53 protein-coding genes and 1 tRNA gene (1 of these 54 cut by a window edge) are annotated in these 56719 nt (G+C 71.4%); 26 read left to right on the top strand and 28 right to left on the bottom strand.

The window, feature by feature from the left end; genetic code table 11:
* The 4 genes from DEI82_RS10015 to DEI82_RS10000 all read left to right on the top strand — a co-directional run.
* Window positions 1–997, top strand: the 3' portion of a protein-coding gene (locus DEI82_RS10015; RefSeq protein WP_111036670.1) for an ABC transporter substrate-binding protein. 407 nt of this gene lie to the left of the window's left edge; the window shows 997 of its 1404 coding nt (coding positions 408–1404); its start codon lies off the left edge, out of view; it ends in the stop codon at window positions 995–997.
* A gap of 7 nt (window positions 998–1004) precedes the next feature.
* Window positions 1005–1970 (top strand): carbohydrate ABC transporter permease, encoded by a 966-nt coding sequence (locus DEI82_RS10010; protein ID WP_220037260.1) that lies wholly within the window; start codon window positions 1005–1007, stop codon window positions 1968–1970.
* On the top strand, window positions 1967–2938 hold the full coding sequence (locus DEI82_RS10005) for a carbohydrate ABC transporter permease (protein ID WP_111036669.1): 972 nt from the start codon (window positions 1967–1969) through the stop codon (window positions 2936–2938). The genes DEI82_RS10010 and DEI82_RS10005 overlap by 4 nt, the downstream gene beginning before the upstream one ends.
* 123 nt (window positions 2939–3061) lie before the next feature.
* Complete coding sequence (locus DEI82_RS10000; RefSeq protein WP_258372028.1) at window positions 3062–4093, top strand: LacI family DNA-binding transcriptional regulator; 1032 nt, start codon at window positions 3062–3064, stop codon at window positions 4091–4093.
* A gap of 86 nt (window positions 4094–4179) precedes the next feature.
* Here the strand turns inward: DEI82_RS10000 and DEI82_RS09995 are convergent, their stop codons facing one another.
* A complete protein-coding gene (locus DEI82_RS09995; protein WP_111036667.1) occupies window positions 4180–6348 on the bottom strand; it encodes a glycoside hydrolase family 2 protein in 2169 nt (722 codons plus the stop codon).
* A 223-nt stretch (window positions 6349–6571) separates the two neighbouring features.
* On the opposite strand from DEI82_RS09995, the gene DEI82_RS09990 reads away from it, so the two are divergent.
* Complete coding sequence (locus DEI82_RS09990; protein ID WP_111036666.1) at window positions 6572–8230, top strand: sialidase family protein; 1659 nt, start codon at window positions 6572–6574, stop codon at window positions 8228–8230.
* Between the two features lie 60 nt (window positions 8231–8290).
* On the opposite strand, the gene DEI82_RS09985 is transcribed toward DEI82_RS09990, so the two are convergent.
* The 3 genes from DEI82_RS09985 to DEI82_RS09975 all read right to left on the bottom strand — a co-directional run bounded on the left by DEI82_RS09985 (window position 8291) and on the right by DEI82_RS09975 (window position 11348).
* Window positions 8291–8785, bottom strand: coding sequence for an HNH endonuclease (locus DEI82_RS09985; RefSeq protein WP_111010489.1), 495 nt, complete (start codon window positions 8783–8785; stop codon window positions 8291–8293).
* Window positions 8786–9124: 339 nt separating this feature from the next.
* Window positions 9125–10300 carry a C40 family peptidase gene (locus DEI82_RS16600; protein ID WP_146242884.1) on the bottom strand — a complete coding sequence of 392 codons (1176 nt, stop codon included), beginning with the start codon at window positions 10298–10300 and terminating at the stop codon, window positions 9125–9127.
* A 355-nt stretch (window positions 10301–10655) separates the two neighbouring features.
* Complete coding sequence (locus tag DEI82_RS09975) at window positions 10656–11348, bottom strand: metal-dependent transcriptional regulator (protein WP_111010491.1); 693 nt, start codon at window positions 11346–11348, stop codon at window positions 10656–10658.
* Between the two features lie 128 nt (window positions 11349–11476).
* Between DEI82_RS09975 and serC the strand changes: the two genes are divergently transcribed.
* Complete coding sequence (gene serC / locus DEI82_RS09970; RefSeq protein ID WP_111026287.1) at window positions 11477–12595, top strand: phosphoserine transaminase; 1119 nt, start codon at window positions 11477–11479, stop codon at window positions 12593–12595.
* A gap of 108 nt (window positions 12596–12703) precedes the next feature.
* Here the strand turns inward: serC and DEI82_RS09965 are convergent, their stop codons facing one another.
* Together DEI82_RS09965 and DEI82_RS09960 are read right to left on the bottom strand one after the other, a co-directional pair.
* Window positions 12704–13441 carry a DUF3027 domain-containing protein gene (locus DEI82_RS09965; RefSeq protein ID WP_146242883.1) on the bottom strand — a complete coding sequence of 246 codons (738 nt, stop codon included), beginning with the start codon at window positions 13439–13441 and terminating at the stop codon, window positions 12704–12706.
* Between the two features lie 2 nt (window positions 13442–13443).
* Window positions 13444–13821: a cold-shock protein gene (locus DEI82_RS09960; protein ID WP_111013102.1), complete on the bottom strand. Its 378-nt coding sequence runs from the start codon at window positions 13819–13821 to the stop codon at window positions 13444–13446.
* Between the two features lie 217 nt (window positions 13822–14038).
* Between DEI82_RS09960 and DEI82_RS09955 the strand changes: the two genes are divergently transcribed.
* The 5 genes from DEI82_RS09955 to DEI82_RS09935 all read left to right on the top strand — a co-directional run bounded on the left by DEI82_RS09955 (window position 14039) and on the right by DEI82_RS09935 (window position 20352).
* The gene (locus DEI82_RS09955) at window positions 14039–14257 is read left to right on the top strand and encodes a hypothetical protein (protein ID WP_111010495.1); all 219 of its coding nucleotides are present in this window, start codon (window positions 14039–14041) and stop codon (window positions 14255–14257) included.
* A 28-nt stretch (window positions 14258–14285) separates the two neighbouring features.
* Window positions 14286–16049 carry a helicase-associated domain-containing protein gene (locus DEI82_RS09950; protein WP_111036663.1) on the top strand — a complete coding sequence of 588 codons (1764 nt, stop codon included), beginning with the start codon at window positions 14286–14288 and terminating at the stop codon, window positions 16047–16049.
* A 48-nt stretch (window positions 16050–16097) separates the two neighbouring features.
* Window positions 16098–17789, top strand: a complete 1692-nt coding sequence (locus DEI82_RS09945; RefSeq protein ID WP_111013100.1) for a DNA repair helicase XPB — start codon at window positions 16098–16100, stop codon at window positions 17787–17789.
* A 118-nt stretch (window positions 17790–17907) separates the two neighbouring features.
* On the top strand, window positions 17908–18603 hold the full coding sequence (locus DEI82_RS09940) for a response regulator transcription factor (protein ID WP_111010498.1): 696 nt from the start codon (window positions 17908–17910) through the stop codon (window positions 18601–18603).
* A 63-nt stretch (window positions 18604–18666) separates the two neighbouring features.
* Window positions 18667–20352 (top strand): HAMP domain-containing sensor histidine kinase, encoded by a 1686-nt coding sequence (locus tag DEI82_RS09935; protein WP_111010499.1) that lies wholly within the window; start codon window positions 18667–18669, stop codon window positions 20350–20352.
* Window positions 20353–20416: 64 nt separating this feature from the next.
* On the opposite strand, the gene DEI82_RS09930 is transcribed toward DEI82_RS09935, so the two are convergent.
* The 7 genes from DEI82_RS09930 to DEI82_RS09900 all read right to left on the bottom strand — a co-directional run bounded on the left by DEI82_RS09930 (window position 20417) and on the right by DEI82_RS09900 (window position 26621).
* Window positions 20417–21331: an endonuclease domain-containing protein gene (locus DEI82_RS09930; RefSeq protein WP_111036662.1), complete on the bottom strand. Its 915-nt coding sequence runs from the start codon at window positions 21329–21331 to the stop codon at window positions 20417–20419.
* 254 nt (window positions 21332–21585) lie between these two features.
* Window positions 21586–23205: a chaperonin GroEL gene (gene groL / locus DEI82_RS09925; protein ID WP_111010501.1), complete on the bottom strand. Its 1620-nt coding sequence runs from the start codon at window positions 23203–23205 to the stop codon at window positions 21586–21588.
* Window positions 23206–23494: 289 nt separating this feature from the next.
* Window positions 23495–23698, bottom strand: coding sequence for a cold-shock protein (locus DEI82_RS09920; RefSeq protein ID WP_111010502.1), 204 nt, complete (start codon window positions 23696–23698; stop codon window positions 23495–23497).
* Window positions 23699–23981: 283 nt separating this feature from the next.
* Window positions 23982–24542 (bottom strand): LytR C-terminal domain-containing protein, encoded by a 561-nt coding sequence (locus tag DEI82_RS09915; RefSeq protein ID WP_111026291.1) that lies wholly within the window; start codon window positions 24540–24542, stop codon window positions 23982–23984.
* Window positions 24539–24841, bottom strand: a complete 303-nt coding sequence (locus DEI82_RS09910; protein WP_111010504.1) for a DUF3263 domain-containing protein — start codon at window positions 24839–24841, stop codon at window positions 24539–24541. The genes DEI82_RS09915 and DEI82_RS09910 overlap by 4 nt, the downstream gene beginning before the upstream one ends.
* 108 nt (window positions 24842–24949) lie before the next feature.
* Window positions 24950–26137 (bottom strand): DUF2332 family protein, encoded by a 1188-nt coding sequence (locus tag DEI82_RS09905; protein WP_111036661.1) that lies wholly within the window; start codon window positions 26135–26137, stop codon window positions 24950–24952.
* Complete coding sequence (locus DEI82_RS09900; RefSeq protein ID WP_111026293.1) at window positions 26124–26621, bottom strand: GNAT family N-acetyltransferase; 498 nt, start codon at window positions 26619–26621, stop codon at window positions 26124–26126. Before DEI82_RS09900 ends, DEI82_RS09905 begins: the two co-directional genes overlap by 14 nt.
* 58 nt (window positions 26622–26679) lie before the next feature.
* On the opposite strand from DEI82_RS09900, the gene msrB reads away from it, so the two are divergent.
* Both msrB and DEI82_RS09890 read left to right on the top strand, forming a co-directional pair.
* On the top strand, window positions 26680–27084 hold the full coding sequence (msrB, locus tag DEI82_RS09895; protein ID WP_111010507.1) for a peptide-methionine (R)-S-oxide reductase MsrB: 405 nt from the start codon (window positions 26680–26682) through the stop codon (window positions 27082–27084).
* Between the two features lie 44 nt (window positions 27085–27128).
* Window positions 27129–27201: transfer RNA gene (locus DEI82_RS09890), tRNA-Thr, on the top strand.
* Between the two features lie 38 nt (window positions 27202–27239).
* On the opposite strand, the gene DEI82_RS09885 is transcribed toward DEI82_RS09890, so the two are convergent.
* The 3 genes from DEI82_RS09885 to DEI82_RS09875 form a co-directional block, all read right to left on the bottom strand.
* On the bottom strand, window positions 27240–29114 hold the full coding sequence (locus DEI82_RS09885; RefSeq protein ID WP_111036660.1) for a hypothetical protein: 1875 nt from the start codon (window positions 29112–29114) through the stop codon (window positions 27240–27242).
* Between the two features lie 230 nt (window positions 29115–29344).
* Window positions 29345–30376, bottom strand: a complete 1032-nt coding sequence (locus DEI82_RS09880; RefSeq protein WP_111013094.1) for an aldo/keto reductase — start codon at window positions 30374–30376, stop codon at window positions 29345–29347.
* Window positions 30377–30386: 10 nt separating this feature from the next.
* Entirely contained in the window at window positions 30387–31196 is an 810-nt protein-coding gene (locus DEI82_RS09875) for an alpha/beta fold hydrolase (protein ID WP_111010510.1), read from the bottom strand.
* Window positions 31197–31236: 40 nt separating this feature from the next.
* Here DEI82_RS09875 and DEI82_RS09870 point away from each other — a divergent pair, with 40 nt between their 5' ends.
* Complete coding sequence (locus DEI82_RS09870; RefSeq protein WP_111010511.1) at window positions 31237–31932, top strand: NAD(P)H-hydrate epimerase; 696 nt, start codon at window positions 31237–31239, stop codon at window positions 31930–31932.
* Between the two features lie 31 nt (window positions 31933–31963).
* On the opposite strand, the gene DEI82_RS09865 is transcribed toward DEI82_RS09870, so the two are convergent.
* Both DEI82_RS09865 and DEI82_RS09860 read right to left on the bottom strand, forming a co-directional pair.
* A complete protein-coding gene (locus DEI82_RS09865) occupies window positions 31964–32902 on the bottom strand; it encodes a 2-deoxy-5-keto-D-gluconate 6-phosphate aldolase domain-containing protein (RefSeq protein WP_111036659.1) in 939 nt (312 codons plus the stop codon).
* A gap of 163 nt (window positions 32903–33065) precedes the next feature.
* Window positions 33066–34082, bottom strand: coding sequence for a thioredoxin domain-containing protein (locus DEI82_RS09860; RefSeq protein ID WP_181435172.1), 1017 nt, complete (start codon window positions 34080–34082; stop codon window positions 33066–33068).
* Window positions 34083–34354: 272 nt separating this feature from the next.
* Here DEI82_RS09860 and DEI82_RS09855 point away from each other — a divergent pair, with 272 nt between their 5' ends.
* The 3 genes from DEI82_RS09855 (at window position 34355) to DEI82_RS09845 (ending at window position 37795) form a co-directional block, all read left to right on the top strand.
* Window positions 34355–35455 carry an ABC transporter ATP-binding protein gene (locus tag DEI82_RS09855; protein ID WP_111013089.1) on the top strand — a complete coding sequence of 367 codons (1101 nt, stop codon included), beginning with the start codon at window positions 34355–34357 and terminating at the stop codon, window positions 35453–35455.
* Between the two features lie 116 nt (window positions 35456–35571).
* A complete protein-coding gene (locus tag DEI82_RS09850; RefSeq protein ID WP_111010515.1) occupies window positions 35572–36855 on the top strand; it encodes a DUF4032 domain-containing protein in 1284 nt (427 codons plus the stop codon).
* Window positions 36856–36919: 64 nt separating this feature from the next.
* Window positions 36920–37795, top strand: coding sequence for a potassium channel family protein (locus tag DEI82_RS09845; RefSeq protein ID WP_258372027.1), 876 nt, complete (start codon window positions 36920–36922; stop codon window positions 37793–37795).
* Between the two features lie 15 nt (window positions 37796–37810).
* Here the strand turns inward: DEI82_RS09845 and rlmB are convergent, their stop codons facing one another.
* The 4 genes from rlmB to DEI82_RS09825 form a co-directional block, all read right to left on the bottom strand.
* Window positions 37811–38824 carry a 23S rRNA (guanosine(2251)-2'-O)-methyltransferase RlmB gene (gene rlmB / locus DEI82_RS09840; RefSeq protein ID WP_111013088.1) on the bottom strand — a complete coding sequence of 338 codons (1014 nt, stop codon included), beginning with the start codon at window positions 38822–38824 and terminating at the stop codon, window positions 37811–37813.
* A complete protein-coding gene (gene cysS, locus DEI82_RS09835) occupies window positions 38821–40236 on the bottom strand; it encodes a cysteine--tRNA ligase (protein ID WP_111036657.1) in 1416 nt (471 codons plus the stop codon). The genes rlmB and cysS overlap by 4 nt, the downstream gene beginning before the upstream one ends.
* A gap of 35 nt (window positions 40237–40271) precedes the next feature.
* Window positions 40272–41528, bottom strand: coding sequence for a 2-C-methyl-D-erythritol 4-phosphate cytidylyltransferase (ispD, locus tag DEI82_RS09830; protein ID WP_258372035.1), 1257 nt, complete (start codon window positions 41526–41528; stop codon window positions 40272–40274).
* Between the two features lie 64 nt (window positions 41529–41592).
* On the bottom strand, window positions 41593–42075 hold the full coding sequence (locus DEI82_RS09825) for a CarD family transcriptional regulator (protein ID WP_111010518.1): 483 nt from the start codon (window positions 42073–42075) through the stop codon (window positions 41593–41595).
* A gap of 241 nt (window positions 42076–42316) precedes the next feature.
* Between DEI82_RS09825 and DEI82_RS09820 the strand changes: the two genes are divergently transcribed.
* Complete coding sequence (locus DEI82_RS09820) at window positions 42317–42853, top strand: hypothetical protein (RefSeq protein ID WP_146242882.1); 537 nt, start codon at window positions 42317–42319, stop codon at window positions 42851–42853.
* A 217-nt stretch (window positions 42854–43070) separates the two neighbouring features.
* Here the strand turns inward: DEI82_RS09820 and DEI82_RS09815 are convergent, their stop codons facing one another.
* The gene (locus DEI82_RS09815; protein ID WP_111036656.1) at window positions 43071–43751 is read right to left on the bottom strand and encodes a response regulator transcription factor; all 681 of its coding nucleotides are present in this window, start codon (window positions 43749–43751) and stop codon (window positions 43071–43073) included.
* Complete coding sequence (locus DEI82_RS09810) at window positions 43748–44911, bottom strand: cell wall metabolism sensor histidine kinase WalK (RefSeq protein ID WP_111013085.1); 1164 nt, start codon at window positions 44909–44911, stop codon at window positions 43748–43750. Before DEI82_RS09810 ends, DEI82_RS09815 begins: the two co-directional genes overlap by 4 nt.
* A 173-nt stretch (window positions 44912–45084) precedes the next feature.
* On the opposite strand from DEI82_RS09810, the gene phoU reads away from it, so the two are divergent.
* Both phoU and DEI82_RS09800 read left to right on the top strand, forming a co-directional pair.
* Window positions 45085–45741: a phosphate signaling complex protein PhoU gene (gene phoU, locus DEI82_RS09805; protein ID WP_111036706.1), complete on the top strand. Its 657-nt coding sequence runs from the start codon at window positions 45085–45087 to the stop codon at window positions 45739–45741.
* A 48-nt stretch (window positions 45742–45789) separates the two neighbouring features.
* Window positions 45790–46332, top strand: coding sequence for an ATP-binding protein (locus DEI82_RS09800; RefSeq protein WP_220037259.1), 543 nt, complete (start codon window positions 45790–45792; stop codon window positions 46330–46332).
* Window positions 46333–46428: 96 nt separating this feature from the next.
* Here DEI82_RS09800 and DEI82_RS09795 read toward each other — a convergent pair whose 3' ends face one another.
* Window positions 46429–47172: a phosphoglyceromutase gene (locus tag DEI82_RS09795; protein ID WP_111013084.1), complete on the bottom strand. Its 744-nt coding sequence runs from the start codon at window positions 47170–47172 to the stop codon at window positions 46429–46431.
* A gap of 67 nt (window positions 47173–47239) precedes the next feature.
* On the opposite strand from DEI82_RS09795, the gene DEI82_RS09790 reads away from it, so the two are divergent.
* Window positions 47240–48013, top strand: a complete 774-nt coding sequence (locus DEI82_RS09790; RefSeq protein ID WP_111036655.1) for a class I SAM-dependent methyltransferase — start codon at window positions 47240–47242, stop codon at window positions 48011–48013.
* Between the two features lie 51 nt (window positions 48014–48064).
* Here DEI82_RS09790 and DEI82_RS09785 read toward each other — a convergent pair whose 3' ends face one another.
* From DEI82_RS09785 to DEI82_RS09775, 3 genes are all read right to left on the bottom strand, one after another.
* Window positions 48065–49189, bottom strand: coding sequence for a folate-binding protein YgfZ (locus DEI82_RS09785; protein ID WP_111036654.1), 1125 nt, complete (start codon window positions 49187–49189; stop codon window positions 48065–48067).
* A 2-nt stretch (window positions 49190–49191) separates the two neighbouring features.
* Window positions 49192–49788, bottom strand: a complete 597-nt coding sequence (locus DEI82_RS09780) for an FABP family protein (protein WP_111010525.1) — start codon at window positions 49786–49788, stop codon at window positions 49192–49194.
* 247 nt (window positions 49789–50035) lie between these two features.
* Complete coding sequence (locus DEI82_RS09775) at window positions 50036–50311, bottom strand: hypothetical protein (RefSeq protein WP_111010526.1); 276 nt, start codon at window positions 50309–50311, stop codon at window positions 50036–50038.
* A 145-nt stretch (window positions 50312–50456) separates the two neighbouring features.
* On the opposite strand from DEI82_RS09775, the gene DEI82_RS09770 reads away from it, so the two are divergent.
* The 5 genes from DEI82_RS09770 to DEI82_RS09750 all read left to right on the top strand — a co-directional run bounded on the left by DEI82_RS09770 (window position 50457) and on the right by DEI82_RS09750 (window position 56547).
* Window positions 50457–51146, top strand: a complete 690-nt coding sequence (locus DEI82_RS09770) for a winged helix-turn-helix domain-containing protein (protein ID WP_181434755.1) — start codon at window positions 50457–50459, stop codon at window positions 51144–51146.
* Entirely contained in the window at window positions 51139–52014 is an 876-nt protein-coding gene (gene mshD, locus DEI82_RS09765) for a mycothiol synthase (protein WP_111036652.1), read from the top strand. The genes DEI82_RS09770 and mshD overlap by 8 nt, the downstream gene beginning before the upstream one ends.
* Before the next feature lie 91 nt (window positions 52015–52105).
* Complete coding sequence (locus DEI82_RS09760; RefSeq protein ID WP_111036651.1) at window positions 52106–54271, top strand: RNA degradosome polyphosphate kinase; 2166 nt, start codon at window positions 52106–52108, stop codon at window positions 54269–54271.
* Window positions 54268–55218 carry an NUDIX domain-containing protein gene (locus DEI82_RS09755; RefSeq protein WP_111036650.1) on the top strand — a complete coding sequence of 317 codons (951 nt, stop codon included), beginning with the start codon at window positions 54268–54270 and terminating at the stop codon, window positions 55216–55218. The genes DEI82_RS09760 and DEI82_RS09755 overlap by 4 nt, the downstream gene beginning before the upstream one ends.
* A gap of 207 nt (window positions 55219–55425) precedes the next feature.
* A complete protein-coding gene (locus DEI82_RS09750) occupies window positions 55426–56547 on the top strand; it encodes a phosphate ABC transporter substrate-binding protein PstS (protein ID WP_111036649.1) in 1122 nt (373 codons plus the stop codon).
* The last annotated feature ends 172 nt before the right edge of the window (window positions 56548–56719 follow it).

The following is a 56719-nucleotide window of genomic DNA, read 5'->3' as shown; positions in this document are numbered from 1 at the left end:
CAACAGCCTCGTCGACCTGGCGGACCAGGGCATCGCCTCCGCGAAGAAGAACGAGGCGCCCGCCGCATGGTCGCAGGTGTCACAGGGGTCGCACGTCTACGCGATGCCCGTGGATCTCGGCCCGATGGCGCTGTTCTACAACCAGAAGCAGTTCGCCTCGGCGGGCCTGAGCGTCCCCACGACGTGGGAGCAGTTCGCGTCCGAGGCGGCGACGCTGCACCGCAAGGACCCGAAGGCCGCGATCACGAACTTCGACCCGGAGAGCGCGCAGGACGTCCTCGCCTTGATGCAGCAGTACGGTGCGTTCCCCTTCACCTACACGGGCGGATCGAAGCTCGGCATCCACTTCACCGGAACGAAGGAGATGCAGTTCGCCAAGTACTGGCAGGACCTCATCTCCGCGAAGGAGGCCACCACGACCGCGGACTTCTCCCCCGCTCAGTGGTCCGCCTTCGACAACGGTGCGGCCGCGTCGCGCCTCAGCCCGGCGTGGGGACCGGTGGGCATGCAGCTCAGCATCAAGAACACCATCGGTGATTGGCAGACCGCACCGCTGCCGCAGGTGACGGCGGGCGGGACCGCTGCCGGCAACTGGGGCGGCTCGACCCTCGCGGTCGTCAAGGGCACCAAGCACGCCAAGGCGGCGACCGAGTTCGTCAAGTGGTTCGGCGGCTCCGACGCGTCGTGGAAGATCCTCAGCGGCGACGTCGGGGGTGCGTTCCCGGGCTACCTGCCGCTCCTCGACGACACGGCCTTCCAGCAGAAGACGTTGAAGATCACGGGCACGACGACGCCGAACACGGTGTTCGCAGCCGCGGCGAAGGACATCGACCCCGCACAGTTCCCGCCGATCATGACGGCAGCGCTGACCCAGTGGACCTCGACGTTCGCCGGCGTGACGAAGGGGACCGAGACGCTGCAGCAGGCGTTCACGAAGTTCCAGTCCCAGATGACGTCGTACGCGAAGTCGCAGGGCTTCACCGTGAACGGGTCGTGACGCTGCCGTGACCGGACTGACCGACCTGTCGGAGCGGAGCGTGCGGCAGCGCACGCCCGCTCCGGCGGGAGCCACGCCGAGCGCTCGTCGCCGCCCCCGCCGCGCCGTGCGGGAGTCGGCAGGCCTCGTGTTCATCACGCCCGGGATGCTCATGCTCGGGCTCTTCATGCTCGTACCGACCATCTACGCGCTCTGGTCGAGCCTGTACTCGACCAGGATCATCGGCGGACACCAGTTCGTCGGAGCCGCGAACTACGTCACGATCCTGCACTCGGCGGACTTCTGGTCCGGCGTCGTGCGCGTGCTCGTGTTCGGCGTCGTCCAGGTGCCGGTCACCCTCGCGCTCGCGTTCCTCTTCGCCGCCCTGTTCGACGCCGGGGTGATCCGCGCCAGCAAGTTCTTCCGCACCGTGTTCTTCATGCCCTTCGCCGTCCCCGGTGTCGTCGCGGCCGTGATGTGGTCGTTCCTGCTGTTGCCGGGCTTCGGGCCCTACGCGCAGATCCTCCGCGGTCTCGGGCTCGGCAACGTCGACTTCTTCTCGAGCGGTCTGATCCTGCCGACGATCATGCTCATCGTCGTGTGGGAGTGGACCGGCTACAACATGACGATCATCTACACGTCGCTGAAGTCGATCCCGCGCGAGGTCACCGAGGCCGCGATCATGGAGGGCGCCTCGCTCTGGCGCATCATCACGCGGATCAAACTGCCGATGGTGATGCCGTCGGTCGTGATGCTCGTGTTCCTCAACGCGGTGGGGGCATTGCAGTTGTTCACCGAACCGTCCATCCTCGCGGCGTTCCAGCCGCAGGCGGTCTCGTTCGGGTTCACCCCTTCTCTCTACGTCTACAACACGGCGGTCGGCAGCGGCCAGTACGAACTCGGCGCCGCAGCCGCGATCGTGCTCGCGGTGATCATCGGTGCCATCTCGGTGGCCGGGTTCGCGTTCCGCCGTCGGAACGGAGAATTCCGATGACCACCACCCGCACGACCGGTCACGTGACCGCATCCGGCCGGGAGGCGGGGCGCACGTCGCGCCCGCACCGTGCCTCCCGGCTGCCCGCCGACCAGATCGACCCGCGCCTCTACGGACTGCCGCGCGGGACGAGCGTCGTCCTGACGGCACTCGCCGGGGTCTTCGCGGTGTTCGTGCTCGCACCGCTCGTGTGGCTCCTCGTCAACGCGACGAAATCCCAGGCGGACATCTACTCGAGCTTCGGGTTCTGGTTCGCCGGACCCTTCCGGCTCTGGGACAACCTCGCCGCACTCGGCCAGGACATCAGCGGCGCGGGCGTGTTCGTGCGATGGCTCGGCAACACCCTCGTCTACGCGATCGGCGGCGCCATCGGAGCGACGATCCTGTCCGCGCTCGCCGGGTACGGGTTCTCGCGCTACCGGTTCCGGGGTGCCAACGCCCTGTTCTTCCTGGTGATGGCGACCCTGCTGGTGCCCATCACCTCCATCGCGCTGCCGCTGTTCCTCGTGTACTCGAAGGTCGGGCTCGTCAACTCGATCTGGGGCATGATCCTGCCGAGCATGGTGTCGCCCGTCGGCATCTACCTCATGCGCACCTACATCGACTCCTCGGTGCCGAAGGACCTCATCGAGGCCGCGCGGCTCGACGGTGCGGGCGAACTGCGGATCTTCGTCCGGCTCGCGCTGCCGCTGTCGCTCCCGGGCCTGATGACGGTGCTGCTCATCTCGGTCGTGGCGATCTGGAACAACTACTTCCTGCCGCTCGTGATCTTCAGCAAGAACGGGCTCTACCCGCTGACGGTCGGGCTCTCGGCGCTGTCGCAGGCGGCCGAGACCGGGTCGAAGTCCGAGCTGGTGCCGGTGCTCATCACGGGCGGGCTCGTCACGGTCCTGCCACTGATCGTGCTGTTCCTGCTCCTCGAGCGCTACTTCCGTGGCGGCCTGCTCCAGGGCAGCACCACGGGGTGACCCTGGCGATCAGGGGACTGCGCGATACTGATCGGAGCAGCGCGCACTGGATCGAGCTGCCCAACGCGTGCCCCCGGGGCGTGATGCCGGGCGTGGGAGCACGACGACGATCGCGGAGGGAACGTGCCTGAGGGACCTCCGCGGCTGCGCGACGTGGCCGAGCGTGCCGGCGTCTCCATCCGCACGGTGTCGAACGTCGTCAACGGCTACGCGCGGGTGTCCGAGGCCAAGCGCGTCCGGGTCGAGGAGGCCGTGGCGGAGCTCGGGTACCGGCCGAACGTGCTCGCCCGGAACCTCCGGAACGGGCGGAGCGGGCTCATCGCGCTCATCGTCCCGGAGATCGACGTCCCGTACTTCGCCGAACTCGCCCGTGCGGTCGTGTCACACGCTCAGACGCTCGGCCTGACGGTGGTGGTCGACCAGACCGACGGGCAGCCGGACCGCGAGCGGGAGCTCATCCAGGGGGACGGCAACGCGGTGCTGTTCGACGGCGTGATCTTCAGCCCTCTGGCGCTGTCACGCGGCGACCTGCCGGCTCCGGATCGGGGCCGGGCACTCGTGCTGCTCGGTGAGCGGATCGCCGACAGCGGGTACGACCACGTCGCCATCGACAACGTCGCCGCGGCGCGGGCAGCGACGGAGCACCTGTTCGCGATCGGTCGCCGGCGGATCGCGGCTATCGGTGACCAGCCCTACGACACGGGAGAGACCGCGCAGCTCCGCACCCGCGGGTACGAATCGGCACACGAGGCGCGGGGCGTGCCGGTCGACCGGTCCCTCGTCGTCCCGACGGCGAACTTCCACTTCTCGGACGGGGCTCGCGCGATGACCGAGTTGCTCGAGCACCCCGACGGACCACCGGACGCCGTGTTCTGTTACAACGACCTCGTCGCGATGGGGGCGATGCGCGTGCTCCTCTCGCAGGGTCGGCGCGTGCCCGAGGACGTCGCACTCGTGGGGTTCGACGACATCGAGGCGGCCGCGTACCAGACGCCGTCGCTCACGACGGTCCGGCCGGACCGCGAGACCATCGCTCGGTTGGCCGTCGAGCGGCTCGTCGCGATCCTCGACGGCACCGCGGAGGGGGAACCCGGGGACCACTACGCGGGACACGAGCTCGTGGTCCGCGAGAGCACGGTCGGCCGGACCTCGTAGGTCCGGCCGACCGTCGGGCCTCCCGCTGCCGGATCGGTCCACCTGAGCGAGCCGTCCCGGCCGGGCGATCCGTGCCTCCAGACCGGTCAGGCGCGGACGACGTCCAGCGCACCGCGTCCGACGACCCGGCCGTCCTGCTCGAGCAGGACGTGCAGGCGAGCCTGCACGTGTCCCTCGGGCAGCTCGGCGTGGACCCGGACGTGTGCGGACAGGGTGAACGGCGACGCGGTGGCGGTACCGACGGCTTCCATCGCCGCGGTGGGCTCCAGCCCGAAGACCGGTCCCCAGCCGACGCTGACCTGGACGTCGATGTCGTCGACCCCGTGATGCGAGACCGCGACGCCGAGGTCGACTGTGCCGTCCGTCGTGACGACGTCCCGGCCGGGTGCGATCGGCAGGATGTCGAACACCGGGACGGTCTCGCCGTTGGCGTGGGCGGGTGGCCGGCCGCCGTGGTCCTTCACGACGCGGTTCGTGTCGACGATGCCGGCGGACTCGTGCTCGATGTCGTTGAGTTCGGTCCACACCCAGCCCGAGATGCGGTCGTGCTTGCGCAACTCCTGGGTCTGCCAGTGCAGGTTCCACCCGCGGTCGATCGAGGTCCAGCCGCCGCCGAACTCGCTGTTGAGGAACGGGACGTCCCGGGGGACCGGACCGTCCACCATGAGCAGCTTCTGGACGATGGTGTCGACGGCGATCGCCACCGGGAACGACGGCGCGTCGGCGTCGACGAGGTCCTGGACCTTCCGTGCCCAGCCCGCCGGGTGCTCGTCGTACACGTGCCAGTCGACGAGGTCGGTGTCGAGGTGCGTCCAGCCGGAGTTGTCGACGACGGGACGTGATGAGTCGAGGTCCGTGAGCTCGCGGACGGCGTCGCGGACGACCTCCTGCTTGGCCGGGTCCTCGGGGAGCGCCCAGTCGAGGCCCCACTCCTCGTTGTACAACCCCCACACGACGATGCTCGGGTGGTTCCCGTCGCGCCGCACCATCGGGGCGATCTGGTCCGCGAACGCGGCCGCGCCCTCGGCGGAGAACCGACCGGTGGACGCGGGCTCGGCCCAGACGAGCATCCCCAGGCGGTCGGCGTGGTGGTGGAACCGGGGGTCCTCGAGCTTGAGGTGCTTGCGGACGAGGTTGAAGCCGGCGTCGCGCGCGATCTCGAGATCGCGGACGAAGTCCTCGTCGGTGAGCGCGGTGATGCCGCTGTCCGGCCAGTACCCCTGGTCGAGCACGCCGCGGAGCGAGATGCGGGTGCCGTTGAGGAAGATCGCGTCGCCGCGTGTCGTGATGCTGCGGAGCCCCGTGCTGCCGCCGACGACGTCGACGCCGTCCGCCGAGGTGACCTCGACCTCGACGCGGTAGCGGTTCGGCTCCGCGGGCGACCAGAGCTTCGGGGCGCTGATGTCGACCAGCACGCCCTCGCTGAGTTCACCGGCGTCGACGAGCAGGGTGCCCACCTCGACGTCGGAGCCGATCTCGGTCGTGGTGACCCGTGCGGTGGCGCCGGCGGCGTCCGGGCCCGTGATCGTTCCCGAGACGACGATCCCGTCGAGGCGGTCGTTCGGCCGGAGCACGAGCGTACCGAGGTGGGTCGCCGGACGGGACTCGAGCCACACCGGCTGCCAGATCCCGCTCGAGGGGGTGAACGCGCAGCTGTCGTAGTCGTCGCGGGGAACGCTCCGCTGCTTGCCGTGGGCGATGCCGCGCTTGTCGATCGGCGCGGCGACCTCGACGACGAGCTCGTGCACGTCGTCGCCCACGAGCGCGTCCGTGATGTCGAACTCGAACGGGACGTACCCACCCACGTGGGTCCCGACGCGCACGCCGTCCACCGAGACGGTCGCTTCGTGGTGCACGGCGCCGAAGTGCAGCACGGTCCGCTGGCCCGTCCAGTCCGCCGGGACCGTGAAGGACCGACGGTAGCGGGCGCGGTCGAGCCAGTGCGCCTCGATGCCCGAGCGCGGGGTCTCCCAGGCGAACGGCACGAGGATCTGTTCGGTCGCCTGGGTGCTGACGCCAGCGGCGTCGTCCCCAGCGGCTCCCTCGCTGCCAGCGCGGTCGGCGGCGGCGCCGCGTCGGAACTCCCACACACCGTTCAGGGTCTGCCAGTGGTGCGACCGGTCGAAGTGGGGCCGTGGGTACTCCGCGCGCGGCACGGACTCCTCCGGGTGGGACCCGGTCGTGCTGTCGGACGGCTGGCCCGGACCGGCGGTCGTGTCGGTCGGCCGAGCCGGGCCGGTGGTCGTGGTCGTCATCGTCGATGCCCTTCGGAGTGCGGTGGTCTCCGCGCAAGCTAGCAGCGTTCTTGCATCGTTGCAATTTTCTCTCGGACTGCTCTTGCGAGGACGCACAGCGTCGTCCTAGCATCCGGTACGTCCGGTGCTGCAACGATGCAGAATCTGCATGGTCGCAGCACCCCCGCGGCCCGACGCGCGCCCACCACACCATCGCAACGAAGCGAACCCCGGAGGTCGCACCATGCACCAACACCCACGTCTGTTCGCACGGATCGGGCTGCTCGCAGCCGCCGTCGCGATCGCTGCACTCGGCGGCACCGTCCTCCCCGGCACGGCCGAGGCCGCCACCACCTCGAGCGGCACTCTCTACCACCCGAGCACGGCGAGCGGTTCCACCGAGGACGCCAGCTACCCCCGTGTCATCCGACTCCAACACAGCGGCAGCGCGAACGGCACGCTCCTGGCCACGTTCTCGCACTCCGGCACCGGCGTGACGAAGGCGAACTTCCCCATCTACCGGTCGACGAACAACGGCGTCACCTGGACCTCGTCACCGATCAGCACCGTCACCGACACCCAACACGGGTGGGACCTCGACGGGCCGACGCTGTACGAGCTCCCGCAGGCCGAGGGGAACCTGCCCGCCGGCACGATCCTGGCGGCGGGGACGGCCTGGAACCACGGCGACTACACCCAGCAGGCGGTCGAGGTGTTCGCGTCGACGAACCAGGGCACGAGCTGGAGCTACCGCAGCTCCTGCGCGAGCGAGTCCGGCACCGCGAACACCATCGGGCACGGCATCTGGGAGCCGGAGTTCGACGTCGCCGCGAACGGTGACCTCGTGTGTTACTTCTCGGACGAGCGCCCCTCGTCGAACAACTACAACCAGGTGCTCGCGCACGTCGTCTCGACGAACGGCGGCTCGACGTGGGGTGCCGAGACCTACGACGTCGCCGTGCAGAACGGCGTTGAACGCCCCGGGATGGCGACGGTGGTGAACCTCCCGAACGGCACCTACGCGATGACCTACGAGGACTGCAAGAACGGGTACGACCCGGACCAGGCGTGCGACGTGTACATCAAGACGACCTCGAACGCCGAGTCGTGGAACCCGTCCAGCCTGGGCACGCGGATCCAGACGGCGGACAGCCGCTTCCTCCTCCACACGCCCTACCTGACCTGGTCACCGGCCGGTGGCAGCAACGGCACGCTCATCGCCTCGGGCCAACGCGTGGTCGCGGGCAACGACGGCGCGCTCGCCGTGCAGCCCGAGAGCGGGCACGTGCTCTTCGTCAACAAGAACCTCGGCGTCGGGGCGTGGCAGGAGATCACGACCGCGGTCACGACGGACCCGACCGGGGGCTACGACAGCGGTGAGACCTCGTGTGCCGGATACAGCTCGCCGCTCCTGGCCGACCCGTCCAGCTCGAGCTTCCTGATGCTCGCCGGCGTCCACGTCAGCACCGGCAAGTGCGAGACCGACTTCGCCACCGCGACCCTGCCGACCCACCAGGGGCAGATCACCGGTCCGGGCACCACGGGCAAGTGCCTCGACGTCAACACGAACACGAACGCGAACGGCAACGCGGTGCAGCTGTACACCTGCGGTACCGCGACCGGCCAGCAGTGGGCGCTCGAGACGGACGGCACGATCCGGGCCTACGACAAGTGCCTCGACATCGTCGGCAACGGCACCGCGAACTCGACCAAGGTCGAGCTGTGGGGATGTGACGCCGCCGGCGGGCAGCAGTGGGTCGCACGGAGCGACGGTTCGCTCTACAACCCGCAGTCCGGACGCTGCCTCGACGACCCGCAGGCACAGACCGCCGACGGGACACAGTTGCAGATCTACGACTGCAACGGGCTCTCGACGCAGCAGTGGCACGTGCCCACGACCTGAGTGAGGGGCGGGAGGGACGGTGCGGGTCTGCACCGTCCCTCCTGTCCGACGCCCGCCGGGTCAGGCGGCGGCGAGGTACTCGTCCCAGTCCGGCTGCGGCCGCTCGATGCCGCGCACGATCCACGCCGTGCCGTGCGGAGCACGTGGGCGGAAGCGCAGCGTCCAGCCCATCTCGTGCGGGGTGCGGTCACCCTTGACGTTGTTGCAGGCCAGGCAGCAGGCGACGAGGTTCTCCCACGAGTCCGCACCGCCGCGGGACTTCGGGTGCACGTGGTCGATCGTCGTGGCGTGCCGGTTGCAGTAGGCGCAGCGGTTGCCGTCGCGGCGCAGCACCCCGCGGCGGGACACGGGGACGAGCCGGCTCTGCGGGATGCGCACGTACCGGGTGAGGACGATGACCGACGGCCGGTCGTAGCTCGTGGTGGAGCCGAAGACCGGGTGGTCGGCGTCGGCGGTGATGACGGTGGCCTTCTGGTTCATGACCAGGACGAGGGCCCGTCGGAACGAGATCACCGCGAGGGGTTCGTAACCGGCGTTGAGGACGAGAGTGCGCATGGGGTCCCTTCCGACGTGCCTGGACGGCTTCCAGGCGGACGACGCTGCTCACGGTCCCCTCGGTCCTCGAGCGGGTGACCCGACCCCGGAAGCAGAAGAGCACCGCCCTGGTGGGCGGTGCTCAGTTCGCGGGCGCGTGCTGGGGCACGCGGCAGGTCGTGGTCGACCATATGTCGACGTGCGCGCGCCGACCCATGGTGCGGGTCGTGCGGCAGGCTGGCATGTGATCTCCCGTTCGAGGTCGAGTGGACCGTGTCGCCAGGTTAACCCAGAAACCGGCCCGACACGAGAGCGTGTGGACCGGTTTCCGGTGCGTTCAGCGGGCCTGGGCCCGTCCGTTCACTTGATGCCGAAGCGGACGATGTGGTAGTCGGTCGTCCAGATCGGGCGGATGCTGACCGAGCCGCCGGGCTTCGGGGCGTCCATGATCATGCCGTTGCCCATGTAGAAGCCCTCGTGCGCCTCGGTGTTGAAGATCACGACGTCGCCGGGCTGGGCCTCGGAGGTCGGGATCGTCGTGCCGGCGGCGTCCTGCAGCGGCACGGAGTGCGCGAGCGAGATGCCGAACTGGGCGTAGACGTACATGACGTAACCGGAGCAGTCGAAACCGGCCGGGGTCGCACCGCCGTAGACGTACGGCGTGCCGATGTACTGCTCTGCGACCGAGACGACCTGCGACAGGCTGAAGCTCGGGTACTTCGGGCTTGCGACGTAGTCCGCGGCGCTCGGACCGGTGTACGAGGCGTACGAGGCGGCGGTCTGCGCGCGGGCCGTGGCGAGGGCGGTGTCGCTCGTCGTGGTCGTCGTCGTCGCGGTGGACGCGGTGACCTTCGGGGCGACGACCTTCGGGGCCGTCGCGGTGTAGCCGTCGCGGACGGTGTCGGCGAGCGCCGCGGTGTTCGCGACGGTGAGCGACTGGCTGTCCGCCGAGCGGAGGTTGCCCTGGGCGACAGCCTGCTGCGAGCCGGCGGTCGGCTGCGGGGCGGTCGCGGCGATGGCGGGGAGCGCCATCGTGCCGAAGAGTCCGGCCGTGATCGTCATGACGGCGACCGGCAGGACCCTGCGCTTCCCGCGCGCGGCTGGCCGGGAGGCGCTGCTCGCGACCGCCGCGCGGCTGGCGGCGGCACGGCGGGCGGCGGTGGCGACCGGGGACTTGGCGAACGACGATGTGACCGGCGCGATGGGGGCCTCGAGCTCCGGGTCGACGGAGCGGACCACGGCGGCGCCGGCCGCGACGGCGGGCTTCGGGGCCGGCTCGGTCGCCGCCACCAGGGTGGCCTCGGCGGCGGGTGCGGCCTCGGCGGTGGCCTGCTCGGACGCCGTGGCAGGCTCGGCGGCAGTCGTGGCGGCGACCGTGACCCGTGCGACGGGCGCGGTCGACCCCGTGCGGGCGGCGGCGGCCTCGGCGGCGCGGCGCTCGCGGCGACTCGCGAACTGGATGTCGGTCGAACGGGCGGCGGCACCCGTGGTGGTGTCGGCTCGCTGGGCGTCCGTGGTGGAACCGGTCTGCGTCAAGAGTGTTGTCTCCGGCGCCTCGACTGCACACGCGACCGAGGCCGTCGGGTGCAACCCCATCCGTTCGTCATCGTTTCCGATCAGGCAGGAGACGGGTTCGAGACGTCCTGCCACGGTTCCCGCCAGCTCGCTTCCAGGCTCTGCGGGACTCGTCGAGTGTACGCAACGCCTCCGACGGTGTCGAGGCCTGCGAGCAAGTTGGTAACGATTCGATCAAGAAAGCCTGGTCAGAGGCCGTTTTGACATGTTCCGACGCCGCGCGGGCGGGACCGCCGGAAGTCGTGTAGGCGCCCCGATCCGGGTACCCCGCAGCCCACCGCTCGGGGTACGCCGAGGGGGACGGCATCCCCGGCCGTCAGCTGCCGATGTACACGTGCTGTGCGACCTCGACCGGCAGCTCGAGGCCCTGGTCCTCGCCCTCGACCCGCACGGCGACGTACGCTCCGGCGCGCTGCACGCTCGCCGTCCGTCCCGGCATGACCCCGGCGGCACGGAGTTGCGCGAGGAGTTCCGGCTCGAACTGCACGGGTTCGCCCAGGCGGCGGATGGTCCCCGTGCTCACCGTCGACGAGCCGTCGGTCGCGGCGACGATGCTCCGGACGCCGTCGAGGAACCGTCCGGCCGGGGCGTCGCCGAGCTCGTCGAGGCCGGGGATCGGGTTGCCGTAGGGGGACTCGGTCGGGTGGCCGAGCATCTCGATGATCCGACGCTCGACCTGCTCGCTCATGACGTGCTCCCAGCGACAGGCCTCGTCGTGGACGAAGGCCCAGTCGAGGCCGATGACGTCGGACAACAGGCGCTCGGCCAGCCGGTGCTTGCGCATGACGTGGGTGGCCCGCTGGCGACCCTCCGACGTGAGCTCGAGGTGGCGGTCACCGGAGACGACGACCAGGCCGTCACGCTCCATGCGGGCGATGGTCTGCGAGACCGTGGGACCCGAGTGTCCGAGTCGCTCCGAGATCCGTGCGCGCAGGGGGACGATCGCCTCCTCCTCGAGGTCGAGGATCGTGCGCAGGTACATCTCCGTGGTGTCGACGAGATCGGTCACCGGAACGCCTCCCCTGTCACGTGCACAACTCCTCCAGCCTACTTGTTCACATGCCGCGGCCCGGACAGTGCTCCACAGGGGGTCGCGGGCTCGTCGGGCGTGGGATACCAGCTCACTAGGATCGACCCATGGCAGACATCGTCATCCCCGCTGACCTCCTCCCCACCGACGGACGCTTCGGCTGCGGCCCGTCCAAGATCCGCGGTGCGCAGCTCGAGTCCCTGGTGACGGCAGGGGCGACGATCCTCGGCACGAGCCACCGTCAGGCGCCCGTCAAGAACCTCGTCGGCAGCGTTCGCGAGGGCCTCGCGACGCTGTTCGACATCCCCGACGGGTACGAGGTCGTGCTCGGCAACGGTGGCTCGACGGCGTTCTGGGACGCCGCCGCGTTCGGCCTCGTCGAGCGCCGTGCCGAGAACCTCTCGTTCGGCGAGTTCGGCTCGAAGTTCGCCAAGGCGGTCGCCGCTCCCTGGCTCGAAGCCCCGCACGTCGTCACCGCGCCCGGTGGCTCCCGGTCGGAGCTCGAGATCGTCGAGGGCGTCGACGTCTACGCCTACCCGCACAACGAGACCTCCACGGGCGTGATGGCCCCCGTCGTCCGCGCGGCCGGCGATCCCGGCGCGCTGACCGTCGTCGACGCCACGAGCGCCGCCGGTGGCGTGCAGTTCGACACCGGTGCCGCCGACGTCTACTACTTCGCACCGCAGAAGAACTTCGCATCCGACGGCGGTCTGTGGCTCGCCCTGTTCTCGCCGGCCGCGATCGAGCGCGTCGAGCGCATCGCCGCGAGCGACCGCTACATCCCCGAGTTCCTCAGCCTGAAGAACGCCGTGGACAACTCGCGCCTCGACCAGACGCTGAACACCCCCGCGATCACGACCCTCCTGCTGCTCGACGACCAGATCCGGTGGATCAACGGGTCGGGCGGCCTGGCTTGGGCGGACATCCGCACCAAGGAGTCGTCGAACGCGCTCTACGAGTGGGCCGAGTCCGTCGACTACGCCACGCCGTTCGTCGCCGACCCGGCACACCGGTCGCAGGTCGTCGCCACCATCGACCTCGACGACGCGATCGACGCCAAGGCCGTCAGCGCCGCGCTCCGGCAGAACGGCATCGTCGACACGGAGCCGTACCGCAAGCTCGGCCGCAACCAGCTCCGCATCGCGACGTTCACCGCGATCGACCCCGACGACGTCCGACAGCTCATCAAGGCCATCGACTACACGGTGGCCGCGCTGCGCGGCTGACGGCCGCACGACGGACGACGACGGCCCCCGGGATCCGATCCCGGGGGCCGTCGTGCGCCTCCCGACCAGAGGTCGCCGCAGCGTCCGATCCGGCCGGGAGGCCCGGCGTCACTCCGCCTCGTCCGCCGCCTCGCCATGCCCAGCGCTGGTGCGACCTGCGTCGTCGTCGGAGTCGTCCGCGTCAGAGTCGTCGTCGTCCTCGTCGTCCCCGTCCGCGTCGTCCTCGTCCTCGTCGTCCTCGTCCGAGTCGTCCTCATCCGAGTCGTCCTCGTCCGAGTCGTCCTCGTCCGAGTCCTCGTCCTCCTCGTCACCTTCGACGACGGCGATGGCCTCCTCGACGTCCACGCCGTCGAACGCGTCGTCGCCCAGGTCGTCGTCCTCGTCGGAGTCGTCCTCGTCGTCGTCGTCGAGCAGGTCCTCGTCGTCCTCGTCCGCGTCGTCGTCGTCCTCGTCCGAGTCGTCCTCGTCGTCGTCCTCGTCAGGGTCGTCGTCGGAGTCGTCCTCGTCCGAGCCCAGGTCCTCCGCGTCGCCGGCCTCGGCGTCCGCATCGCCCTCTTGCGTCGCCCGGTACTCGGCGAGCCGCTCCGACCACGGCACCCAGTCGGGCGCGAGCAGCGAGCCGTCGCCGGGCATCAGCTCGACCTCGAGCACGGTGGGGTCCTCGCCGTCGACCTGCGCCAGGCTGACGGTCCAGCGCCATCCGGGGTAGCCGGGCATCGTGTTGGCGAACAGCACGGACACCACGCCGTTGCCCTCGTCCACGGTGCCGACGACCGCTCCGACGGTGTCCTCGGGCGTGACCTCGAGCAGCGCGGTACGCGCGAGCCCAGTCGGGTCCTCGATCACGGTCAGGCGTCCAGCTGGTCGGCGACGTGGCGGAGGATGGCCGCCGTCCGCGACCCGTTCTTCGGGTAGTGGCCGTGGCGCAGGTCGCCGCTGATGCGGTCGAGCTCCTTCACCAGGTCCTCCACGATGACGGCCATGTCGTCGGCCGAGCGCCGGTTGATCTTCGCGAGGCTCGGACCCTCCTCGAGCACGCGGACCGACAGCGCCTGCGAGCCACGCTTGCCCGCGACGACGCCGTACTCCAGACGCGCTCCGGCCTTGACGGTGGTGACCCCGGACGGGAGCGCCGACGCGTGCAGGAAGACCTGGTCGCCGTCATCGCCCGTGATGAAGCCGAACCCCTTCTGCTCGTCGTAGAACTTGACCTTGCCGGTCGGCATGACTGCACTCCTCGATCTGACGTCCGCGGTGTCCGCGGACGGCGTTCCTTGTCGATCATCCTGTGTCGACTATCCTGAGCCGGTGGCCAAGACCCGATCAACCGCGCGACAGCGTCCCGTTCGGACGCAGGCCACCGGCCCTGCGCAGTCGACCAGGACCCCGGAGCGCCCGCAGACGCCCGAGCCCCCGGTGGCCAATCGTATCGAACGCATTCTGATGTACATGATCGCGGGGATCATCGCGGTCGCACTCGTGTGCTTCCTCGTGCTCATCGTGGCGTGGCTCACGGTCGGGTCCATCCCCGGCACGGGCATCTGGCCGACGGTCGAGGCCTTCCCGCTCATCGGCTTCCCGATCGGGCTGCTGCTCATCATCGCGCTGCTCGCGGTCAACTGGACCAAGCGGGCACGCGAGAACCGGGACGACGCGCGCTGACCCCGCTCCGGGGCGGACGGACACGACGATGACGACGGCAGCCGCCCTCGCCGCCCGACTGCGGGCCATGCCCGACGACGACCTCGTCGCGCTCGTCGCCGCGCGGCGCCTGCCGGGCGCGGCCCTCGCCGCACACGGCCCGTCGGCCGTGTCCGACTTCTTCGACCTCGCGGACGCCCTCCGGACGCCCGACGTCATCGACCGCGCGCTGGCACGACTCCCGCGCGCGACGCTCGCCGCCCTCCAGCACCCCGCCGACGCGGACCCCGCGGCACTCGCGCCCGCCGTCGCACTCGGCCTCACCGACGGAGCGGACCTCGACGACGCGGTCGCCGCGCGACTCGCCGAGCATCCGGAGTTGCGACCGGACGACGCTCCCCGGCCGGGAGGCCCGACCCCCGTCCCGCAGGACGTCGACCGGGTGCGCGCGGTCGCCGCCGAGACGGCGTTCGCGACGCTGACGTCACTCGCCGAACTGGTCCGCGCGGTCGCCGCGGACGAGGTGCACGAGCTCGCGAAGGGCGGGATCGGGGCGCCGCTCGCGCGGCACCTCGGCGAGCGCGCCGCGGCCGACCCGGTGCGGGTCCCGGACCTGCTGGCCCTGCTCGCCGAGACCGAGCTCGTCGATCCCACGAGCCCGACGTGGACCGTCACCGACGACGGTCGCGGTTGGCTCGTGGCGCCCTGGCCCCTCCGGTGGGTCGAGCTCGTGGTCCGGTGGCGGGCGACGCTGAGTGATCCGGTGGTCGAGGTCCTCGCCCTCGCCGCGGACGACTGGCGCGGGCTCGAGGCCCTCGGGCGCTGGGCCTACCCCGGCGGCGCGGAGTGGCTCCCCGCGGAGCTCGTGCGGAGCGCCGAGACCGCGGAGGCCCTCGGCATCACGGTCGACGGCGTGGTCACCGCGACGGGGCGCGTCCTGTTCGCGGCGCGAACCACCGACGACACCGCGGCGATCGACCACGCCGGCGCCGACCTGCCGTCCACCGTGCCGGAGGTGTACCTGCAGAACGACCTCACCGTCATCGCCCCCGGCCCGCTCGAGCCGGCCGACGACGCGGCACTCCGCACCGTGGCCGACGTCGAGGCACCGGGACTCGCGAGCCGCTACCGGATCTCCGAGGACAGCGTCCGCCGCGCACTGCTCGAGGGGTACGACGGAGCCGCGGTCCTGGACACGCTCGGCCGACTCTCGGCGGCCGACGTGCCCCAGCCGGTCCGCTACCTGGTGGAGCAGGTCAGCGCCCGTGCCGGCAGCATCGTCGTCGACCACGCCGCTGAGCGGGGCAGCGTGGTGCGAGGTCCCGCCGAGCAGCTCGACCTGGTGTCCGTCGACGCCGAACTGCGCTCACTCGCCTGGGCCCGGCGGTCCCCGACGGTGCTCGTCAGCCCGTACCCGCCCTCGTCCGTGGTCTCCGCGCTCGAGGACCAGCGGTACCCGGCCGTGCTCGCTCCCGCCGCCCGCGTGGCGGACGCGGCCGGGCCTCCCGTTCGTCGCCGGACCGCGCGCACACCCGAGGAGCAGGCGCGCGAGCTCGTGGAGCGCCTCCGCGCCGCGACCCGACGAGGCGACCAGGAGCCCGCGCAGGAGTGGATGGGACGGCAGATCGACCTGGCCGTGCGCGGCAAGGTGGCCGTGCGCGTCGTCGTGCGGATGCCCGACGGCACCGAGGCCCCGTTCACGATCGTGCCGACGTCGGTGAGCGGTGGCCGGATCCGGGGCCGCGACACGCACGCCGACGTCGAGCGGACCCTGCCCCTGTCCCTCGTGATCGCGGTCGAGCACGTCGCCTGACCGACCGACCCGGACGTCTCGTCCGCGGCGCGGCTAGGCTCGACGGTCATGAACGGGCCACTCATCGTCCAGAGCGACCGGACCGTGCTGCTCGAGGTGGCGCATCCCGAGGCCGAGGACGCGCGACACGAACTCGCGGTGTTCGCCGAACTCGAGCGCGCCCCCGAACACGTCCACACCTACCGCATCACCCGGCTCGGGCTGTGGAACGCCCGCGCCGCGGGCCACGACGCCGACGCGATGATCGACACGCTCGAGCGGTTCGCCAAGTTCCCGGTGCCGCAGAGCGTCGTCGTCGACATCCGTGACACCGTCAGCCGCTACGGCCGTCTCGTCATCCGCCGCGAGGACCCGGCGGACGCGCCGGCGATCGCGAACGACGCGACGGAGGAGCTGGAGCAGCAGCCGAGGCTGGTCCTCACCGCGTCGGACCCGTCCATCCTCGCCGAGGTCACCCGCTCGAAGCGGATCGCCCCGCTGCTCGGCGCCCGCCGGTCGGACACCGCCGTCGAGCTCGAGCAGTGGGCGCGCGGCCAGGTCAAACAGGAGCTCGTCAAGATCGGCTGGCCTGCCGACGACCTCGCCGGGTACACGCCCGGACAACCGCACCGGATCGACCTCGACGAGACCGAGTGGCACCTCCGCGCGTACCAGGAGGACGCGGTCAAGAGCTTCTTCGCCCAGGGGTCCGGTGTCGTCGTGCTGCCCTGTGGTGCGGGCAAGACCCTGGTCGGCGCGGGCGCGATGGCCACCGCCAAGGCGACGACGCTCATCCTCGTCACGAACACGGTCTCGGCGCGGCAGTGGCGCGACGAACTCCTCCGCCGCACGTCGCTCACCCCGGACGAGATCGGCGAGTACTCCGGGAGCGTCAAGGAGGTCCGGCCGGTCACGATCGCGACGTACCAGATCCTCACCGCACGGCGGAAGGGCGTGTACACGCACCTGTCCCTGCTCGACGCCCTCGACTGGGGCCTCATCGTCTACGACGAGGTCCACCTGCTGCCCGCGCCGGTGTTCAAGCTGACCGCGGACCTCCAGGCGCGACGGCGCCTGGGACTCACGGCGACGCTCGTGCGCGAGGACGGCCGCGAAGGCGACGTGTTCTCGCTCATCGGGCCGAAGCGGTACGACGCGCCGTGGAAGGAGATCGAGGCGCAGGGGTACATCTCCCCCGCCGAGTGCTACGAGGTGCGGATCGACCTGCCCCACGAGGACCGCCTCGAGTACGCGGCCTCCACGGACGACGACCGGTACCGGCTCGCCGCGACCTCGCCGGCCAAGACCCCGGTCGTGCGCGACCTCATCGAGAAGCACCGCGGCGAGCAGATCCTGGTGATCGGGCAGTACATCGACCAGCTCGACGAACTCGCGGCACAGCTCGACGCGGCCGAGATCACCGGGGCGACCCCGATCGACGAGCGCGAACGGCTGTACCAGGCGTTCCGCGAGGGCACGATCGACGTGCTCGTGGTGTCCAAGGTCGCGAACTTCTCGGTCGATCTGCCGGACGCGACGGTGGCGATCCAGGTGTCGGGCTCCTTCGGCTCACGGCAGGAGGAGGCCCAGCGGCTCGGCCGGCTGCTCCGCCCGAACAAGGACGGCCTCCCGGCGTCCTTCTACACACTCGTCACGCGGGACACCGTCGACCAGGACTTCGCGCAGAACCGGCAGCGGTTCCTGGCCGAGCAGGGGTACGCGTACACGATCCTCGACGCCGATTCCCTAGCGGCCGCGTGAGCAGATCCAGACAGTCATCGCCCCCTCGACGTCTGCACCAGGAAATCCCGTCGTCCTGTCAGACAGCGTCCCATCCGTTCCCAGGCAACCCAGAGGCCACGACCAGATACTGGGTCACATGACCGACGGACCGAAGATCCTCATCGTCGACGACGAGCCGAACATCCGCGACCTCCTCACCACCTCGCTCCGGTTCGCGGGCTTCGCCGTCCGCGCGGTGGGCAACGGTGCGCAGGCGATCTCCGCCGTGCTCGAGGAAGAGCCGGACCTCATCATCCTCGACGTCATGCTCCCCGACATGAACGGGTTCGGCGTGACCAAGCGCCTCCGGTCGTCGGGCTACACGTCGCCGATCCTGTTCCTCACCGCCAAGGACGACACCGAGGACAAGATCACGGGACTCACCGTCGGCGGCGACGACTACGTGACCAAGCCGTTCTCGCTCGACGAGATCGTCGCCCGCATCAAGGCGATCCTCCGGCGCACCATGAACGACGAAGAAGACGCGATCATCCGCGCCGGTGAGCTGACGATGGACCAGGACACGCACGAGGTCAGCATCGGCGAGGCGCAGATCGAGCTCTCACCCACCGAGTTCAAGCTGCTCCGCTACCTCATGCTCAACCCGAACCGGGTGCTGTCGAAGGCCCAGATCCTCGACCACGTGTGGGAGTACGACTTCAACGGCGACGCCGGCATCGTCGAGTCCTACATCTCGTACCTGCGCCGCAAGCTCGACCAGTACTCGGCCGAGCCGGTCATCCAGACCAAGCGCGGCTTCGGGTACATGCTCAAGGCCGCCAAGGCGTCCTGATCCAGCAGGTCATCGGCGCGATCCCAGCAGCGGCTGGGTCGCGCCGATTACTGTGATCGCAGCATGCACACACGCCTCGCCCGCTGGTGGAACGAGATCTCGCTCCGGACCAAGATCACCGGGATCACCGTCCTCCTGGTGACCCTCGGTCTGCTCGTCGCGGGGCTCGGCACCATGACGGTGCTCAGCACATACCTGATGAAGCAGCTCGACAACGACGTCCAAGCGACGAAGACCTCGCTGAACGGCCAGAAGCTGACGAGCGTCGAAGGCTACTGCCAGATCAACGTCACCCTGCAGAGCGCGGCCTACATCGCCGTGCTCAAGCCCGACGGCGGCATCGCCTGTCACACGAAGAGCGACTACACGCCGGACCTCGGCGGGGTCGTGGGCAGCTCGCACGTCGACGACGACCACCCGTTCAGCGTGGTCGACGACAAGGGCCAGCACGAGTGGCGGGCCCTCGCGATGACGTCGCCGACCACCGACGCCGCCGGCAACCACTACACGATCGTCGCGGCTGTCTCGAGCCAGGGCACCGACTCGACCATCGCGCGGTTCACGGTGATCTTCCTCGGGTTCGGCATCTCGGTCGTCCTGCTCGGCGGCATGCTCACCCAGCTGCTCGTCACCGCCACGTTCGACCCGCTGCGGGACGTCGAGGCCACGGCCGCACGCTTCGCCGCGGGGGACTTCTCGCAACGCCTCGGTGCGGACACCCCGAACACCGAGGTCGGTCGCCTCAACCACTCCCTCAACGTCATGCTCGAGCGCATCGACTCTGCGTTCGAGGACCGCCAACGCACGATCGAGCAGATGCGCCGCTTCGTCGGTGACGCATCGCACGAGCTGCGGACCCCGCTCGTGTCCCTGCGGGGGTACGCCGAGCTGTACCGGATGGGGGCCCTCCGGAAAGAAGAGGACGTCGCCCAGGCGATGGAGCGCATCGAGAAGGAGGCCCAGCGCATGGGGCTCCTCGTGCAGGACCTCCTGCAGCTCGCCCGCATCGACGAGTCGAAGCCGCTCGAGCTCGGGCCGGTCGACCTCGTCGCCATCGCGCGGGACTCGGCGCTCGACACGATGGCGTCGAACCCCGACCGCGAGATCCAGGTCCTGCTCGCCGACTCCGTCACCGGCGAGAACGTCCCGCAGGTCGTGCCGCAGTGGGTCGGTCCTGCGGCACCCGGAGCGCGGAACGGACAGTCCCCGACCTCGCCGCCGTCGAACGTCACCGGGCCGATCGCCTTCGCGGGGCAGACGCTCGCCCGGCTGCGCGCACGTCGTGGTCGTCCCGTCGGCATCGAGTCCGGCCCGGCCGCGCCGACCACGGCCCCGCTGCCGACCGTCGTCCTGCCCGTGCGGCCGCCGGTCGTCCTCGCCGAGGAGAACAAGATCCGCCAGGTCGTGACGAACCTCATGGGCAACGCGATGCGGTTCACGCCGCAGGACGACCCCATCGAGATCGGGATCGGCGTGGACGAGGCCCGGGGCATGGCGCACCTCGACGTGATCGACCACGGTGAGGGCATCCCGCCGCAGATCCGCGAGAAGATCTTCCAGCGGTTCTGGCGCGCCGACACCTCGCGCGCTCGGGACACCGGCGGCTCGGGCCTCGGGCTCGCGATCGTGTCCGGCATCGTCGCGGCGCACCACGGCGAGGTCGAGGTGTTCGACACCCCGGGCGGTGGTGCGACCTTCCGCGTGTGGCTCCCCCTCCTCCCGCGCGACTACGTCGCCCCCACCCCCTGACCCCTCTGGCGAGATCGCAGTCGTTGCCGTTCTGAGGTCCATCAGAGCGGCAACGACTGCGATCTCACGGCAGTGATGATGACGCCCGGGTGCGGAACACGTCCGACAGTCGCAGGAGGAACGCCGTCGGGTCGGCAACGTCACGCGCGGTGACGTGCAGGATCAGCCATCCGGCGGACACGAAGCCGTTCGACCGGGTCGCATCGTGCTGCCACGTGGCACGATCCGTCCGGTGGTGCTCGCCGTCGTACTCGACTCCGATCCGGAGGTCCGGGTAGGCGAGGTCGACGCGTCCGAGGAATCGACCGGCGGGGCTGTGCACGTCGGTGTTGAGCTGGGGCTCCGGGAATCCCGCGTCGACGATGACGAGTCGGATGAGCGTCTCCATCGGGGACTCCGACCCGAGCCGCACGCGATGGGCCGCGGCCCGGAGCCGCCGTGCCCACCGGGACCGCCGCTCACGACTCCGGCGCTCGAGTTGCTCCGGATCGGCGAGCGCCCGCGCGACCAGGTGGTCCCCGATCACCACCAGGTCACGCTCGGCCAACAGGCCCGCACTCTCGCACCACGCCGCCACCGGGCTGCTGGCCGGGAGGCCCGCACACGCCACCACATCGGCGAACGGTGGCGAGACGCGATGGCCCACCACCCCGGTGCGGCGCATGACCGGTCCGTCCCCCACCGTGCTCACGTGCACGGTCGCGTCGGAAACGACCCAGGGCGGCAGTGGGAGCTCCCAGAGGGCGAGGGCAGTGGTGTGGCTGAAGTGATGCCGTTCACCGAGGACGAGGCCGAACGCGGCGACCCGTGCCGAGAGGTCCGCCAGGTCCAGCTCGGCAGGGACCCGCACGCCTCGGGTCGGCGCGGCGAGGTCCTCCCGACGGAGCCGACCCGGAGTGACCCCGTTCCGGACCGCATCAGCCGTGTGGAAGGCCTGACCGAGGAAAGGATCCGGGAGGCGGGCCGGCGTGCGCGTCATGCGCCGAGCCTCCCGGCCGTACCGCAACACGGAGCACGTGCGCGCCCGACCTGTGGACGGCCGCTGTCCGGCTCCCCCGGTGGATGACCGGACACCTGGCCCGACTCCCCCTCCGCCGAGATCGCAGTCGTTGCCGGTGTGCGGTGGGTCAAACCGGCAACAAGTGCGATCTCGGCGGAGGGAGAGGAGGGAGGAACGGCGAACGGGCCGCCCTCCCGGAGGAGAGCGGCCCGTTCGGAACCGTCAGGCGTGGATCAGAAGTCCATGCCACCCGTCGGGTCGGCCGGAACCGGCGCCGACTTCTCGGGCTTGTCGGCGACGACGGCCTCGGTGGTGAGGAAGAGGCCGGCGATCGACGCGGCGTTCTGCAGCGCCGAGCGCGTGACCTTCGCCGGGTCGATGATGCCCGCGGCGACGAGGTCGACGTACTCACCCGTCGCGGCGTTGAGGCCCCAGCCCGACTCGAGCTCGCGCACCTTCGCGGCGACGACGCCCGGCTCGAGACCGGCGTTCAGCGCGATCTGCTTGAGCGGCGCATCGATCGCGACGCGGACGATGTTCGCGCCGGTCGCCTCGTCACCCGTGAGCTCGAGGCCCTCGAGCGCGGTCTTGCCGGCCTGGATGAGGGCGACACCACCACCGGCGACGATGCCCTCCTCGACGGCGGCCTTCGCGTTGCGGACGGCGTCCTCGATGCGGTGCTTGCGCTCCTTGAGCTCGACCTCGGTCGCGGCACCGGCCTTGATGACGGCGACGCCACCGGCGAGCTTGGCGAGGCGCTCCTGGAGCTTCTCGCGGTCGTAGTCCGAGTCGGTCGACTCGATCTCGCCGCGGATCTGGCGGACGCGGCCGGCGATCTGCTCGGAGTCCCCAGCGCCCTCGACGATCGTGGTCTCGTCCTTGGTGATGACGACCTTGCGGGCACGGCCGAGGAGGTCGAGCGTCGCGTTCTCGAGGCTGAGGCCGACCTCTTCGGAGATGACCTGGCCACCGGTGAGGATCGCGATGTCCTGCAGCATGGCCTTGCGGCGGTCACCGAAGCCCGGGGCCTTGACGGCGACGGACTTGAAGATGCCGCGGATCTTGTTCACGACGAGCGTGGCCAGGGCCTCGCCGTCGACGTCCTCGGCGATGATGAGGAGCTGCTTGCCCGACTGGATGACCTTGTCGACCACCGGGAGCAGGTCCTTGATGTTCGAGATCTTCGAGTTGACGATGAGGATGTACGGGTCCTCGAAGACGGCCTCCTGGCGCTCCGGGTCCGTGACGAAGTACTGGGACAGGTAGCCCTTGTCGAAGCGCATGCCCTCGGTCAGCTCGAGCTCGGTGCCGAAGGTGTTCGACTCCTCGACGGTGACGACGCCCTCCTTGCCGACCTTGTCGATCGCCTCGGCGATGAGCTCACCGATCGTGCTGTCGGCGGCCGAGATCGACGCCGTGGCGGCGATCTGGTCCTTGGTCTCGATCTCCTTGGCGTTCTCGAGGAGCGCGGCGGAGACGGCCGCGACGGCCTTCTCGATGCCCTTCTTGAGGCTGATCGGGTCGGCGCCGGCGGCGACGTTGCGGAGGCCCTCACGGACCAGCGCCTGCGCGAGGACCGTGGCGGTGGTGGTGCCGTCACCCGCAACGTCGTCGGTCTTCTTGGCGACCTCCTTGACCAGCTCGGCGCCGATCTTCTCGTAGGGGTCGTCGAGCTCGATCTCCTTGGCGATGGAGACACCGTCGTTGGTGATCGTGGGGGCGCCCCACTTCTTCTCGAGGACGACGTTGCGGCCGCGCGGGCCGAGCGTCACCTTCACGGCGTCGGCCAGCGTGTTGAGGCCGCGCTCGAGGCCGCGACGGGCCTCCTCGTCGAAAGCAATGATCTTAGCCATGTGTGTTCCTCGTCCCTCCCGGACGTCGCAATGGTCTTGGCACTCGGTACAACTGAGTGCCAACTGATTCTGGCACTCGCACCTGTCGAGTGCAACACAGCGACCTCACGCGGCATGCCGCGTTCCGGGACGCGGACCGGGAGGCCCGCCATCGCCCGACATCGGACCCCGCCGCCGGGTTCCCCGTCGGGGACCCCTCCACACGACGACGAGCGCGCCGCCCCGTCGGGGACGACGCGCTCGGACGCGTGGTGGTCGACGACCGTCGCCGGCGGACCGGCGACCGAGGTCAGGCCGGTCGGACGGACTCGGCCTGCGGACCCTTCGAGCCGGTGCCGACGTCGAAGGTGACCGCCTGCCCTTCTTCGAGGACCTTGTAGCCGTTCATGTCGATCGCGGAGTAGTGGACGAAGACGTCCTGCCCCCCGCCATCGACGGTGATGAACCCGTAGCCCTTCTCGGCGTTGAACCACTTGACGGTGCCGTTGGCCATTCTCTTGCTCCCTGCGGTGTTGCATTGCCACTGACGACGGCGCGACCGGTCCGCGACCGCCGGGTCCGAGCGCATACCTGCCTCACCCGGGTCTTCGCGGTGGAGGCACCGGCACGGTGTCGCCCTCGGATCACTGGGGTGACCAATTCCAGATCGTATCGGCGGACGCGCCGCCGACAAGAGGTGCGGACCAACTTCTTCATCCCGGCCGACGGAACTCAACATGCCCGAAACAAACGTGCAACAAACGGCACGACGAGTGGGGCGGAACGCCCGTCCCGGGTCAGCCGGCGTAATCGGCGCCGAGCACCACGGTGACGGCCGCGTTCGGGAACGCCGACGACTTGGCAACCGTTCCGACGCCGAGCGTCTTGACGATCCCGCGAGCGATCGCCGCCTCGGCGTCCGTCTGGTAGTAGACGATCGTCTGCGAGGCGTCCTGGGATCCGGCGTTGCCGTCGCTCGCGACCACCCAACCCGCGTTCTCGAGCGTCGCGGTGCCGGTGGCGGCGAGTCCGGCGGTGGAGGTCCCGTTGAGCACCGTGAGCGTCATGGTCTTCGGCTGGTCGCTCGGCGCGGCGGTCGCGGCCGTCGTCGACGAGGACGACGCTCCACTCGTGGCCGACGCGGACGCGGACGACCCGGTCGTCCCGGGGTCGGTGAACTGCGTGCTGTTGTTGGCGACCTCGAGCACGACGATGCCGATCACGACGAGCACCGCGCAGGCGAGCGCGGACCAGGCCACCAGGATCCAGCCACGGCCGCGCCTCGGGAGACCGCGGTGTGCCCCGACCCTCGGGCCGTCGGCGACGTCGTCGAATCGGTCTCGGGGGTATCTCGTCATGGCTGTCCTGCGGGCCCTTCACGGTCGGCGCGAGGCGGTGCGAAGGACCGCGCGGCGCGGGCACTGGTCCGTGCCCGGCGCAGTCGCTGCAGTCGCGTCACGAGCTGCGGATCGTAGGCGAGCGCGGCCGGGGAGTCGATCACGCGGTTGAGCACCTGATAGTAGCGGGCCGGCGACATGTCGAAGCGGACGCGGATGTCGGCTTCCTTCGTCCGGTCGTGCCGCGCCCGATCGTGCTCGAACGTGAGGATGCTCCGTGCGAGCTCCGAGAGATCGGAGTCGGTCCGGGATCCGGTCACGTCGGTCCTCCTGGTCGGATGGCTCGCCGGTCGGCTGGCCTCCGGTCATGCTAGGGCGGCATCCACGCCGGACCCTGGCATGGCCCTGGCAGGTCGGAAAGACACCGATCAGGCCGTCGGTGTGCCGAGCGTCCAGGACGGGTCCGCGCCGAGGGGCGTGACGGTCGTGCCGTGGGCGTCGGCGAGCGCCAGGGCGACCCCGTCGAGCGAGACCGTGGCGAAGGCCGACGGAGCGGCGAGGTCGATGCCCCGCTCGGCGAGTTCCCCCACGGGCGGCAGGGTCGCGGCGACGTCGTGGAGCGACCCCGTCCGCTCCATCGCCACCCAGCGGACCCCGCGGTCCCGGAGCCGCTCGACGACGCGCTGCCGGTCCGAGCCCGGCAGGTAGACGAGCGTGCCGAGCGTGAGCACGACGGGCGTCGCCCCGCGCGGCAGCAGGTCGATCGCGCGGTCGAGGTCGTCCGGGGCGGTCCCGCGGACGGCGGTGTACGGGTCGGCCCGCACGGCGTCGGCGGCCCGCCGCATGAGCGCGACACGGTCGGTCGCCTCGACGGGGACGGACTCGACGAGCCGGTCGAACGCCCCGGGGGACCGCAGGTCGATCGGCGCCGGATCGAGCCCGAACCGCGCCACCACGTCGAGCCGGGAGGGCCGGCGCGGCCCTGTCCCGTCGGCCCGGCTCCCGGCGTCATCCGTCGACGGCCGGGAGGCACGGGACCGGCCCGCACCGCGCCTCCCGTCGGACGGAGCAGCGGGTCCCGGACGCATCTGGAACCGGAGCGGGATCTCCGGCTCGCGCGCGGCCTCGGCGACGCGGACGGTGTCGTCGAGGCGGTCGACGTCGACGGTTGCGTGGTCCGGGACGATGCAGAGGCCGGCGCTCACCCCCACCTCGAGGAGCGCGAGCGGCCCCGGGATGCCCGCGAGCACGGGGACGACCGGCGCCATGCGTCGGGGGTCGTTCGTCTGGGTCGTGGACACGGCCAGCTCGGCGAGCAGCCGGTCGGGGGCGTCGCGGACGAGCCGGAGGAGGGCCTCCCGGTCGGTCGGGTCGGCGCCCAGGCGGCGCGCGACGGCGAAGAGCAGCTCGGGCTGCCGCTTGGTCGGGGCGACACGGATCAGCAGGTCGACGGCGGCGTCGTCCTCGGCGATCGATGTCGCCCAGCGGGCGGAGGTCGGCGAAGCGGTCACCATGCGCTCGGCGTGGTGGCGGTAGCGGCGGCGGGTGGCCTCGGGGCCGTCCGGCTCCGGCTGGTGCGGAGGCTCCGCGCGGCCCGGTGCGTCAGCGGACAGCATCGTCCCCGACCGCCGCCGCGCGGTACATCCCCACGTGGCGGATGCCCGCCTCGACGTAGGGTTCGCCGAACGGCACGAACCCGGCGGCGGCGTACAGGCCGGCGACGTACTCCTGCGCGTGGAGGAGGAAGGCCTCGTCCGGGTGGGCGGCGAGCACGGCGTCGACGAGCCGACGCGCGAGCCCCTGTCCGCGGTGCTCGACGGCCGTGGCCACGCGGCCGATGACCCGGGTCGCGGGCAGGTCGACGGCCGGCTGGACCTCGTCCGCGGCGGGCCGGATGCAGCGCAGGTAGGCGCGGGCGACGCCGTCCTCGCCGGGGATCCACCAGTGTTCCGTCTCCGGTTCGCGGTCCCGGCCGTCGAAGTCCTCGGCCGTCACGCGCTGCTCGAGCGCGAACACCCGGTTGCGCAGGCGGACGACGGCGTAGAGGTCGTCCGTCGTCAGGGCGTCCCACCGGCCACGGTGGACGGAATGCTCGGTCATCGGTGCGAGTTTAATGACATGACCGCGTCACGAGTGCGGTCACGACCAGGAGGAACCCATGGCATACAACGTGGAGAAGACCGACGCCGAGTGGCGTGAGGAACTCGACCCGCAGCAGTACGCCGTGCTGCGGCAGGCCGCGACCGAGCGCCCGTGGACGGGTGAGCTGCTCGACGAGGAGCGCGCCGGCGTCTACACCTGTGCGGCGTGCGGTGCGGAGCTGTTCAAGAGCGGCACCAAGTTCGACTCGGGCTGCGGGTGGCCGTCGTTCTACGAGTCGGTGCGCCCCGAGGCCGTGCAGCTCATCGAGGACCGCACGCTCGGCATGGTGCGCACCGAGGTCCGCTGCGCGAGCTGCGGTTCGCACCTCGGGCACGTGTTCCCGGACGGTTTCGGCACCCCGACCGGCGACCGGTACTGCATGAACTCGATCTCGCTCGGGTTCTCCCCCGCGGCGGACTGACCTCCACCGCGACACCTCGGCTCGTCGGTACACTTGGCGGGCCAGCCGGCATGGCGCAATTGGTAGCGCACCGTACTTGTAATACGGGGGTTGCGGGTTCGAGTCCCGCTGCCGGCCCCGATCAGCCGCGTCCGCGGTGTCCGTCTGCCGCGGTGTCAGCGGCACGACCAGTCGAAGTCGAGTCCGCTCGCCACACCCCCGACGACGTACTGCACCATGGCCACCCCGCCGTCGACGAGGCCCGGCCCGGCGCACGCCTCCTTCGCCCGGGCGAGCGGGGTCTCACCCGTGGCGATCCAGCTCGGCGCCGAGGCCAGGGCGCTGTTCGGTGTGGTCCCGCCACTGATGATCCCCCACTGGTACCCGGTCGAGTAGAGCCCGACGGCGATCCCCCGGGCGGCGAACGCATCGGTCATGCCGTCGAGCACCGCGACGTTCGTGGCGGGGTCCCGCCACGTGGCACCGGTCTCGACGTCGAGCCACCAGCGGTACGCCGCCGGATGGGACACGCCCCGGTCGACGACGTCGCGGACCGCGATGTCCCAGCCGTCCATGTACGAACAGGCGACGCCGTCGGAACCGGGCGTGCACACGCCGTACACGCTCGTGACCCTGGCCCCCTCGGGATCGACGTTCGACGTCGGCCAGCCACCGCCCGGCACGTGGCGGCCCGGGTTCGCCGTGTTGACGTACAGCGCGGCACGGGGCTGCGCGGCACCGCCCGCGGAGTCCCGCGCCCAGGCGAGCTGCGCGGCGAGGCACGGGTTCGTCGTGGTGCCGGACCCGTCGTTCACACCGATCACCGCGAACGCCTGTCCCGCCGGCAGGGCCCCGTGGCACTGCGGCCACGAGACGTCGTTCCCGAGGCCGGAGGGCGCCGAGCCGTCCGTGAAGTAGCCGGCGACGTCCAGGTGGAGGGTCGCCGCGCCTCCCGACGCGACGGCCTGCACCGACGCCTGTCGGAGCGCGACGGGCACGAGTCCCGCCACGGCTCGGCCCGCGGTGAACGCCAGCGCGACCCCGCCGTCGTCCCGGCCGTAGGGGGCGACCCGGAGCGCACCGGCGGGGCCGGATCGTTCGAGCGATGCGGTGACGAGCACGGCGGTCGCGTCGCCCGGGACGCCCGCGCCCCCGGCGAGTTGAATCTGCGTCGCGGCGCCCGTCGTCGTGCCGGTGTACGCCCGGACGGCCGTGATCGGGGTGAACACGGCCCCGGAGTCCGAGCGCGCGTACGCGCCGAGCACGTCGAGGGTCACCGTGGCCGAGCCGGCCGACACCGCGACGGACAGGGCGCCGTCGTCGAGCTGGGCCACGACCGCGTTCGCCGCGACGGCCCCGCGCGTGAACTGCTGGACGCCGATCCGGTTCGTGCGTCCTGCCGGGCCGACCCGCAACGACCCCGGCGCGGTCGGGTGCACCACGGTGGCCTCGAGGACGACGGCAGTGGCGCCCCTGGGCACCGTGACGCCGTCCGCCACGGGAACGCGGACCGGATGCGTGCCGACCGTGCCACGGAACGCCCTGGTGGTGTCGACCGGCTGGTACGTCGATCCCTGCGCGGCGCTCGTGTAGGCCCCCGACACGATCACCGACACCGAGGCGGAGCCGTCCGACAGCGCGACCTGGAGGCGACCGTGGACGAGACGGACCGTCGCGAGCCCGGTGACGGTCGTGCCCGCCGTGACGCGCTGTGTGGCCACCGGTGCGTCCTGCCCCGCCGGCGTGACCCGGACCCAGCCGTCGTCCGTCGGAGCCGTGACGCGGACGTCGACGACGACGGCATCGGCCGCGGGGGCGACCCCCGCGCGACCAGCGACCGGCACCGCCACGGGTCGTGTGCCGACGTCGCCGCGGAACACGAGGGCGCGGGTCAGCGGCGTGAACCGGTCACCGGACGACCCGTCCGCCGCGAGGTGGGACGACCGTGCGGACCTGACGGCCACACCCGCCGCGACGGCGAGCGCGAGCACGCCGATGACCGCCACGAGCAACGCGGTGAGCCGGGCCGGACGCCTGCGTCCGCTCCGCATGGTCCCCCTCGGTCGACGTGGACGCTGCACGGCACGAGGCCACGCACCGCCCCCGGGGAGCGCGCGTGGCCTCGTGGTGCGTCCGGTCACGGATCAGGAGAGCGACCGGCGCGACAGCGGGTAACCAGCCCACCGATGCCGAGAGCATGACAGGCGGATCAACGTCGGACAACGTCTCCGAGCCACGCCGCGCCGCTTCCTGTGAGGATTCTTGGTAGCGAGGGGGACGCTCAGCGGCCCCCGGTCAGCTTCCGGTCGCGCTGCGCCACACCGGCGGTGCCGTACGGGTAGTCGTCGATGCGGGGCGTGCTCGCCTCGGAGAGCGCCGTCAGCTCCTCCGGGGTCAGCACGAGGTCCGCCGACGCCAGGTTGTCCTGCAGCTGCTCCACCGTGCGGGCACCGAGGATGACCGAGGTGACGGCCGGCTGCGCGAGCAGCCAGGCCAACGCGACCTGCGAGTACGACGTGCCGTGGGCCTCCGCGGCCGCGCCGACCGCCCCGAGGACGGCCCACGTGCGCTCGTCGGCGTTCCGCGCCTCCCACGCCTCCATGCCGCGCTTCGGGTTCTCACCCAGCCGGGTCGCACCCGTCGGGGCCTGGTCCCGCTGGTACTTGCCGGACAGCCACCCGCCGGCGAGTGGCGACCACGGCAGGAGACCGATGTTCGCGTCGAGGCACGCGGGCACGATCTCGTGCTCGATGTCGCGCACGAGCAGGTTGTACTGCGGCTGCAGGGTCACGGGCGGAGCCCAGTGGTTCGCCTTCGCCTCGTAGACCGCCTTCGTGATCTGGTAGCCGAGGTAGTTCGAGAACCCGTACGCGCCGATCTTGCCGGCGGACACGGCGTCGTCGAGGAACCGGAGGGTCTCCTCGATCGGCGTCAGGGCGTCCCACGCGTGCATCTGGTACAGGTCGATGTAGTCGACACCGAGCCGCTCGAGGGACGCGTCGAGCGCCCGCGTCAGGTGGCGGCGCGAGAGGCCGACGTCGTTCGGGCCGTCGCCCTGGGGGAACCGGCCCTTCGTGGCGATGACGACCTGCTGCGCCTCGGTCGGGTGGTCTGCGAGCCAGCGACCGATGATCCGCTCGGACTCGTTGCCCGAGTAGACGTCCGCCGTGTCGATGAAGGTACCGCCGGCCTCGACGAATGCGTCGAGGATCGTGCGTGAGGTGGGTTCGTCGGCTTCACTGCCGAACGTCATGGTGCCGAGCGTCAACGACGACACGGCGGCACCGCTGTTACCGAGGAGTCTGTAGTCCATGTCGTGGACGCTAGCCCTGGGTGGCCTCCGCGTCCGCGCGGGTGCGCTGCAGGAACGCGATCGCGGCCTCCCGGAACGCCCGCGAGGTCGGCGCGTTGAAGTGGTTCCGGCCCGGGATCTCGACGAACTCGGCACGCGGCGCCGCGGCCGCGAGGCGCTGCGACGCCGCGAGGATGCCGTCCTCGCTCCCCGCCGCCAGGAGCAACGGCTGCGTCGGCGCGTTGTCCGGTCTGGGCTCGACGCTGTCCCGCATCCCCTCGACCATCGCGACGAGCGCACGGAGGTCGTTGCCCGGGACACCGGAGGCCATGGTCAGGTAGGCGTTCGTCACGCGGTCCTCGACGGGCTCGCCATGCTCGATGAACGCCCGCGCCTGGTCGACCCGGACCCGTCGCATCGGGTCCGCGTCCGGGATGCCCCCGAGGACCGCTCGGCTGATCCGGTCGGGGATCCGGTCCGCGGTGTGCCATCCGACGCGTGCCCCGAGCGAGTACCCGAGGTACGCGACGTCGTCGAGCAGGTAGGCGTCGACGACCGCGGTGACGTCGGCGACGAGGAGGTCCATCGAGTACTCCTGCGGCCGGTGCGGCTTGCTGCTGCGGCCGTGCCCGCGCAAGTCGACGACGACGACGCGGTGGCCGGCGCGCGTGAGGTCACGGGTCCAGCCCGACGCGTGCCAGTTGAGGAGCCCGGAGGACGCGAACCCGTGCACGGCGACCACCGCGGGGGCGTCCGGGTCGCCGTGGTCGTACGTGGCGATGTCGAGACCGTCCGGCGAGACGACGACGCGTGGACGGGGGGCTTCGGGAACGAGCGACATGGCGCGGACCAGGCTACCGACGACGTGGCATCGTGGCGGCATGGACGGCTACGGCGCAGACCAGATCCGGGCGGCCGAGGCGCCGCACCTCGCCGCGGGCGAGCCGCTCATGCAGCGGGCCGCCGCCGGACTCGCCGACGTGGTCGACGAGCTGCTCGGCGACCCCGCGGTCGTCCCCGGCGACGGCGAGCGCACCGTGCTCCTGCTCGTCGGCAGCGGCGACAACGGCGGCGACGCGTTGTTCGCCGGTGCGGCGCTCGCCGCACGCGGTCACCGCGTCGAGGTGCTGTGCCTCGGGTCGCGCGTGCACGAGGCGGGGGCGGCGGCCGCGCAGCAGGCCGGCGCGGTCCTCCTCGAGCACCCGGACGACGACGAGACGGTGCGGGCGGCGGCGCTGCGGGCCGACCTCGTGCTCGACGCCGTGCTCGGCATCGGACGGACGAGCTCGACGGCACTCCGCTCGCCCGCACGGGAGGCCGTGGGCGTCATCCGGGACCTCGCGCGGGACCAGCGCGCTCCGTCCGTCGTCGCCGTGGACGTCCCGAGCGGCATCGACCCCGACACGGGCGCGGTCGCTGACGACCACGTGCTCGAGGCCGACGTGACCGTCACGTTCGGCGGCGTCAAGGCGGGACTGCTGCGCGGTCCGGGGCGGGCCCTCGCGGGACGCGTCGTGCTCGTCGACGTCGGCATCGGCGCGGACCTCGCCGCGGTGGAGCCGCTCGTCCGGACCTGACCCGACCGGGAGCGCACCCGCCCCGGGGGACTCAGCCCCGCGCCTCCCGGTACGCCTCGACGAACCGCAGGTACGTGACGGCGATGAGGTCCTGGGCGTCCTCCTCGGCGAGGCCGCGGTCCAGGACGTCGCCGAGCGGCTGCTCCCAGATGCTCCGGCCGATCGCGAAGCCGACGAACCCGTCGAGTGGTGCGGCCACCGAGAGCCAGTGGTCGAGCGCGTCCTCCGAGGCGTCCCGACCGAGGATGACGCACTGCACGCTGTCCCGGCCGCCCTGCTTCGTGGCGGCGACGACCCGCTCGGCGTCCTCGCGGCGGTCGAGGCCCTCGATCTTCCAGATGTCCGGCTCCACGCCGTGCTCCTGCAGGAACCCGATGACGTCGACGGTGAGCGACGGGCGCAGGTCCCGGTCGTAGTCCTCGACCGACGCCTTCTGCTCGTCCGTGCCGGGGACGAGCAGTTCGAGCAGGAACGACCGGCCCGCGTCGCGCAGGGTGCTCGTCACGCCGGCGAGCCGTTCGGCCTGCCCGCGTCGTTCGTCGGCGTCGAGGTCCGGGTTGTCGCGGACGAGGACCTTGACGTGGTCGGGGTCGAACTCCTCGACGTGCTGCATCCACAGCCCGTCGTCCCCGTCGCCGTACTCGAACGTGAAGAAGTCGTGGCCCGACGCCTCGATCGGCATCGCGAGCTGGAGTCCCGCGGCCTTGGCCGCCCGTGCGACCTCGGCGCCGTAGCGTTCGTCGACGAGCACGCCGGTGCGCTCTCGGTCGGCTCCGCGGGTCAGGGCGTCGAGCAGCCCCCGGTAGACGAGCATCTTGCCGTCCCGGATCCGCTGGATGTCGTCCTCGTCGTCGGGCTGTCCGGACGCGATCCGGTAGGTGTGCTTGGCGAGCGAGTCCCGGTGGTCCATCGCCAGGATGAACACGGGATGCTCCGCGTCGAGCTGCGGTCGGTCGTCGAACGTGGACATGTGGCGCTCCCTCCGGGCGCGGCCCGGGAGGCCCGCCCCCACCGATCGAACGCCGTCGCCCTGGCAGCCGCCCGAGGGTCGGCGCGACCGGCCGCGGGTCGGCCCGCCCGCCCGCGGGTCGGCTCGCCCGCCCGCGGATCGGCTCGCCCGCCCGCGGGTCGGGTCAGCCGGCCGAGGACGTCGCGGTCGGAGTCGGGGTCGGCGCCGGCGTCTCGTCGCCGGACGCGTACGTGCTGCCCGCGGCGGTCACGACGAAGGTCCGGAACTCGGCGTTCGTGAACGGCAGGCTGTAGTCGTACCGCTTGCCGTTCACGAAGATCGTCGGCGTGCCGGTGAGCTGCCGGAGCCCGGTGCCGGGCACCCCGTGGGTGAGGACGTCGTTCGTCCGCGCGTCCACCCACGCGGCGTAGCGCTGGGTGTCGATGCACCGCTCGATGGCGTCGAGGTGCCGGATCCCGTGCACGCCCGCCACGAGGTGTCGGAGCTGTGCGTCGTCGAGGCCCTTCGTGTTCTCCTCGGGCTGCTCGGCGTACAGCGCCTGGTTCACGGCGAAGAACTGGTCGGGCGACGAGTTCGCCACACAGGCCGCCGCGTTCGCCGCACGGAGCGAGTACTTCGTGCCCTGCGATCGGTTCGTCAGGATCGCGATGGGGTGGATCTCGACGGTCGCGGCACCGGACGTCACGAGGCCCCGGATGTACGCGTTGTTCTCGTGCTCGAACTGGCCACAGATCGGGCAGAGGTAGTCGATGTACATCGTGATGTGGACGGTGCCCGCGACGTCGACCGCACCCGAGGCGTCCCCGGTCCCCGAAGCACTCGGCGTCGCCGATGCGGTGCCGCTCGAACCGGCGGACGCCGACGCACTCGACGTGGCACGCCCCGCGCCGCCGGCGTCACCGCGCCCCGCTCCGACCGCGCGCAGCCCCTGCCCGATGGTGATGCCGCCGCCCGCCATGTGCGCGGGCCCCGGACCGGCCGGCTGCACCGAGCGGACGAGCACGATCGACACGACCGCGACGATCGCGATGAGGACGACGACGAGGCCCGCCTGCAGCCCGATGCGCACACCGCGCTGGCGTCGCTTCTGGCGGGCCCTGGCCTGTTGTGCTCGGATCCTCGCAGCCGCGCGGCGCTCGTTCCGCGTGGCGCGCTCGTCGCCCTCGGGACGATTCGTCATACCGGTCCTCCGTGATCGGGCCGGCCCCTCCGGCCCTCCTGTCGTCCGCGGTACCTCCCGCACCGCCCGGACGGACCTGGGAAGTGTACTTGCGTGGGCTGGGAGACCGTGGTCGGGAGGCCCATCGACGGCCGCGCCACTGGCGCCGACGTGCGAAACCGTGTTGTATGTCCCTCGATGGTCGATGTCGCCCATCCGGGGGCCTCAGGGTCACCGTTCCTCACTACGGATCGTCCGGCACGTACCTGCCGGTGAAGGAGCAAGAACGCATCATGGCGTCCGTCACCTACGACAAGGCAACCCGTCTCTACCCCGGAGGCAACCGCCCCGCCGTCGACGGCCTCGACCTCGACATCGCGGACGGCGAGTTCCTCGTCCTCGTCGGCCCGTCGGGCTGTGGCAAGTCGACCTCCCTCCGCATGCTCGCGGGCCTGGAAGAAGTGAACGACGGCCGGATCCTCATCGGTGACCGCGACGTCACCGACATCCCGCCGAAGGACCGCGACATCGCGATGGTCTTCCAGAACTACGCGCTGTACCCGCACATGACCGTCGCCGAGAACATGGGCTTCGCGCTCAAGATCGCCGGCGTCGGCAAGGAGGAGCGCGCGACCCGCGTCCTCGAGGCGGCCAAGCTCCTCGACCTCGAGCAGTACCTCTCGCGCAAGCCGAAGGCGCTCTCGGGTGGTCAGCGGCAGCGCGTCGCGATGGGCCGCGCGATCGTCCGTCAACCCCAGGTGTTCCTCATGGACGAGCCGCTGTCGAACCTCGACGCCAAGCTCCGCGTCCAGACCCGCACGCAGATCGCGTCGCTCCAGCGTCGGCTCGGGGTCACGACCGTCTACGTCACGCACGACCAGACCGAGGCCCTGACCATGGGCGACCGCATCGCGGTCCTCAAGGACGGCATCCTCCAGCAGGTCGGCACCCCGCGCGACCTGTACGAGAAGCCGAACAACGTGTTCGTCGCCGGGTTCATCGGCTCGCCGGCCATGAACCTCCTGCCGGCGGACATCGCCGACGGTGGCGTGCGCTTCGGCACGTCGGTCGCCGCGGTCGACCGCGACGTCCTCAGCAACGCCAAGTCGTCGAACGTCACCATCGGGGTTCGCCCCGAGGACGTCGTCGTCTCGCAGTCGGGCGAGGGCCTGCCGGTCCAGGTCGACGTCGTCGAGGAGCTCGGCGCCGACGGCTACCTGTACGGCCACAGCGAGGCCGCCGGGAGCCGCGTCGACGTCGTCGCACGCGTCGACGGCCGTCACCACCCCTTCGCGGGCGACACCGTATACATCACGGCCCAGCCGGGCCGCGTGCACGTGTTCGACACCGAGTCGGGCGAGCGCCTCGGCGACAAGGCCGTCGTCAGCGCCTGATCGGACCGACACCACCGGGAGCCTGCCGGACCGCCCCACGAAGGCGGGCCGGCAGGCTCCCGGCGTTCGGCCAGACCGTACCGTCCGCACCCTGCACCACCGAAAGCGACCCCCTCGTGCCCGACTCGATGTCCATCACCGCCGCCACCGTCGACCCTGGCCTGCTCGACCTGCCGTGGGACCTCCCGCTCGACGCCTGGCCCGACGACACGATCGCCGCGCTGCCGAAGGGCATCTCGCGACACCTCGTGCGGTTCGTGCACCTCAGCGGCTACGTCGTGGCGGTCAAGGAGACGAGCGAGGAGCTCGCCCGCAGTGAGTACGACATGCTCCGGACGCTCCAGCGCATGGACGTCCCGTGCGTGGACCCGGTCGCCGTCATCACGAACCGCGTGGGACGCGACGGGGAGGCCCTGCAGCCGGTCCTCGTGACCCGGCACCTCCGGTTCTCGCTCCCGTACCGCGCGCTCTACTCGCAGACGCTGCGGCCGGACACCGCGACGCGCCTCGTCGACGCCCTGGCGGTCCTCCTGGTGCGGCTGCACATCATCGGTTTCTTCTGGGGCGACGTGTCGCTCTCGAACACCCTCTTCCGCCGCGACGCCGGTGCGTTCGCCGCGTACCTCGTCGACGCCGAGACGGGCAAGCTCTACCCCGGCGGCCTGTCGAACGGGCAGCGTGAGAACGACCTCGAGATCGCGCGCGTCAACATCGCCGGCGAGCTCCTCGACCTGGAGGCCGGCGGTCGCCTCGACGAGAACGCGGACCCGGTCACGGTGTCCGACGGCATCGTGGCCCAGTACCGGACGCTGTGGAAGGAACTGACCGGGTCCGAGGAGTTCGACGCCTCGGAGCGCTGGCGCATCAACAGCCGCGTCGAGCGCCTCAACGACCTCGGGTTCGACATCGAGGAACTCGCGATCCGCACGACCGAGGGCGGCCAGCAGGTCCGTATCCAGCCGAAGGTCGTGGACGCTGGCCACCACCAGCGGCGGCTGCTCCGGCTCACCGGCATCGACGCCGGCGAGAACCAGGCACGGCGGCTCCTCAACGACCTCGACGCCTACCGTGCCCGCAACGGCCGCGACGAACTCGACGAGGAGATGGTCGCGCACGAGTGGGTGTCCCGCGTCTTCGAACCCGTGGTCCGGGCGATCCCCCGGGAGCTCCGCGGGCGGCTCGAACCCGCCGAGGTGTTCCACGAGCTCCTCGAGCACCGCTGGTACATGGCGCAGCAGGAGCAGCGGTCGGTGTCGCTGCCCGAGGCCACCACGGCCTACATGAACGACGTGCTGCGGCACCGCCGCGACGAGCGCATGCTCATCGACCCGCCGACGAACTCGATCGCGCTGCCCCTCGAGGACGAGGACGAGGACGAGGACTGGCGGGCGAACGTCTGACGGCTGCGGTGCACCGGTGACGACACCGGCTCGCGGGCGACGACACCGACGATACGGTCGGACCGTGACGTCCGAGGAACAGCGCGTGTGGGACCAGGCCCGCTGGCAGCGCATGAGCCAGTGGCCGCTCACGGTCGCCGCCGTGGCGTTCCTCGTGGCGTTCGCCGTCCAGGTGCTCGCGGACCTGCACGGCGCAGCCGCCCTGCCGTCGGATCTCGTCATCAACGCCACCTGGGTGATGTTCGCGGTCGACTACGTCGTCATGCTCGTCCTCGCGGAGCACCGCGGCCGGTGGTTCCGCCGCCACCTGCTCGACCTCGCGGCGATCGCCCTCCCGACGCTCCGCCCGCTGCGGCTCCTCCGCCTCGTGCAGCTGTTCCGGGTCCTGCAACGCACCACCGGCACGGCGGTCCGGGGCCGCGTCATCATCTACGTGACGGTGACGACCGCGCTGCTCGTGTTCGTCGCGGCACTGGCGATGCTCGACGTCGAGCGCCACGCCCCGCACGCGACGATCACGGACTTCGGCGCCGCGATCTGGTGGGCGCTCGTCACGATGACCACGGTGGGCTACGGGGACGTCGTGCCGGTGACGCCCGAGGGCCGGTTGATCGCGGCCGCCGTGATGATCGGCGGCATCGCGCTCATCGGTGTCGTCACGGCGACCCTGGCGAGCTGGATCATCGACCAGGTCGGACGGCGCGACGAGGAGAGCCAGGCGGTGACCCAGCGGCAGGTCCGCGAGCTCGCCGCCGAGATCCGCGCGCTGCGCGCCGAACTCGCGGACGCTCGGACCGCACCGACCGCGGGAGTGGCCTCCGCAGCCACACCAGCAGCAACGGCACCCGCCGCAGCCGCACCGACACCAGCAGCAACGGCACCCGCCGCAGCCGCACCCGCACCGACCCCGCGGACGACGCCTCCAGCGCAGTCCCGGTGACGACGGATCCGAGCGTCAGGCCCGTCGACGGCGCCGGGCGACCTCCCACAGGGTGACGCTCGCGGCGATCCCGGCGTTGAGCGACTCCGTGGCGCTCGAGATCGGGATCGACACGACGGCGTCGCACGTGTCCGTGACGAGCCGCGACAGGCCCTTGCCCTCGCTCCCGACGACGATGACGATCGGCCGGTCGGCGAGTTCGAGTTCGTCGAGCTGCACGTCGCCGTCACCGTCGAGTCCGAGCACGAACAGCCCGCGCTGCTGCAGGGCCTTGAGCGTCTGCGTGAGGTTCGGCGCCATCGCCACGGGGATGCGCGCCGCGGCACCGGCCGAGGTCTTCCACGCCGAGGCCGTGACGCCGACCGAACGGCGCTGCGGCACGATGACACCGTGGCCGCCGAACGCAGCCGTGGAGCGGATGATCGCGCCGAGGTTCCGGGGGTCCGTCACGCCGTCGAGTGCCACGAGCAACGGCACCTGGTCACGACGCTCGGCCGCGTCGACGAGGTCGTCCGCGTGGGCGTACTCGTACGGCGGCACCTTGAGCGCGACACCCTGGTGCACCGCGTCGTGGCCCGAGATGCGGTCGAGCTCGGGCCGCATGACCTCGAGCACCGGCACACCGCGGTGCGTCGCGAGCGCCAGGATCTCCTTGACGCGGTCGTCGACCTCGATCCGGGCGGCGACGTAGAGGGTGCTCGCCGGGATCCGCGCGCGGAGCGCCTCGAGCACGGAGTTGCGCCCCGTCACGAGCTCCGACTCGTCACCTGACCGCCGCGGTGCCGGCCGGGAGGCGCGGGGCTGCGGCGCGCTCGACGCACCGTGCCGCTGACGGGCGGTCTCGAGCCGTTCCTGCGCGGCCTTGCGCTTGCCCGCGGGGTGGTACGGCCGGTCCTCGGCCTTCGGGGTGGGGCCACGCCCCTCGAGCGCCTGGCGCCCCTGCCCGCCCGAACCGACCTGCTTGTTGCCGGTGCGGCCGGAGCGGACGGCGCCCGGACGGCCCTTGCGCTTGCCGGAGGTGTTCTTCACGCGATGCTCCAATGGGTTCCGGAGGGGGTGTCCTCGATCGTGATGCCCGCGGCGGCGAGGTCGTCGCGCACGCGGTCCGCCGTGGCGAAGTCGCGGGCGGCACGGGCAGTGGTGCGCTCGGCGACGAGCCGCTCGACGAGTTGGGCGAGCGGACCGGCGGCGCGGTCCGAGGCCTCGGGGCCGGCGGACCAGGTGTCGGCGAGCGGGTCGATCCCGAGCACCTCGACCATGGCCGTAACCTGCTGGTGGGCGGCGCCGAGCGCGGCGATGTCGTCGGCGTCGAGCGCGGCGTTGCCGGCCCGGACCGTCTCGTGGAGCACCGCGAGGGCCTGCGGAACGGCGAGGTCGTCGTCCATCGCTGCGGCGAACGCGTCGGGGACGACGGCGGCCACGCGCACGGGCTCGTCCACGAGGCGCCGGCGAGCGCGCGACAGGAACCCGGCGATGCGCTCGAACGCCGCCTCGGCCTCGGCGAGGGAGCCCTCGTGGTGGTCGATCGTCGAGCGGTAGTGCGCCGACGCCAGGAAGTACCGCACCACGACGGGGCGCGCGGCCGCGAGGAAGTCCGCCGCGAAGATCGAGTTGCCGAGCGACTTCGACATCTTCTGGCCGTCGACCGTGACGAGGCCGTTGTGCAGCCAGTGGGTGGCGAAGGCGTCACCGGCCGCCGTCGACTGCGCGAGCTCGTTCTCGTGGTGCGGGAAGCGCAGGTCGAGGCCGCCCCCGTGGATGTCGAACGCCGCACCCAGGTACCGCCGGGACATCGCGGAGCACTCGATGTGCCAACCCGGTCGCCCCGCACCCCACGGGGACGGCCAGGACGCGGATCTGGGCTCCCCCGCCTTCGTGCCCTTCCAGAGGGCGAAGTCACGCGGGTCGCGCTTGCCCCGGGGATCGGCATCGGTGGCGTCCACCATGTCGTCGCGACGCTGGTGCGTCAGCGCTCCGTAGTCCGGCCAGCTCGCCGTGTCGAAGTAGACGTCGCCCGAGTCGTCCGCCGCGGGGTAGGCGTGCCCGCGCTCGACCAGGCGCGTGATGATCGCCTGCATCTCGGACACGCTCGCGGTGGCCCGCGGTTCATATGTCGGGGGGAGGATCCCGAGCGCCCGGTAGCCGGCCGCGAACTCGAGCTCGAACCGGTAGGCGCGGGCCCACCACTCCTCGCCGGACCCGGCCGCGAGGTCGAGGATCTTGTCGTCGATGTCCGTGACGTTCCGGACGAGCGTGACCTCGTACCCACGGTGCACGAGCCACCGCCGCCAGAGGTCGTAGACCAGCGCCGAACGGAGGTGCCCGATGTGCGGGGAGGACTGCACCGTCGGACCGCAGACGTACATGCCCACGTGGCCGTCGGTCAGCGGCGTGAAGGGGACGACCTCCCCCGCGCGGGAGTCGTACAGGCGAACGGTCACGGCCTCAAGACTATGGGGTCGTCCGTCCGCGTGACTCAGTCGACGGCCGCCGTGTGGACGGTGTCGGCACCCGTCGCCCTGTGCACGAGCGCTGTGGCGATGGCGGCGAGCCCCTCGCCCCGGCCCGTGAACCCGAGGCCGTCGGTGGTCGTCCCGGACACCGCGACCGGCACACCGACGACCGCCGCGAGTGCGTCCTGCATCTCCTCGCGCCGGGCACCGATCCGCGGTCGGTTCCCGATGACCTGCACGCTGACGCTCGTCGGCACCCAACCGGCCTCGGCCAGGAGCGCCACCGCCCCCTGCAGGAACACGGTCCCCGACGCGCCGGCGTAGCGGGGATCATCGGTCCCGAACCGGCCGCCGATGTCCCCGAGCCCGGCGGCGGACAACAGGGCGTCGCACACCGCGTGCGCGACGGCGTCCCCATCGCTGTGGCCCGCGAGTCCGGGCTCATCCGGGAACGCGAGCAGCCCGACCCGGCACGGCACCGCGGCGTCGAACGCATGGACGTCGACACCGAGCCCGACGCGTGTGGCGACCGGCACCCCGGCCGGGAGGCCCGGACCAGGCGGACCCGACGGCCACCGGTCCGCCCCGCGGTCGGCGACCACGGCCTCCGCGCGACGGAGGTCCCAGGCGGTCGTGATCTTGAAGGCGTCCGCGTCACCCGCCACCACGTGCACCACGCCGCCCGCGGCCTGGAACACCCCGGCGTCGTCGGTCTCGGAGCGAGCGGCGGACGCGTACGCGGCCCGGAGTGCGTCGAGCGGGAACCCCTGGGGCGTCTGCACACCGACCAGTGCGGCTCGGTCCACGGTCTCGACGACGACGGCGCCGTCATCGGGACCGAGGACGTCGACGCGCTTCACGGTGTCCGTCACCGGGAGCGCCGGGACGACCCCCGCGCCCGTGGTCCGCACGGCCTGGAACACCCGCTCGACCTGGTCGGCCGGGGTGAGGCACCGGGCGGCGTCGTGGACGAGCACCGAGGCGACGGAGTCCGGCAGGGCTGCCAGGCCGGCCTCGACGGACGCGTGGCGATCGGGGCCTCCCGGCACGACCGCCGTGTGGCCGACCGCCGGTCCGGCGACGTCGGCGACGAGGGCACGGCACTCGTCGAGCCGCTCGACGGGAGCGACGACCACGACGAACGTGGGCTCGGCGAGCGTGAACAGCGGTTCGAGCGCCCGCTCGAGCATCCGACGGCCGGCGACCGGCACGAACGCCTTCGGGACGCCGAACCCGAGCCGGGTCCCCGAACCCGCCGCGACCACGACGACCGCGCGCACGGCGACGGCGCCGACGTCATGGGACGTCGGCGCCGTTGTGGGTGACCGGTGGGTCACGGATGCGTCAGGAGGCGAGGACCTCGTCGAGGACGGTCGAGGCCTGGTCCTCGTCGGTCTTCTCGGCGAGGGCGAGCTCGGAGATCAGGATCTGACGGGCCTTGGCGAGCATGCGCTTCTCGCCGGCGGAGAGACCGCGGTCCTGGTCGCGGCGCCAGAGGTCGCGGACGACCTCGGAGACCTTGATGACGTCACCCGAGGCGAGCTTCTCGAGGTTCGCCTTGTACCGGCGCGACCAGTTCGTCGGCTCCTCGGTGAACGGGGCGCGCAGGACCTCGAACACGCGGTCCAGGCCCTCTTTGCCGATGACGTCACGGACACCGACGAGGTCGACGTTGTCCGCCGGCACCTCGATCGTCAGGTCACCCTGGGTGACACGCAGCTTGAGGTAGACCTTCTCCTCGCCCTTGATGATCCGCGTCTTGACTTCAGAGATGGTTGCCGCCCCGTGGTGGGGGTAGACGACGGTTTCGCCGACCTCGAATTGCATGTGTTGAGCTCCGTTCCGAGACCTTCAGTTTACCACAAGCATTTGTCGAGTAATGGGCGGCCGGTGGGGCTGCACGGGCAGTGCCCCCGCCCATCGCTAGGATGGGGCGGGTCGCCGTGGGCCCGCTGCGATCCGGTGTCGCGCGGGTCGCTGACAGCGGCCCCAGCCGCACCGCGCCAAGCTCGGATGCGTCCATGACGGCTGTCCCACCGGTCAAGCATCGTGACTCCTGGAGGAAAGTGTGAGAGCTCGGGTTCTCGTGTCCATCGCCGTGGCGGCGTCCATCGCCGTCGGGACCGCCGGCTGCGAGTTCCTCACCGAGGCCGGCACCACCAAGGGGTACAACGCGAGTGACGGCGTGAGCACCTCCGTCGGTGCCGTCGACGTGCGCAACGCCCTCCTCCTCACCAAGAACGGCAAGCGGGCACGGCTCGTCGCGTCGCTCGTGAACAACGCGGACAGCAAGCGCACCGTGACGATCGAGCCGAAGGACCACGCGGGGCAGTCCGTGACCGTCGTCATCCCGGGCAACTCCTCGGTGGACCTCGGCAGCACGAGCCCCACCGCGCAGGAGGTCGTGTTCCCGAAGCTCGACTCGAAGGCCGGCTCGCTGGCCCGCGTCTACTTCACCTACTCCGGCGCCTCGGGCAAGTCGATCTCGGTCCCCGTGCTGAACGGCGCGATGGAGGAGTACCGCACGCTCCTGCCCACCCCGCAGCAGTCGCAGACCCCCACCCTCACGCCGACGCCGACCTCGACGGCCACGCCGGTCGGCTGACGGTCCGACGTCCCGCAGCACCGACGGCGCCTCCGACCTCCGGGTCGGGGGCGCCGCGTCGTCCGCCCCGCCGAACGGGGATCGGATCGGACCGGCCGCCGCGGACGCAGCGCCGCGCAGGCAGCGCCGCGGACGCAGCGCCGGGCAGGCAGCGCCGCGCGCGGCCGGGAGGCGCGGGTCGGGCCCGCACCGTCCCTCCCAGTCGGCGGCCGCCGGATCAGGCCTCGATGCGGTAGCCGAGCCCGCGCACGGTGACGAGCACCTCGGGCACGGACGGCGTCCGCTCGATCTTCGAGCGGATCCGCTTGATGTGCACGTCGAGGGTCTTCGTGTCCCCGAAGTAGTCGGACCCCCACACGCGGTCGATGAGCTGACCGCGGGTCAGGACGCGCCCGGCGTTCCGGAGGAGCAGCTCGAGGAGCTCGAACTCCTTGAGCGGCATCGGCGTCTCGGCGCCGTCCACGGTGACCGTGTGCCGCTCGACGTCCATCCGGATGGCGCCCACCTGCAGCACGCCGCTGTCCGCCTGGTCGTCGTCGACGCGGCGCCGGAGCACCGCGCGGATCCGGGCCAGGAGCTCGCGGGTCGAGTACGGCTTCGTGACGTAGTCGTCGGCACCGAGCTCGAGGCCCACGACGACGTCCACCTCGGAGTCCTTCGCCGTGAGCATGATGATCGGCACGTTCGACCGCGTCCGGATCTGTCGGCAGACCTCGGTGCCGGGCAGCCCCGGGAGCATGAGGTCGAGGAGCACGAGGTCCGGCGTCACGGCGTCGAACTGCGCGAGTGCGGCGATGCCGTCGGCGGCCACGGTGGTCTCGTAGCCCTCGCGCTGCAGCAGGAAGCTCAGGGGGTCGCTCAGGGCGGGTTCGTCGTCGACGATGAGGATGTGGGTCACGATTGCTGCTCTTCCAGGTGCTCTTCGAGGGCTGATGTGAGTTCGGGGTCGGCTTCCGGGATCCGGATGGTGAACGTCGATCCGCGGCCGGGCTGGGACCAGACGCGGACGTCGCCGCCGTGGTTCGCGACGATGTGCTTGACGATCGCGAGCCCGAGGCCCGTGCCGCCGGTCGCCCGGGACCGCGCAGGATCGACCCGGTAGAACCGCTCGAACACGCGGTCCAGGTCGACCTCCGGGATCCCGACCCCCTGGTCGGTGACGGTGATCTCGACGAAGCCGTCCGCCCGCCGCACGCCGAGTCCGACGCGGGTGTGGTCCGGTGAGTACTTGACCGCGTTCGCGACGAGGTTCGAGACCGCGACCTGGAGCAGCGCCGCGTCGCCCATGACCCGGAGCTTCGACTTCTTGGCGCGGACGATCTGGATGTCGCGGCTCGCGGCGACGACCGAGTTCGCGTCGATCGCAGCCTGCACGATGCCGTCCACGGCGACCTCCTCGCTCGTCTCGACGACGTCGAGCGACTGCAGCCGGGACAGCTCGATGATGTCCTTCGTCAGTGCGCCGAGCCGCTCGGACTCGGTCACGAGCTGGGCGGCGAACCGGCGGACGTGCTCCGGGTCGTCCGCCGCCGCGACGAGGGTCTCGGCGAGCAGGCCGATCGCACCGATCGGGGTCTTGAGCTCGTGAGAGATGTTCGCGACGAAGTCACGACGGACCTCGTCGATCCGTCGACTCTCGGTGAGGTCGTCGGCGGTGAGCAGCACGTACCGGTTCCCGAGCAACGCCGCCCGGAACCCGAGGTACCCGACCGCGTCGCGGCTCCCCCGGGTCAGCTCGAGGTCCTCGGTCGCGTTCTCGCCACTGCGGCGCACCCGGTCCACGAGGTCGACGAGCTCGTCGTGCACGAGCCGCCGCCGCACGACGAGGCCCACGACGAGCGCCTGCGGCGAGGCCGCGACCACCGTGTTCGACGGGTCGACGACCACCGCGGGGTTGTGCATCGTCGCGATCACCGCCGCGACGCCGTCCGGCAGGTGCCGCTCGGCGACGTCGGCCGCCCGGGCGGTCCGCTCCGCCGCGATCACCAACACCACGACGCCCGCACCGAACACACCGCCGAGGAGCATCGACAGTGGCACGAGCCACGCGTTGTCCATGGACGCCAGTGTAAGGACGGACGCGCACCCCTCCACCCCCGGTCCACGGAGGACCGGGGGTGCCGCGACGACCGTTCAGTCGGCCGTCACCGTCCGTTCACCTGGACGGCCGACACTGTTCGGGCATCCGCCGACGATGCACCAGGTGAGATGTGCCGACGGAAGGGCTCATGATGCGCGAAGTGTTCCAGCAGGAGCTCCAGGACGTCCAGGAGCGGCTCGCCGAGATCGCCGCACTCGTGGCGACCGCGATCGACCGCGCGACCACGGCGTTCAACGACTCGGACGTCGCGCTCGCCGAGCAGGTGATCGCCGACGACGCGAAGATCGACCACGCCGCCCAGTCGCTCGACGAGCTCGCGATCGACATCCTGGCCCGCCAGGCCCCCGTCGCCCGCGACCTCCGGACCGTCGTCAGCGCGCTCCGCATCAGCGCCTCGCTCGAGCGCATGGGCGACATGGCCGAGCACATCGCGCAGCTCGCCCGCTACCGCTTCCCGGAGAAGGTCGTCCCGAAGAGCCTCCGCTCCACGTTCCGCGACATGGGCGCCCTCGACGTCGCGATGGCCGACAAGCTCGCGCGGCTGCTCCTGACCGAGGACGTCACCCTCGCCGAGGAGATCCGTGACGAGGACGACCGGGTCGACGAGCTGCACGCCAGCGTGTTCGACGCCGTGCTCGGGGAGACCTGGAAGGGCGCGACGATCGACACCGTCGACGCGACCCTCGCCAGCCGGTACCACGAGCGCTTCGCCGACCACGCCGTGTCCATCGCCAAGAAGGTGCAGTACCTGGCGACCGGCGACTGGGTGGGCGCGACGGCCGAGTAGCCGGACCCGCCGGGCCGATGGCCGACCCGGCTCTGCGAGGATGGTCGTATGGCTGCCGTCGCGATCCTCGTCAACGGACTCCCGGGATCGGGCAAGACCACGCTCGCGGCCGGCCTGGCCGAGGTGCTCGGATGCCCGCTCCTGTCGAAGGACGCCGTCAAGGAACCGCTCGCCGACATCGCGGGCCCGATGATCACGTCGCGAGCACTGGGCGGCGTCGCGATGGACACCGTCTGGGGCATGGCCGCGGCGGTCGAAGCCGGCGTCGTGCTCGACGCGGTGTGGCTCCCGACGCGTGATCGGGAGCACCTCGTGACGGGGCTGGCGCGCGCCGGGTCCCCGCGGTTCGTCGAGGTCTGGTGCGACGTCGACCGGACGGTCGCCGAGGAACGCCTGCGCGACCGGTACGACCCCGGCTCGCCCCTGCGGCACCCCACGCACGGCGATCTGGAGGACGTGCTCGCCTTCTGGGACGAGCACGCGGCCGCCGCGGGGCCGGTCGGGCTCGGGCCCGTCGTACGGGTCGACACCGGCGCGGCCCTCGACGTCGCGCAACTGGTGCTGGAGATCAGCCGGCACTTCGGCGCCTGAAGAGGGCGCCGAGATCGCAGAACACGCCGCTCACCTCTGGAGGTGAGCGGCGCGTTGTGCGATCTCGGCGGGGAGGGGGAAGGCCGGGAGCTGCCCCTACTTCTTGCCCTGAGCGGCGACCGCGGCGGCACCCGCGGCGGCGGCGTCCGGGTCGAGGTACCGGCCGGGACCGGTCGGACGCTGCTCGTCGTCGAGCTCGTACACCAGGGGGATGCCCGTCGGGATGTTGAGGCCAGCGATGTCGGTGTCCGAGATGCCGTCGAGGTGCTTGACGAGCGCCCGGAGCGAGTTGCCGTGGGCGGTGACGAGCACCGTGCGGCCCGCCGCGAGGTCGGGCACGATGTCCGACTGCCAGTACGGCAGCAGGCGGTCGATCACGAGCGCGAGCGACTCCGTCCGCGGCAGGTCGTCGCCGAGGCCCGCGTACCGCCGGTCGTGCGCCTGGGACCACTCGGCGTCGTCGGCGATGGGGGGCGGCGGGACGTCGAACGACCGACGCCACTCCATGAACTGCTCCTCGCCGTACTGCTCGAGCGTCTGCGCCTTGTCCTTGCCCTGCAGGTCGCCGTAGTGCCGCTCGTTGAGACGCCAGTTCCGCTTGACCGGCAGCCACGCGAGGTCGGCTTCGAGCAGGGCGATGTCCGCCGTCTGGATCGCCCGCGTGAGCACCGAGGTGTAGAGGACGTCGGGCACGATCCCCGACTCGGCGATGAGCTGCCCCGCACGCTTCGCCTCCTGCTCGCCGAGCTCACTGAGCCGCACGTCGACCCAACCGGTGAAGAGGTTCTTCTGGTTCCAGTCGCTGTTGCCGTGCCGCAGGAGGACGAGTGTCGAGGTCATGCCCGGAGTCTACCGAGCGGCCCGGAGGCCCGATCGGACGAGCCCGCCCTGGCCCTACCCTGGGTGGATGCCGATCGGGAACGTCACGCGCGGCACCACCGGCACGAACCGGTTGCGGCGCGTGGACCGGTGGATCGCCGCACTCCCGGTGCTGCGCCGCACGGACGATCCGCTCGTGGCCGACCTCGGCTACGGGGCGAGCCCGACGACCACGCTCGAACTCCGGGACCGCCTGGTGCGAGTCCGGCCCGACGTCGAGGTCACCGGGATCGAGATCGAGCCCGAGCGGGTCCGGATCGCCCGGCTCGCCGAACGTGACGGGGTGACGTTCCGGCTCGGCGGGTTCGAGACACCCACGCCCCGGGGTCGTCGCCCCGCCGTCATCCGCGCGTTCAACGTGCTCCGCCAGTACGCCGAGGACGAGGTCCCGGCCGCCTGGGCGCTCATGACCGACCGACTCCAGCCCGACGGGGTCCTGGTCGAGGGCACGTGCAACGAGGTCGGCCGCGTCGCGAGCTGGATCGACGTCACGCGGGGCGGCCCGCAGACCCTCACGGTGTCGCTCCGCCTGGCCGGACTCGAGGCCCCCTCGATCGTGGCCGAACGGCTGCCGAAGGCACTCATCCACCGGAACGTTCCCGGGGAGCGCGTGCACGACTACCTGCGGGACCTCGACCACGCGTGGGCGGTCGCCGCGCCGCTCGGGACCTACGGGCCCCGCCAGCGGTGGATCGCCACCGTCCGGGCGATGCGCGACCGGGGCTGGCCGGTCCTCCACGGCGTCACCCGATGGCGCCTCGGCGAGGTGACCGTGCCGTGGTCAGCGGTCGCGCCGGCGTGAGCGCGGCCGGATCAGCGCGCCGCCGCCGGACCGACGTCGGCGGCACAGGGGTCAGGAGGTCGGGCGACGGACCGCGCCGAGGCGCGGCATCCGGGGCACGTCCGCCGTCGCCCCCGCGCTCGGCGGGACGATCACCTGCTGCGCGGCCGTGACCACGGTGTCCTCGGCGTCCGTGACGAGGACCGCGGTCGGGTCGACCGTGCGCTTGACCACCGCGAGCGCGATCGGACCGAGCTCGTGGTGCGTCGCCACCGCGGTGACCCTGCCGACCTCGGCGTCGTCGGACTGCGCCCGGACCACGGCGCCCGGCGCGGGCAGGACCCCCTGGGAGCCGTCGAGGTGCAGGAGCACGAGGCGGCGCGGCGGATGCCCGAGGTTGTGCACCTTCGCGACGGTCTCCTGCCCGCGGTAGCACCCCTTGTCGAGGTGGACGGCGGAACGCATCCAGTCGAGCTCGTGCGGGATCGTTCGCTCGTCGGCGTCCGCGAGACGCGGGCGCCACGCGGCGATGCGCAGGGCCTCCAGGGCGAGCGTGCCCGCGGCGGGCACGTCGGACGCGGCGAGCGCGGCAGCGTCCGCGGGCGTGAGCACGGCGAGACGGAGCGACCAGTCCCGGCCCGGGTGGTCGGACGGGTCGGCGTAGCTCCAGCCGCCGACGGCGATCGCGGCCCAGGGGTCCGTCCAGGTGACGACGGGGGCGACCGCGGCCAGGGGCGCGTCCGCGAAGGCGCCGACGACCCGGTGCTCGGCGGACCGGTCGGCCACGTCGACGCGGAGCATGAACCGCATCGACGTCAGCCACGCCGCGAGTGGGGCGGCGTCGCCGGGGTCGGTCACGAGCCAGGTTGTGGTGCCGTCGTCGACGACGCGTGCCGCGTGCTCGAGTCGTCCGGAGGCATCGAGCACGAGGGTCTCGGTCGGGACGCCCGGAGCGAGGCCGAGCAACAGCTGCGTCGTCATCGAGTTGAGCCACGACAGCCGGTCCGGGCCCGTCACCGTGACGACGCCGTACGTGCCGAGGTCGACCACGGCGCGGCCCCGCTCGAGCAGACGCTGTTCGCCGAGCGGGTTGCCGTAGTGCGCCGCGACACCCGCGCCGTCGTCGACGTACCCGTCCCGCCTCGCGAAGGGGGTGCCCTCCCGGTCCGGCGAGGTGGTGCCGTCGGCGTTCGACATGGTCACTCGACCCGGGCGAGCTGCCCGGAGGCGTGCGAGGTGAGTTCCTGCCCGAGCGCCGCGATGTCCCACGCCCAGAACAACTTGCCCTCGACGAGGCCGTACATGCGCGTCGCCGCGGAGTACTCCTTGGCGTTCGAGGAGCGCATCACGGCGTCGGTCGACAGATCGATCCGGGGCCCGTGGATACGCCCGACGTAGAGCTCGTTGACGCCGGTCGGGTGGATGATCGAGGCCTCGATGTCGAAGCCGTCGTCGTTGTTGCGGAGCGCCTCGACGCTCCGCGCCGTGGTGAACGGCATCGCGCCCTCGCCGAGGAGCATGGCGGGACCGCGGTCCCCCGGCTCGGACGGACGGTCGAGCCGCCAGTAGCCCATCTCGGCGGTGAGTGGCGTCTGCCGTTCGTCGAGGAGCCAGGCGGACGACGAGTAGTTGAGGTAGGGCAGGCCGTCGTGGCTGAAGCTGACCCGCTGGCCGAACTCGTGCTCACGGACGTCGTCGCCCACGGGGTAGTGCACGACGCCCGTGCCTTCCCACACGCCGATGAGCCAGGACAGCGGGACGAGCTCGGCCGGGAGGTTCGATGGGATGTCGATCATCGGGTCAGCGCTGACCCTTGAAGAGCTTGACGAGCACGACGACCGATGTGAACGCGATGGCGAGCGACGCGAGCCCGAGGAGACCCACGTAGAAGAGCTCGAGCGGGAGCAGCGAATCCATGCCCGGAGTCTACGCGGCGGCCCTGACGCTCCCGCGTCCGGCGCGGACGGCGAGCCGCAGGCCGGGCGATCCGTCAGGCCGTCGGCCCCGTCCGGCCGGAGGCGCCCGTCGCGCCCGTCGCGCCCGTCACGCTCGGACGAGCAGCAGGACGGTCCCGACGAGCACCACGACGAACGCCCCGGACGACGCCGCGCTGATGCGGAGCACGAGTCCGTCCTTGGTCTGGGTCGCGAGCTGGAGCACGAAGCCGACGAGCACGCTGCCCACGAGCACGAGGAGCATCCAGGCGAAGGGGTCCTCGTGCGCGAGCAGCAGGACGAGGACGGCCCCGACCACGGCGAGCACCCACACCGGGACGACCGACAGGGTGGTCATGCGGCTCGTCCGTGTCGTGTCGCTCATCGTCACATCATCGCACCGGTGCGGGGCGTGCGGCCGGTGCCGGGACCGGGACCGGGAGCGGGAGCGGGCGCAGGCGCAGGCGCAGGGTCCGTCCGGGGGCGTCACTAGGATGTGGGGGACCGCCCCGACCCGTCCTGGAGGTTCCGTGGCCCAGCTGCTGGTGCTCACCTCGACCGCGCCCGGTGAGGTGCTGCCCGCGCTCGGTCTCCTGAGCCACCGCATCCGACATGTCCCGGCCGAGGCCTCGCAGCTGGTCAACGCGCCGTCGAGCGACCTCATGTTCGTCGACGCCCGGACGGACCTCGTGAGCGCGAAGTCCCTCTGCAAGATCCTCTCGACCACCGGATCGACCACGCCGGTCGTGCTCGTCGTGACCGAGGGTGGACTCACCGCGGTGAACAGCGAGTGGAGCATCGACGACGTCGTGCTCGAGACCGCCGGCCCGGCCGAGGTCGACGCCCGCATCCGCCTCGTCGTGGGCCGGGCCTCCCAGGCGCAGTCCGGGTCGAAGATCCAGGCGTCGGGCGTCGTCATCGACGAGGCGAGCTACTCGGCCAAGGTGCGCGGCCGGCCGCTCGACCTCACCTTCAAGGAGTTCGAGCTCCTCCGCTTCTTCGCGACCCACCCCTCACGGGTGTTCACGCGCGAGCAGCTGCTCAGCGAGGTCTGGGGCTACGACTACTTCGGCGGCACGCGCACGGTCGACGTCCACGTCCGGCGCCTGCGCGCGAAGCTCGGGGACCTCGAGTCGCTCATCGGCACGGTCCGCAACGTCGGCTACCGCTTCAACGTGTACGACGACGACGCCGACCGGTTGGCCGGCGACGGTGTCTGACACCGCAGGGGGTGACCTCGTCCGGGCGCTCGCGGCCGAGGCCGCCGCCCACGGCGAGGCACCGCCGTTCTCCGACCAGACCCTCGTCGACGTCCGCGCCGGACGCGCCCGCGTCCTCAGCGACGACGACGGCCGAGGGGCCGCGGTGCTGCGCGACGGCGAACTCGAACTCGCGGTCGGCCGGGAGGCCCGGGGCCGCGGCATCGGGACCGCGCTCGTCGACCGTGCGCTCGCGGTCCGACCGGCTCCGTCGCTCGCATGGGCCCACGGCGACGCACCGGCGGCGCAGGCCCTCGCGGCCCGGGCCGGGTGGCACCCCGTCCGCCGGCTGCTCCAGCTGCGCGCCCCACTCACGGAGGGGAGCGCAGGGGCCGGGACCGCAGCGGCGGGCGGAGGCGAGGTCCGCGTCGCGGCCGACCCGGGCCTCCCGGCCGACCAGCACGTCGACGCGTTCCGCCCGGGCATCGACGAGGACGCCTGGCTCGACCTCAACGCCGCCGCGTTCGCGCACCACCCGGAGCAGGGCCGGATGACGCTCGACGACCTCCGCGACCGCGAGCGCGAGCCGTGGTTCGACGGTGCCGACCTGCTCCTCCTCCGACGCGGTGACGATCCCCGGCTGGCCGGCTCCTGCTGGCTCAAGGTCGAGGACGGCATCGGTGAGTTCTACGCCGTGGCCGTGCGCCCGGACCTGCAGGGGCAGGGGATCGGCGGCGTGCTCATGCGCGCGGGGATGGCGCGTCTGCGCGGGCGGGGACTCACCGCGGCGGCGCTCTACGTCGAGGGCGACAACGTCCCGGCGCTCGCGCTCTACCGTCGCACCGGGTTCACCGAGCACGCGGTGGACGTGCAGTACGGGGCACCCTGACCGACGCCTCCACGTCGTCCGTTCGCCCTGGGTTCTCCACGAGGTCGTCCCACCACCACCGCGTGGGGGACCCGGATGGCAGGATGAGTCCATGGAAACCGAGCCGCAGCTGGACGGCGAATCCGTCACCCCGGATCTCGACGACTTCGACGAGATCGTCCGCGTCGAGCACGAGTCGTTGCCGACGGATCGGTACTTCGACCGCGAGCTCAGCTGGCTCCGGTTCAACCAGCGCGTGCTCGAACTCGGCGAGGACCGCGCGGTTCCCCTGCTCGAGCGTGCGAACTTCCTCGCGATCTTCGCCTCGAACCTCGACGAGTTCTTCATGGTGCGCATCGCGGGGCTCAAGCGCCGCATCGACACCGGCATCGCCGTGCCGACGAACGTGGGCCGCGCCCCGCTCGACGTGCTCGCCGACATCGCCCGCGACGCCCACGAGCTCCAGGACCGCCACGCGCACGCCTTCCGCGACTCGCTCAAGCCCGACCTCGACGCCGCGGGGATCCACGTCGAGAACTGGTCGGACCTGGCCGAGGCCGACCGCGTCCGGATGGACGAGTACTTCACCGACCAGATCTTCCCGGTGCTCATGCCCCTGGCGGTCGACCCGGCCCACCCGTTCCCCTACATCTCGGGGCTCTCCCTCAACCTCGCGGTGCGGGTCCGGAACCCCAAGACGGAGCGACAGGAGTTCGCCCGGCTCAAGGTGCCGCAGAACTTCCCGCGCTTCGTGCAGCTCCCGGACGACGGGTCGGGGCGGCTGCGCTTCATCCCGCTCGAGGACCTCATCGCGAACCACCTGGACGACCTGTTCCCCGGCATGCAGGTGGTCGAGCACCACGTGTTCCGCGTCACCCGCAACGAGGACGTCGAGATCGAGGAGGACGAGGCCGAGAACCTCCTGCAGGCGCTCGAGCGCGAGCTGCTCCGACGCCGGTTCGGGCCGCCGATCCGCCTCGAGATCACCGAGGACATGGACCCGGTGACCCTCGACCTGCTCATCCGCGAGCTCGACGTCACCGAGCAAGAGGTCTTCCGTCTGCCGTCGCCGCTCGACCTCGGCGGACTGTTCGAGATCGCCAAGATCAACCGCCCGGAGTTGCACTACCCGCGGCACGTGCCCACCACGGCGGTGCAGCTGCAGCCCGACGAGCCGAACATGAAGCCCGACCTGTTCCGCGCGATCGGACGCGAAGACGTCCTCGTCCACCACCCGTACGAGTCCTTCTCCACGAGCGTGCAGGCGTTCCTGCAGCAGGCCGCCGCCGATCCGAACGTCCTGGCCATCAAGCAGACGCTCTACCGGACGTCGGGTGACAGCCCCATCGTCGAGGCCCTGATCGACGCCGCGGAGGCCGGCAAGCAGGTGCTCGCACTCGTCGAGATCAAGGCCCGGTTCGACGAGCAGAACAACATCGGCTGGGCGCGCAAGCTCGAGCGTGCCGGGGTGCACGTCGTCTACGGACTCGTCGGGCTCAAGACGCACTGCAAGATCGCCCTGGTGATCCGCCAGGAGAAGAACGGACTGCGGCACTACACGCACATCGGCACGGGCAACTACAACCCGAAGACGAGCCGTATCTACGAGGACATGGGGCTGTTCACCACCGACGATCAGGTCGGCAAGGACGTCACCCGCCTGTTCAACGAGCTGTCCGGCTACGCGATCGAGAAGAAGTTCAAGCGGCTGCTCGTCGCCCCGCTCCACCTCCGCAAGGGCCTGCTCAAGCGGATCCACACCGAGACGGTGAACGCGCTCGCGGGCAAGCCCTCGGGCATCCGGATCAAGGTGAACTCGATGGTCGACGAGGAGATCATCGACGCCCTGTACCTCGCCAGCCAGGCGGGTGTCCCGATCGACATCTGGGTCCGTGGCATCTGCTCGCTCAAGCCCGCGATGGAGGGCTACAGCGAGACCATCCGCGTGCGCTCCATCGTCGGCCGGTACCTCGAGCACTCGCGGGTCTTCTCGTTCCACAACGGCGGCGACCCGGCGGTCTACATCGGCAGTGCCGACATGATGCACCGCAACCTCGACCGCCGCGTCGAGGCCCTCGTCCGACTCACCGCGCCGCGGCACATCGACGAGATGGAGCGGCTGTTCGACCTCGCGATGGCCGACACCACGAGCTCGTGGCACCTCGAGTCCGACGGCGAGTGGACCCGGCACGCGGTGGACGACGACGGCGAACCCCTACTCGACCTGCAGGACAGCCTGATGCGCCAGATCTCAGCGCGGAAGCGTTCCTCCCGATGAGCCAGACGACACCCGACGGCCTCGTGGTCGCCGCCGGTGCCGTGTGCTGGCGACGGCACGAGAGCGGCCCCCAGGTGCTCCTGATCCACCGCGAGCACCACAAGGACGTCTCGTTCCCCAAGGGCAAGGTGGACCCGGGCGAGTCGGTGCCGCATGCAGCGGTCCGCGAGATCCGTGAGGAGACGGGCTACCGCGTGCACCTCGGCGCCCCGATCGGCACGGCCGAGTACGTGCTCCCGAACGGCCGCGACAAGGTCGTCCACTACTGGGTGGCTCAGGTCAAGGACACCGAGATCGAGCGGGCCGGGGCCTTCCACCCGAACGACGAGGTCGCCGCGCTCGAGTGGGTGGACATCGACGCCGCACGGTCGATGCTCACGTACGAGCGCGACATCGCCATCCTCGACCGCTTCGCCGAACGGGCCGCCGTGGGCCAGCACCGGACGTTCGCGATGATCGCCCTCCGGCACGGCAAGACCACGCCGCGGCACCAGTGGAGCGGACCCGACGCCACCCGGCCACTCCTGCCGGTCGGGCGGACGCAGGCCAAGCAGGTCGCGCCGGCGATCGCCGCCTTCGGCCCGCGGAAGATCGTGAGCAGCACGGCCGCGCGATGCCTGGCGACGGTCGAGCCGCTCTCGGCGCGGACGAAGATCGGCGTCACGAGCACCGCCGACATCAGCCAGGACGCCCACGAGCACGGCAAGAGCGACGTGCCGGGGGTCGTGCGCAAGCGGCTCCGGAAGGGACACACCACCGTGCTCTGCTCGCACGGCCCGGTGCTCCCCGACATCATCACGCACATCGCCGCTGCGACCTCGGGCGAGGACTCGCGCTTCGACCTGCACCGGGCCGCGATGCTCTCGACCGGGGACTTCGCGGTGCTGCACATCGCCGACGACGAGCTCATCGCCGTCGAGACCCACTCGTCCGGCGTCCACGACTGACGCGCCCTGCGGTGCCGGAGCGGGCACACACGGATCCACGTATAGCGCGGTCGGCACCGCGCCGCACGATCCCGCGATCCCGTTCCCCGCTCGTTCACCCGTCGTTCACCGAGCGGCGTCGTCCCCGTCACCTCCCTTCCTTACTGTCACTCGCAGGTCGGCCACCCACCGGCCGCCCCTGCACCTGACATCCCCGAAGGGACCCCTGTGAACATCAAGCGAATCGGTTCGGTCGCGGCCATCGCGATCGCCGGCGCGATCGTGCTCTCCTCCTGCGCGGCGAACGAGGGCAGCGGCAGCGGCAGCTCCGCCAGCGCCTCGTCCTCCGCCTCGACGGGCGCGGACCTCTCCAGCCTCTCCGGCACCCTGAACGGCATCGGCTCGAGCGCGCAGGGGACCGCCGAGACGACCTGGATCTCGGGCTTCCAGTCGAAGGCGTCCGGCGTGACGGTCAACTACAACCCGCAGGGCTCCGGCGCGGGCCGCTCGAGCTTCATCTCCGGCGCCGCCGACTTCGCCGGCTCCGACGCAGCACTCGCCGACACCGAGCTGTCGGGCGACTTCAAGGAGTGCAAGACCGGCACCAAGGGCATCGACCTGCCGATCTACATCTCGCCGATCGCCATCGCCTACAAGGTCGACGGCGTCAAGAACCTCACGCTCGACGCCGAGACCGTCGCCGGCATCTTCAAGGGCACGATCACCAAGTGGAACGACCCGGCGATCGCCAAGCTCAACAAGAGCGCGTCGCTGCCGTCCGCCTCGATCAACGTGATCCACCGCTCGGACGACTCGGGCACGACGCAGAACTTCACCGAGTACCTCTCGGCGAACGCGTCGGACGTCTGGAACGCCGCCCCGAGCCAGACCTACCCGTACAAGGTCGGTGACGGCGCGCAGGGCACCTCGGGTGTCGCGAGCGCCATGGGTGGTGCGTCGAACTCGATCACCTACATCGACGACTCCGGCGCCGGCAGCCTCTCGAAGGCCAAGCTCATGGTCGGCGGCACCGCCACCAAGATCAGCGCCGACGGCGCAGCCAAGGTCGTCGCGGACTCCGACGTCGTGTCGGGCCGCGCGAAGAACGACCTCGCGATCGACATCAACCGCAAGGACACCGCGAAGGGCGCCTGGCCGCTCGTGCTCGTCTCGTACGCCATCGCGTGCCAGCAGTACAGCGACAGCAGCAAGGCCGGCCTCGTCACGGCGTACCTGGACTACGTCGCCTCGTCGGACGCCCAGCAGGCCGCCGCGCAGCAGGCCGGCTCTGCCCCGCTGTCCTCGGACCTCGCGAGCAAGGTCCAGAAGGCCGTCGCCACCATCAAGTGACACCGTGTCAGCCCAGACGCCCGGTCACCACCCATCCGACCGGACGTCTGGGCCGGACCCGTTCACGGGCCTGACCGCGAGCGGCTCCGACCGCGAGCGGCTCCGACCGGCGCGCGGTCCACCCGACCCGCACCGTTCCTCCCGGCCCCGCAGCCACCGAGCACACCCCACC

Source organism: Curtobacterium sp. MCBD17_019, from assembly GCF_003234555.1.
Lineage (GTDB): Bacteria > Actinomycetota > Actinomycetes > Actinomycetales > Microbacteriaceae > Curtobacterium.
The sequence above is the reverse complement of the archived record's forward strand: the minus strand, read 5'-3'. Positions and strand labels throughout refer to the sequence as shown.

Excerpts from the sequence above, each read along its gene's own strand:
- DEI82_RS09905 (WP_111036661.1), bottom strand. The coding sequence starts at position 26,137 with ATGCTGTCCGCTGACGCACCGGGCCGCGCGGAGCCTCCGCACCAGCCG.
- DEI82_RS09935 (WP_111010499.1), top strand. The coding sequence starts at position 18,667 with ATGCACACACGCCTCGCCCGCTGGTGGAACGAGATCTCGCTCCGGACC.
- DEI82_RS09950 (WP_111036663.1), top strand. The coding sequence starts at position 14,286 with ATGACGACGGCAGCCGCCCTCGCCGCCCGACTGCGGGCCATGCCCGAC.
- DEI82_RS09790 (WP_111036655.1), top strand. The coding sequence starts at position 47,240 with ATGCCGATCGGGAACGTCACGCGCGGCACCACCGGCACGAACCGGTTG.
- DEI82_RS09755 (WP_111036650.1), top strand. The coding sequence starts at position 54,268 with ATGAGCCAGACGACACCCGACGGCCTCGTGGTCGCCGCCGGTGCCGTG.
- DEI82_RS09960 (WP_111013102.1), bottom strand. The coding sequence starts at position 13,821 with ATGCCGACCGGCAAGGTCAAGTTCTACGACGAGCAGAAGGGGTTCGGC.
- DEI82_RS09855 (WP_111013089.1), top strand. The coding sequence starts at position 34,355 with ATGGCGTCCGTCACCTACGACAAGGCAACCCGTCTCTACCCCGGAGGC.
- DEI82_RS09995 (WP_111036667.1), bottom strand. The coding sequence starts at position 6,348 with ATGACGACCACGACCACCGGCCCGGCTCGGCCGACCGACACGACCGCC.
- DEI82_RS09885 (WP_111036660.1), bottom strand. The coding sequence starts at position 29,114 with ATGCGGAGCGGACGCAGGCGTCCGGCCCGGCTCACCGCGTTGCTCGTG.
- DEI82_RS09940 (WP_111010498.1), top strand. The coding sequence starts at position 17,908 with ATGACCGACGGACCGAAGATCCTCATCGTCGACGACGAGCCGAACATC.
- DEI82_RS09825 (WP_111010518.1), bottom strand. The coding sequence starts at position 42,075 with ATGCAATTCGAGGTCGGCGAAACCGTCGTCTACCCCCACCACGGGGCG.
- DEI82_RS09775 (WP_111010526.1), bottom strand. The coding sequence starts at position 50,311 with ATGAGCGACACGACACGGACGAGCCGCATGACCACCCTGTCGGTCGTC.
- DEI82_RS09860 (WP_181435172.1), bottom strand. The coding sequence starts at position 34,082 with ATGACGAATCGTCCCGAGGGCGACGAGCGCGCCACGCGGAACGAGCGC.
- DEI82_RS09875 (WP_111010510.1), bottom strand. The coding sequence starts at position 31,196 with ATGTCGCTCGTTCCCGAAGCCCCCCGTCCACGCGTCGTCGTCTCGCCG.
- DEI82_RS09900 (WP_111026293.1), bottom strand. The coding sequence starts at position 26,621 with ATGACCGAGCATTCCGTCCACCGTGGCCGGTGGGACGCCCTGACGACG.
- DEI82_RS09955 (WP_111010495.1), top strand. The coding sequence starts at position 14,039 with ATGTACATGATCGCGGGGATCATCGCGGTCGCACTCGTGTGCTTCCTC.
- DEI82_RS09810 (WP_111013085.1), bottom strand. The coding sequence starts at position 44,911 with ATGGACAACGCGTGGCTCGTGCCACTGTCGATGCTCCTCGGCGGTGTG.
- DEI82_RS09880 (WP_111013094.1), bottom strand. The coding sequence starts at position 30,376 with ATGGACTACAGACTCCTCGGTAACAGCGGTGCCGCCGTGTCGTCGTTG.
- groL (WP_111010501.1), bottom strand. The coding sequence starts at position 23,205 with ATGGCTAAGATCATTGCTTTCGACGAGGAGGCCCGTCGCGGCCTCGAG.
- DEI82_RS09870 (WP_111010511.1), top strand. The coding sequence starts at position 31,237 with ATGGACGGCTACGGCGCAGACCAGATCCGGGCGGCCGAGGCGCCGCAC.
- DEI82_RS09945 (WP_111013100.1), top strand. The coding sequence starts at position 16,098 with ATGAACGGGCCACTCATCGTCCAGAGCGACCGGACCGTGCTGCTCGAG.
- DEI82_RS09930 (WP_111036662.1), bottom strand. The coding sequence starts at position 21,331 with ATGACGCGCACGCCGGCCCGCCTCCCGGATCCTTTCCTCGGTCAGGCC.
- DEI82_RS09780 (WP_111010525.1), bottom strand. The coding sequence starts at position 49,788 with ATGATCGACATCCCATCGAACCTCCCGGCCGAGCTCGTCCCGCTGTCC.
- DEI82_RS09760 (WP_111036651.1), top strand. The coding sequence starts at position 52,106 with ATGGAAACCGAGCCGCAGCTGGACGGCGAATCCGTCACCCCGGATCTC.
- phoU (WP_111036706.1), top strand. The coding sequence starts at position 45,085 with ATGCGCGAAGTGTTCCAGCAGGAGCTCCAGGACGTCCAGGAGCGGCTC.
- serC (WP_111026287.1), top strand. The coding sequence starts at position 11,477 with ATGGCAGACATCGTCATCCCCGCTGACCTCCTCCCCACCGACGGACGC.
- DEI82_RS09785 (WP_111036654.1), bottom strand. The coding sequence starts at position 49,189 with ATGTCGAACGCCGACGGCACCACCTCGCCGGACCGGGAGGGCACCCCC.
- DEI82_RS09985 (WP_111010489.1), bottom strand. The coding sequence starts at position 8,785 with ATGCGCACTCTCGTCCTCAACGCCGGTTACGAACCCCTCGCGGTGATC.
- msrB (WP_111010507.1), top strand. The coding sequence starts at position 26,680 with ATGGCATACAACGTGGAGAAGACCGACGCCGAGTGGCGTGAGGAACTC.
- DEI82_RS10005 (WP_111036669.1), top strand. The coding sequence starts at position 1,967 with ATGACCACCACCCGCACGACCGGTCACGTGACCGCATCCGGCCGGGAG.
- DEI82_RS09800 (WP_220037259.1), top strand. The coding sequence starts at position 45,790 with ATGGCTGCCGTCGCGATCCTCGTCAACGGACTCCCGGGATCGGGCAAG.
- DEI82_RS09920 (WP_111010502.1), bottom strand. The coding sequence starts at position 23,698 with ATGGCCAACGGCACCGTCAAGTGGTTCAACGCCGAGAAGGGCTACGGG.
- DEI82_RS09865 (WP_111036659.1), bottom strand. The coding sequence starts at position 32,902 with ATGTCCACGTTCGACGACCGACCGCAGCTCGACGCGGAGCATCCCGTG.
- DEI82_RS09915 (WP_111026291.1), bottom strand. The coding sequence starts at position 24,542 with ATGACGAGATACCCCCGAGACCGATTCGACGACGTCGCCGACGGCCCG.
- DEI82_RS09795 (WP_111013084.1), bottom strand. The coding sequence starts at position 47,172 with ATGACCTCGACACTCGTCCTCCTGCGGCACGGCAACAGCGACTGGAAC.
- DEI82_RS09990 (WP_111036666.1), top strand. The coding sequence starts at position 6,572 with ATGCACCAACACCCACGTCTGTTCGCACGGATCGGGCTGCTCGCAGCC.